We start from the raw sequence: 43,941 nt of genomic DNA, 5'->3' as shown, positions 1-43,941 counted from the left end.
GCGAGTCGCCACCATCTGACCCAGTGGCGATCGCAAGCGCGGCGGAGCCGGGCGCAGCGGGTCGCCACCATCTAGGTAGTGCGTCGCCAATGGCGACTCGCTTTACACGAGCAACCGCGTGGGCATCACCGTCGGCTTGACCCCGTAGCGCGGGCCCATGCCGTAGCCGCCGCGCCCGGCCGAGGCGACCGCCGGCATGCCCGTCGCCCACGTCGTGCGCGGCTCTTCGACCGGCGCGGTCCACCCCGAACTCACGGGCGTCGCGGCAGCAGGCGCGGGCGTGGCCGCGGACCACGCGGCGGGCGTCGACAGCCCGCCGACCGGTGAGGCCGAAGCCATGCTCGCCAGCACCGGCGCGGCGCCGACGCCCGCGGTGCTCGCCGGTGCCGCCGCGCCCACCAACATGCCGCCGCCGACCGCGCCCGCCACATCGCCGGCCGTGCCGGTGGCCGCCGCCACGTCGAGGGTGTGGTTGTAGAGGATGTTGGACACCATGGTGTTGAACACGTTCCAGGAGACCACGTCGAAACCGGCGTTGCCGACGTTGTTCACCACCGGGTTGCCGAGGAAGCTGTCCAGCCCGCTCAGGGCCGACGGAGGGTCGGCCAGCGGGGCGGCGAACGTCCGCACCGCGTTGGGCGCGTTAGCGACGGTCTGCTGGAGGCCGCTCGTCTGCGCGCCCGTGGCCGCCGCCTGGGAGACGGCCGCGGCTTGCGCCCCCAGCCCGCCCGGGTTGTTCGTCGGCGCCGGCGAGGTCAGGGGGCTCAGCTTGGCCGCGGCCGCCGACGCCGCGGCGTAGCCGTACATGGCGGCGGCATCCTGGGACCACATTTCGCCGTACTGCGCCTCGGTGGCCGCGATGGCCGCGGTGTTCTGACCCAAGACGTTCGTCGCGACCAGGGCCGCGAGTTGGGCTCTGTTCGCCGCGATCAGCGGGGGTGGCACCGTCATCGCGAAGGCCGCCTCATAGGCCGCCGCCGACGCCATGGCCTGGGAGGCCGCCTGCTGCAGCTGGGCGGCGGTGGTGTGCATCCACGTGATGTATGGCTCGACCGCGGTGGCCATCGCGGACGAGGAAGGCCCGATCCACTCCTCGCCGGTTAGGTTCGAGATCGCCGACTGGCTGGCCGAGGCCGTCGTACTCAATTCGTCGGCGAGGCTGCTGAAGGCCGCCGCGGCGGCCATCATCGGCGCGGCCCCCGCCCCGGTGTACATGCGGCGGGAGTTGATCTCGGGGGGAAGTGCTCCAAAGTCGAAAGACATTGCGTCGCTCCTATTCTCGGTTGTTGTTCGTGGGGTGCTAGATGGCTGGTTTGGGCATCACGGTCGGCTTGACCCCGTAGCGCGGCGCGCCGAGGCCATAGCCGCCGCGTCCGCTCGTGGCCATCGACGGCAGGCCGCCCGGGACGGTGGTCACCGGCGCGGCCTGCGGGGCGGCGCTGGTGAAGCCCGCGCCGACCAGTTGCGCCGGGGTCGCATTCACCGACGGGACACCACCGGCCGCCCAGCTGGGCGGCACCGACAACGCGCCGATCGCAGGCCCGCGGCCCATGCTCGCCAGCACCGGCGCGGCACCCACTGCGGCGGGGGCCGCAGGCGCGGGCGCTGACGCCGAGGTGAGCCCGGGAGTGAAGTTGGGAATCCCTGCGGCGCCGGTGACGGGGGCGAATTGCCCCTCCCCCAAGGTGATGAAGTCCGACGCGGCTGCACCGACGTTCTGACCCCACCCGATCCCGGTCCCGAGGGTGGTGCTTCCCGCGGGCGGGGGGTCGGCCGCCGCGGCCTGTCCGGCGGCAAACGGCGACAACGACGAGGCGGCGGTCGTCACCCGGTTCGCGGTTTCGGTCTCGCCATAGGAACCGGCGCTGGTATCCAGGTTGTTCACCATCGTCTGGTGGATCGCCTTCGCCTGGGCGCTGACCTGCTGATACCAGGCGCCGTAGGCGGAAAACTGCGCGGCCTGCAGCGCGGACACTTCGTCGGCCGCCGCCGGAGCGATGCTCGTGGTGGGCGCCGCGGCGGCGGCGTTTTGGGCGTCCATTGAGGAGCCGAGCGCTTCGAGCATGCTCGCCGCGGCCATCAGCGCCTCGGGCCGTGTGGTGACAAAGGACATGGTGTTCTCCTTCTCTAAACGAGCCGGTCCCTTGCGGACCCGCGCCGGTGGCTCTCCACCAGGCCCAGGACGTGACCAGCCGATGCCCGGGAGCGAGGTACCCCGAAACGGCCCAGTTCACTCGGTTGACCTGGCAAGACGGCGGCCTCGAAACGCACACTGCAGCGACCGCGCAGCGAGGACCTCCGAATCACGTTGCGCGGGCCAGCTTTTCACAGGCGGCGGCGCACTCGGCCCATTTCACGACCCCCGGGGCGTCGTCGCCCGCAGGGCGGGCGGGCCGGTGAAGCGGGCCGGCAAGTAACCTGACCGCCGTGACTGGAGCTGCAGGTATCGGGCTGGCAACGCTGGCCGCCGACGGATCGATCCTCGACACGTGGTTTCCCGCACCGGAACTGACCGAATCGGGCACCGGGGCGACGTCGCGGCTGGCGCTGTCCGACGTTCCCCCCGAACTGACGGCGCTGATCGGCCGGGACGACGACCGCGGCACCGAGACCGTCGCCGTGCGCACGGTCATCGGCTCACTGGACGACGTGGCCGCCGACGCCTACGACGCCTACCTGCGGCTGCATCTGCTTTCGCACCGGTTGGTGGCGCCGCATGGGCTGAACGCCGGCGGCTTGTTCGGGGTATTAACCAATGTCGTCTGGACTAACCGCGGGCCCTGCGCCGTCGAGGGGTTCGAGGCCGTGCGGGCCCGGCTGCGCCGCCACGGACCGGTGATGGTCTACGGCGTCGACAAGTTCCCGCGGATGGTCGACTACGTGTTGCCGACCGGGGTGCGCATCGCCGACGCCGACCGGGTGCGGCTCGGCGCCCACCTGGCCCCGGGAACCACGGTGATGCACGAAGGCTTCGTCAACTACAACGCCGGCACGCTGGGAGCGTCGATGGTGGAGGGCCGCATCTCGGCCGGCGTCGTGGTGGGCGACGGCTCCGATGTGGGCGGCGGAGCCTCGATCATGGGCACGCTGTCCGGCGGTGGCACCGAGGTCATTTCGATCGGCAAGCGTTGCCTGCTCGGCGCCAATGCCGGCCTGGGCATTTCACTGGGCGACGACTGCGTCGTGGAAGCCGGTCTCTATGTCACCGCGGGCACCAAGGTCATCACGCCCGAGGGCAAAGAGATGAAGGCGCGCGAGTTCTCCGGCGGCAACAACCTGTTGTTCCGGCGCAATTCGCTGAGCGGGGCCGTGGAGGTGGTGGCCCGCGGCGGCCAGGGCATCGCCCTCAACGAGGACCTGCACGCCAACTAACCGACTCCGAGCGCCGTGCCGTTGGTTTCGGGCAGCAGGTAGGTGCACACCAGGCTGACCGCTGTGAGGGCGGCCAACATGAATCCGATCGCCCAGCTGCCGTATGTCGCCTGCAGGGTCCCGGCGATCAGCGGCGGCGCCGCGCTACCGACGATGCCGGCGAGGTTTTGCGCCAGCGCCGTTCCGCTGTAGCGGTAGCGGGTGGCGAACAGTTCGGGGATGAATGCCGCCGTCGGGCCGGAGCCGATCGCCGCGGCCGTGCACATGCCGACGATCGCCACCGCGTACCCCACGGGCTTGCCGGTGTTCAGCAACGGCATCACCAGAAACGACCACAGCAGACAACAGCTCCACCCCACCAGCATGATGCGGCGACGCCCGAGCCGGTCGCACAGAGTGGCCGATACCGCCATGAACGCCATGCTCGCGACCCCGCACAGCGCGCCGACGAACCAGATGAAGTTGCGCGAATACCCCAGGTGCGAGTGCGCGTACATCGCCAGATAGGTGTGGGCCATGTAGATGAACCCCAACGCGCCGAGGATGCTGCCCGCGGCCAGCGCGATCTCACGGCGTTGCAGCCGCAGCAGCTCCGCGAGCGGGGTTTTGGGTATCAGCTCACGCGCCTTCTCCTCCGCGAACACCGGGGTCTCCTCGATGTTCAGGCGCACGTACAGCGCGAGCCCGACCAACACCGCGCTGAGCAGGAACGGCACCCGCCATCCCCACTGCAGAAACGCCGGACTGCCTTCGCCGATGGTGAGGTTCACCCCCAGAAAGGTTGCACTGCTCAGCACGGCGGCGATGCCACCGCCCATCAAGGTGAACACGCCGTACCGGCCGCGCCGGTCGTCGGGCGCGTATTCGGCGCTCAGCAACGCCGAACCCGCCCATTCGCCGCCGACGGCGAACCCCTGCAGCAGCCGAAGCGCGACCAAGATCAGCGGCGCCGCGGCACCGATCACCCCCGAGCTGGGGACCAGGCCGACGCACACCGTTGACACGCCCATGATCAGCAGCGTGGCGACCAGGGTCTTCTTGCGGCCCAGCCGATCCCCGAAGTATCCGAACACGGCCGCGCCGAGGGGCCGGGACAAAAAAGCCGTCGCGAACGTCCCCATCGAGGCGATCGTGGCGCCGGAGGGGCTCAGGTGCGGGAAGAACACCATCGGGAACACCAGTGCCGCCGCGGTCCCGTAGATCATGAAGTCGTAGAACTCGATCGCCGAGCCCACCAGGCAGGCGACCGCGATCCGCCTCATCGGCGTGGGCCCGGTTACGACGGTCGCGGCGGCGCCGGCCGGGGGTAGGTTCCGTCCTTGCACTTTTACGACGGTACCTGCCGCCGGTTGGACTGCGGGCGTAACGGGACTGCGAAGAATCGAGCTGAAATTCGCGGTGTGGTGACGGGCCCACGCACCGCGCTCAGCCGTCGGACAGCAGCTGCTTTTTGAGGACCTTGCCCATGGCGTTGCGGGGTAGCGCGTCGACGACGCGGACCTCGCGCGGGCGCTTGTGCACCGAAAGTTGTTGCGCGACATAGTCGATCAGTTCGTCGCCGTTGGCGGATCCGACGACGTACGCGACGATGCGCTGCCCCAGGTCCGCATCGGGCATCCCGACCACCGCGGCCTCCTGCACGCCCGGATGTCCGAGCAGCACGGTCTCGATCTCGCCCGCACCGATGCGGTAGCCGCCGGACTTGATCAGGTCGACCGACTCGCGACCCACGATGCGGTGCATCCCCCCGCCGTCGATGACCGCGACGTCACCGGTGCGGTACCAGCCGTCGGCGTCGAACGCCTCGGCGGTGGCGTCCGGCCGGTTCAGGTAGCCGTCGAACATCATCGGACCGCGAACGTGGAGCTTCCCGACGGTTTCGCCGTCGTGCGGCACCGTACCGCCGTCGTCGTCGAGCACCCGCGTCTGCACGCCGGTGAGCGGCAGGCCCACCCACCCCGGGCGCCGCTCGCCGTCGGCCCGCGTCGAAATGGTGATCAGCGATTCCGAGGCGCCGTAGCGTTCGACGGGCTGATGTCCGGTGAGTGCGGCCAACCGGTCGAACACCGGCACCGGCAGCGGTGCGCTTCCGGAGACCAGCAGCCGCGCCGGGCCCAGCGCCCGGGCGGCCGCCTCGTCCGCCCCCACCCGCGACCACACGGTGGGCACGCCGAAAAACAGCGTGCCGCCGAAGTCGGTGCGGGCCGCGGCGTAGCCCGCCGGCGTCGGTTTCCCGGTGTGGATGAAGCGATTCCCGACCCGCAGTGAGCCGAGCAGGCCCAGCACCAGGCCGTGCACGTGGAAGAGCGGCAGGCCGTGCACCAACACGTCGTCGGCCGTCCATTGCCAGGCTTGCGCCAGCGCGTCCAGGTCGGCGGCGATCGCGCGCCGGCTCAGCACCACCCCCTTGGGCAGCCCGGTGGTGCCCGAGGTGTAGATGATCATCGCGGTGGCGTCGGGCGAGGGCTCGGGGTAGCGGTGCCAGGAGCGGGCGTGCAGGCGCACCGGGATGTGCGGGAGCCCTTCGGGCTCGTCGGGGACCGGCCCGAGCCACGCTTGCGCCGCGGAGTCGGTGAGCATATGCCGGCGCTCGGCGGTGCCCACGTCGGCGGGCACCGGGACGAAAGGCACCCCGGCGATCAGGCACCCGGTGACCGACAGCACCGTCTCGGCGGTTGGGGCGGCCAGGATGGCGACCCGGCCCGCGCCGCCCACCCGCTCGGCCACCGAGGTGGCGGCACCGACCAGGTCGCTGCGGCTGAGCACCGAGCCGTCGATGCGGACCGCGTCGGCAATATCGGTGGCGGTAACGGCCGAGGGATTCAACGACGCCAGCAGCACGTCAGCAGGCTACCCGGCGTAGAGGTATCAGCTTTTCTCGTCCCAGATCTTCATCAGGGTGGACAAGATCTCCTCGCCGCGGCCCAGCCCGCCGAGGTGGCTTTCGCCCGGGAGCACGATCAGCTCGCAGTCGGGCAGCCTGGACACGACGTGCTCGCCGTGGGCGAAGGGGACGATGTGGTCGCTGTCGCCGTGCCACCAGCGCACCGGGACCTTGACCTCGTCGAGCCGGAATCCCCAGTCCCGCGTGAACAGGATGATGTCGTTGAACGGGGCCGCCAGCTGCTTGCGGCTGCCGTTGAGCAGGTCGTCGAGGAACATGGCCCCGAACTCGGGGCGGGTCAGCAGGCGCCGGTCGCCCTCGGGCGATATCGCGGCATACAGATACAGGGCGGGATTGGCGACCGGGCGGATCGCCCGGACCACCAGGCTCGCACCGATCCGCAGCGGGTCACCGCCCAGCCGCAGCAGGGGCGCCAACCGCTTGCCCAGGTTCATCAGGCCGCTGGTGATCCCCTCGTCGCCGACGAAGGGCGCGACGCCGCCGAGGATTCCGGCCGCGACGACCCGGTCGGACAGCACCGCGGCCGACGCGAGCGCATACGGACCGCCGCCGGACAGGCCGATGACGGCCATATTGTCGATGCCGAGCGTGTCCGCGATGGTCCGCAGGTCGTCGGCGAACGCCCGGATGTTCTCGTAGCGATGGGGTGTCGACGAGCCGATCCCGGGCCGGTCCAGCCCGATCAGCCGGATCTTGTGGTTTTCGGCGTAGAGGCGGGCTTCGGTGGGAATCTGGCGACGCGCGCCGGGGGTGCCGTGCAGCCAGAAGACCGCGCGGCCCTGGGGATCACCGAATTCGGCGAAGCCGATCTGGCGGTCTTCGCCGACGGCGACGTTTCCTTCGAGCTTGGGGCGGGCGATCTCGATGGCCATGTCAGCAGCTTGGCACGGGACGCGCGCTTTACCAAAGGCGCTTCGGGCCGGTGCCGAACGGGCTCCGGGGTGGGGCGCTGCCGGACTTCTGCCACGTCGTCACGCGGGAACCCCGATGGCCATCGGCTCCATGTACTGGTGTAGCCCGCCGATTCCGCCGCCCTCGCGGCCCAGGCCGCTGAGTTTGAAGCCGCCGAACGGCGCGCCGCCCGGACCGCAGCCGTTGACCGCGATCTGTCCGGTACGGATGCGGCGTGCGACGCCGACGGCGCGGTCGACGTCGCCGCCCCACACCGCCCCGGAGAGCCCGTATTGCGAATTGTTCGCGATGGCTACCGCGTCGTCGTCGTCGCGGTAGCGCAGCACCGTCAGCACCGGACCGAACACTTCCTCTTGCGCGATAGTCGAATTCGGCTCCACGTCGGACAGAATCGTCGGCTCGAAGTAGAACCCCACGTCCAGGCCGGCCGGACGGCCACCGCCGGTCACCAGCTTCGCCCCGTCGTCGAGCGCACCGGCGACGTGCGCCTCGACCCGGTCCCGCTGCGCCGCGCTGATCAGTGGGCCCATCTGCACGTCGGGATCGGCGGGATCGCCCACCTTGACCTCACGCGCCAACGCGGCGAGCCGATCGACGACATCGTCGTGCAGCGAATCGGGCAGCAGCAGCCGGCTGTGCAGGATGCAGGCCTGTCCGGCGTGCAGCGAACAGCAGTCGAACAGCATCTGCTGCAGCATCTCGTCGGTGACTTGCGCGTCGTCCAGGACGATGCTGGCGGACTTGCCGCCGAGCTCGAGCAGGATCCGCTTCATCGTGTCGCCGGCGGCGGACATGACCTGTCGGCCGATCACCGAGCTGCCGGTGAAGCTCACCATGTCGATCCGCGGATCGGTGGTCAGCAGCTTGGCCGCGTCAACCCCGGAAGGCGTGACGACGTTGACCACCCCCGGCGGGATGTCGGTGTGTTCGTCGATGATCCGCGCGAGCGCCAGCCCGGCCAGCGGTGTCAGCGGCGAGGGCTTGAGCACGACGGTATTGCCCGCTGCCAGAGCATGATTGAGCTTCATCACGTTGAGACAGTGCGGGAAGTTCCACGGCGTCAGCACCGATACAACACCCAGTGGCGCATGACGCAACAAGGTGGTTCCGGCGCCCATCCCGGTGACCTCTTGGTCGGTCAACTGGGTGGCCAGCTGAGCGGCGTGCATCGACATGAACCCGGCGCCGTCGATCTGCATGATGCGCTCATCAGCAACGCAGCCCCATTCCACCTGGGACAGCGCGAAGAAGTCGTCGGCGTGTTTGCTCAGCGCCTCACCCAGCTGGTTGAGACACCCGGCGCGCTGCTCGGCGCTCATGGTGCGCCAGGGTCCGCTGTCGAAGGCGCGGCGCGCGGCGGCGATCGCCTCACCTACCTGGGCGACGCTGGCGTCGGGCGCGGTGGCGATCACGGCCTCGGTGGACGGAGAAATGTCCTCATACCGGCCGTCTTGCGGCTCGACCCAGTTGCCGTCGATGTAGAGCCGATAGGACTGAACGAGAGCGGGCAAATCGGCCATGTGTTTCCTCCGGTCATCTGATCACTTGGTGTACCCGCACCAGCGGCCGCCGTCAATCGTCATTTGCGCGAATTCCGGAGCTCCTCGCGCACTTTGCTGTTGTATTGACAGCATGCGACGCCGCAGAGTACACACATCTCGCGAGACAGATCGCGCCAATCTGTCGGATCAAGGTGTCCTGCGAGAGGGGCTTGCTACGTGACCGACTCAGAATCCGTCAGCGCCAAGGTGCGGGCCCTCGTCGGGCAGCCGACCGGCGGCACCGGAAAGCCGTCGCTGGCACCGGACCCGGTGAACCAGCCGATGATCCGGCACTGGGCGTACGCGATGGCCGACATGAACCCGGTATATCTCGACCCCGAGTTCGCGGCCTCGTCCCGGTTCGGCGGCATCGTGTCGCCACCGGTGATGCTGCAGACGTGGACAATGCCGTCGCCGATACTGGAGGGAATCGGTGAGCGGGGCGGGGCGCCGATCGAGATCAAAAGCAACCCAACCGAATTCCTCGACGAGGCCGGCTACACCAGCACGGTGGCGACCAATTCGGAGTTCGAGATCGAACGTTACCCGCGACTGGGCGACGAGATCAGCGCGACGACGGTCTACGAATCGGTCTCGGACGAGAAGAAGACGGCGCTGGGCACCGGCTTCTTTCTGACCTGGCTGACCACCTACACCGACCAGAACGGCGAAGTGCTGGGCCGGCAGCGATTCCGGGTGCTGCGATTCAGGCCGGCGAATTGATGGCGGCCCGTCTGGCGCCGGCGATCACCCCGGACACCGAATTCTTCTGGAATGGCTTGCGGGAGAACAAGCTCCTGATCCAGCGTTGCGGTGGCTGCGGGCAGCTCCGCCATCCGCCCCGGCCGATGTGCCCGCACTGCCGTTCGCTCGAGTGGGACACGATCGAGGCCTCCGGCCTCGGCACGGTGTACAGCTACGTGATGCCACACGAACCCAAGTTTCCGTTCTTCGACTATCCCTACGTCGTCGCGCTGGTGGAACTCGAGGAAGGGGTCCGGCTGGTGTCCAACCTGACCGGCGTGGATCCCTCCGGCATCACACCCGGATTGGCCGTGGAGGTCTATTACCAGGTCTTCGATGACGGCCTCGTGCTACACCAGTTTCGGCCCCGCGGTCAGTCAGTTCGCCGTGACGCGACGTATTCGGAGGGACACGCATGACGACCACCGCGAACCGCACTTTGCAATGGCGAGACATTTCGGTCGGTGACGAGGTCACGCCCCTCGAAATCCCCATCACCACAACGATGATCGTTGCCGGCGCGATCGCCACCCGTGACTTCATGCCGGTGCATCACGACCGCGACTACGCCAAGCAGCAGGGTTCGCCCAACCTGTTCATGAACATCCTGACCACCAACGGCTATTGCGTGCGCTTCCTCACCGACTGGGCGGGGCCCGAGGCGATGGTGAAGAAATTGTCGATCCGCCTGGGCGTGCCCTGTTTTCCCGACGACCCGTTGCGGTTCACCGGCAGCGTCACCGGCAAGAGTGAAGGCTCGGGCGGCGAGAATTTCGTCGAGGTGACCTTCGCGGGCGCCAACAGCCTGGGCGACCACGTCTCCGGCACGGCGGTGCTCAGCCTGCTCGACGGTCCGGACGCATGAGCCGGACGTTGCCGGGCGCCGCGGCCATCGTCGGGATCGGTCAGACCGAGTTCTCCAAGGAATCCGGGCGCAGCGAACTGCAATTGGCGTGCGAGGCGGTCAGCGCGGCGCTGGACGACGCCGGCCTGACGCCCGCCGACGTCGACGGCATGGTCACGTTCACCATGGATTCCAGCGACGAGATCGACATCGCGCGCAACGTGGGCATCGGCGATCTGAGTTTCTTTTCGCGCGTGCACCATGGCGGGGGCGCCGCCGCCGGGACCGTGGTGCACGCGGCGATGGCGGTCGCCACGGGTGTGGCCGACGTGGTGGTGTGCTGGCGTGCCTTCAACGAACGTTCCGGGTTCCGGTTCGGCGGCAGCGGGCGCAGCATGGCCGAAACCCCGTTGTTCATGGCGCATTACGCGCCGTTCGGATTGCTCACTCCCGCCGCCTGGGTTGCGATGCACGCCCAGCGCTACATGTCGACGTACGGGGTCACCAACGAGGACTTCGGCAGGATCGCGGTCGTCGATCGTGCGCACGCGGCGAAGAATCCCGACGCCTGGTTCTACGAGCGTCCGATCACGTTGGAAGATCACCAGAATTCGCGCTGGATCGTGGAACCGGTGCTGCGACTGCTGGATTGCTGCCAGGAAAGCGACGGCGGTGTCGCGCTCGTCATCACCAGCGCCGAACGCGCCCGCGATCTGCCGCAGCCCCCGGCCGTCATCACCGCGGCCGCGCAGGGCGCGGCCTACAACGGCGAGATGATGACGAGCTACTACCGCGACGACATCACCGGGCTTCCGGAGATGGGGGTGGTGGCCCGGCAGCTGTGGCGCGATTCCGGACTCAAGCCGCAGGACATCCAAACCGCCTTCATCTACGATCACTTCACGCCGTTCGTGTTCACCCAGCTCGAGGAGCTCGGCTTCTGCGGGCGCGGCGAGGCCAAGGACTTCGCGACCGTCGAACGGCTTTCGCTGGGTGGAGATTTCCCGATCAACACCAACGGAGGCCTGTTGGGCGAGGCATACATCCACGGCATGAACGGCATCACCGAAGGGGTGCGCCAGGTGCGGGGCACCTCGCACAATCAGGTCGATAACGTCGAGCACGTGTTGGTCACCTCCGGAACCGGTGTGCCCACCAGTGGGCTGATCCTCGCCCCGGCGGGATGAGGGGCGTTGGTCCCGTGACGACTCAACCGGCCCAGGCCGCCGATACCCGCGAGCTCATCGTCGTCTCGGCGTTCACGTGCTTCGGCAAGCAGGGATTGGACAAGGCGACGATCGTCGACATCGCCAAGCAGGCAGGGGTATCCCGCAGCACCATCTACGAATACTTCAGCGACAAGGCCGCGATCGTCGAGGCATGCGCCGAGCACGCGTCCGAGCGTTTCTACCGCGAGATGTCCAAGGCGATGGACCGCGGCAGCAGCCTCGAGGAAAAGCTTTCTTCCGCGGCGGTTTTCGTCACCCAGGCGCGACGAGTCATCGCTTCCGAGAAGTACTTTGACGAAGATGCGATCAGCCTGCTGCTGACCAAGGACGCCGCCGTGCTGCTGCGCGAATGCGTCGAGTTCTTCGCCCCCTACCTGTCGGCCGCCAGGCTCACGGGTGAGGTGCGCAAGGATCTCGACGTCGAGGCCGCCGGTGAGTGGTTCGCGCGCATCCTGTTCTCGCTCTTCAGCACGCCGTCCTCGACCCTGGATATGGACGATCCCGAGGTGGCGGCGGAGTTCGTCCGCGCGCATGTGGTGCGCGGCTTCGCCAGCGATCGCCCGCGGCCCCGCCGCGCTCAGTGACGGCGTTGCGTGTGAATCCTGGGCTTTGCGTGTGAATCGTCGGCGTTGCGTGTGAATCCTGGGCGGGGATCGTCGGCGTGTCGCCGCCGTACGCGCACAACGAAAGCCCACGATTCACACTGAAAGCCGTGATCGCACACTCGACGCGACGCGTGCTCAACGCCCGACCAAAGCCCGCAAGAAGAACGTCAGGTTGGCGGGACGCTCGGCCAGTCGGCGCATGAAGTACCCATACCACTGCGTGCCGAACGGCAGATACACGCGCACGTGGTTCCCGGCCGCGGTGAGGCGTCGCTGCTCGTCGTCGCGGATGCCGTAGAGCATCTGGTATTCGAATTCCCCGGCGCCACAGCCCGATTCGCGGGCAAGGGTGCCGGCCGCGTTGATCACAGCCGGGTCGTGGGAGGCCACCATCGGATAACCCGAGCCGGCCATCAGCACCCGCAGGCAACGCAGGTACGCCTCCGTCACCTCGGCGGGCTCGCGATATGCCACCGACGTGGGCTCGTCGTAGGCACCCTTGCACAGCCGGACCCGGGCGCCAGAGGCGGCGAACGCTTCGCAATCACCCGGCGTGCGCCGCAGGTACGCCTGCAAAGCCACGCCCAGCCAAGGAAAGTCGGCCCGCAGATCGCGCACGATGGACAGCGTCGACTCGGTGGTGGTGTGGTTCTCGGCGTCCACCGTCACCCACACGCCCGCGCGCCGGGCGGCGTCGCAGATCGACCACCCGTTCTCCCGCGCGATCTTGGGCCCGTCGCGCTCCACCGCCTGCCCCAGCGCCGACAACTTGACCGAGACTTCCAGCGGCCGCGTGACATCTCCCCCGGCGTCGAGTCGGCCCAACTGCTCGATCAGGTCCAGGTAGGTCCGCACCGCCGCGTCGGCGTCGTCGGCGCTCAGAACGTCCTCGCCCAGATAGTCGACGCTGACGAACAGCGCCGACGAGCGAAGCGTCGCAACGCGATCCAGCGCGGATTCGATCGTCTCCCCGGGGACGAAGCGGCGCACCACGCGACGGGTGACCGGCAACCGCTCGGCGGCGCGGCGCGCTACCTCGCTTTGTCCGGCCGCCAGGAGCACCGGGCGCAGGGTGCTCGCGAACAGTCCGGCCATCAGTCGGCGCCCATGTGCGGATAGGTGTGCTCGGTCGCCGGGACGAACGTCTCCTTGATGGTGCGCGCCGACGTCCAGCGCAACAGGTTCAGCATCGATCCGGCCTTGTCGTTGGTGCCCGAGCCACGCGAGCCCCCGAACGGCTGGCGCCCGACGACCGCGCCGGTCGGCTTGTCGTTGATATAGAAGTTCCCGGCGGCAAACCGCAGCCGGTGCTGGGCCGTCAGCACCGCGTCCCGGTCGTCGGCGATGACCGCGCCGGTCAGCGCGTACCGGGAACCGCGGTCGACGACGTCGAGGATCCTTTCGTAATCGGCGTCGGGGTACACGTGCACCGACAGCAGCGGGCCGAAGTATTCGGTCGAAAACGACTCATCGGTCGGATCATCGGACAGCAATACGGTGGGGCGCACGAAATACCCTTCGTGGTCGTCGTATTCGCCGCCGACGGCGATGGTGACGTGGGGCGCGCCCTTCGCCCGCTCGATGGCGGCGACGTTCTTGGTGAAGGCGCGCCGGTCGATCAGCGCGCCGCCGAAGTTGGTGAGGTCGGTGACGTCGCCGTAACGCAGCGCGGCCGTCTCCCCCAGCAAGTCGTCACCCATCCGCCGCCACACCGACTGCGGGATGAAGGCCCGCGACGCCGCCGAGCATTTCTGCCCCTGGTAGTCGAAGGCCCCGCGAATCAAGGCCGTGCACAACACATCCGGTCGCGCGGACGCGTGCGCGACCACGAAGTCCTTGCCGCCGGTCTCGCCGACCAGGCGCGGATAGCTGTGGTAGTGACCGATATTCGTGCCGACCTGATACCACAGCCGCTGGAAGGTGGCCGTCGACCCGGTGAAGTGGATGCCGGCCAGCCGCCGGTCGGCCAGCGCCACATCGGAAACCGCGAAGCCGTCGCCGGCCACCAGGTTGATCACCCCGGGCGGCAGGCCGGCGGCCTCGAGCAGCTGCATGGTCAGATAGGCCGACAACGTCTGGGTGATCGAGGGCTTCCAGACCACCGTGTTGCCCATCAGCGCCGGCGCGGTCGGCAGGTTGCCGGCGATGGAGGTGAAGTTGAACGGCGTGATCGCGTACACGAAGCCGTCGAGCGGGCGGTACTCGCTGCGGTTCCATTCCCCCGGCCCGCTGATGGGTTGCTGCGCCAGGATCTGTTGCGCGAAGACAACATTGAATCGCCAGAAGTCGATCTGCTCGCACGGCGAGTCGATCTCGGCTTGATAGGCGGACTTGGATTGGCCGAGCATCGTCGCGGCGGCGATTTTCTCCCGCCACGGCCCGGCCAGCAGGTCGGCGGCGCGCAGGAACACCGCCGCCCGCTCATCGAACGGCATGGCCGCCCAGTCGCTTTTCGCGGCCATCGCGGCGTCGATCGCCGCCGTCGCGTCGGCGTGCACGGCGTTGGTCAGGGTGCCCAGCTTGGCGGCGTGCCGGTGCGGCTGGACGACATCGATGCGCTCACCGTCGCCCATCCGGTGGTCGCCGCCGATGACGTGCGGCAGGTCGATTGGGTGATCGGCCTGCGCGGCCAGTTCGGCGCGCAGCCGGGCGCGTTCCGGGGAGTGCGGCGCGTAGTCGTGGACCGGCTCGTTTGCTGGTGTCGGCACCTCAGAAAATCCAGTGATGGCGTCCATAACGCCAGGGTCCTCGCGGCGACCACGCATGGAGTTAGCCAATCGGACAAGACAGAACTGGTTCCATAGTAAAATCGCACAACATGGCCGGTGTGGGGCTGGGTCGGCTGTTGCTTGCGCTGGACGCGACCCTCGTCAGCCTCGCCGACGCCCCCCGGGGGCTGGACCTCCCGGTGGGTTCGGCCGCGCTGATCGACTCCGACGACGTGCGCCTGGGTCTCGCGGCCGCGGCGGGTGCCGCGGACGTCTTCTTCCTGTTGGGGGTCGCCGACGACGAGGCGATGCGATGGATGGGCAGGCAGGCGCGCGAGCGCGTGCCGGTGGCCATCTTCGTCAAACAGCCCTCGCCCGCGCTGGTGAACACGGCCGTCGCGGCGGGCTCGGCGGTGGTGGCCGTCGATCCGCGCGCCCGGTGGGAACGCCTCTACCAATTGGTCAACCACGTCCTCGAGCACCACGGCGACCGCGCCGACGCGCTGGACGACTCGGGCACCGACTTGTTCGGGCTGGCGCAGTCGCTCGCCGAGCGCATCCACGGCATGGTCAGCATCGAGGACGCGCAATCCCATGTCTTGGCCTACTCGGCCTCCAACGACGAAGCTGACGAGTTGCGCCGCCTTTCCATCCTGGGCAGGGCCGGCCCGCCCGAGCATCTGGAGTGGCTCGGCAAATGGGGCATCTTCGATGCGCTGCGATCGGGCACCGAGGTGGTGCGCGTCGACGAGCGGCCCGAGCTAGGCCTGCGCCCGCGGCTGGCCATCGGGATCCACCAGCCCGCGACCGACGCCCGGCGACCGCCGGTGTTCGCCGGAACCATCTGGGTGCAGCAGGGCTCGCAGCCGCTGGCCGACGACGCCGAGGAGATGTTGCGGGGCGCCGCCGTGCTGGCCGCCCGCATCATGTGGCGGCTGGCGGCCCGCCCGTCCACCCATGCCCGGCGGGTCCAGCAATTGCTGGGCCTGGCGGACGAATCCGCCGACGCGACGGCCATCGCCCGCGAACTCGGCCTGGCCACCGACACCACCGCGGCCCTGATCGGATGGGACGCCGCCGACAGTTCGGCCGGTCATGCTCGGCTGGCCGACATCATCGCGTTGAGCGCCAGCGCTTTCCGGCGTGACGCCCAGGTGGCCTCGAACGGTTCGCGAACGTACGTGCTGCTTCCCCAGACCCAGACCCAGACCCAGAACCGGTCGGTCACCTCCTGGGTGCGCGGCACCATCGGCGCAATGCGCGCCGAGCTCGGGGTGCAGCTGCGGGCGGCCATCGCGGCGCCGGTCGCCGGCCTGGCCGAGGCCACCGCCGCGCGCATCGAGGTGGATCGGGTGCTGGACAGCGCTGGGCGCCACCCCATTTCGTTCGGACAGGTGACGTCGCTGGCCGAAGCGCGCACCGCCGTCCTGGTCGACGAAATCGTGACCCTGGTCGGCAGCGACGAGCGCCTGATCGATCCGCGGATCGTGCAGCTGGGCGAAGACGATCCGGTGCTGGCGGAAACGCTGCGGACCTACCTGGACTCCTTCGGCGACATCGCCGCGGCCGCGCACGCGTTGCAGGTCCATCCGAATACCGTTCGCTACCGCGTGCGGCGGATCGAGAAGCTGCTGTCGACCTCGCTGGCCGATCCCGAGGTCCGGCTGCTGTTCTCGCTGGGGCTACGGATCCTGGAACGCCGCTAGCGCGGGTATCCGCAAGTCCTCGCCGACCGTCTCCGGACGATTTGGCGACATTTGCTCCCAGCGGATGCAACAATGTCACCCCGTAAGGTGATGACGACGCAGGAAGCCGGTGCGAATCCGGCGCGGTCCCGCCACTGTCATCGGGGAGCGAACCTCAACGGCCACGGCTGAAAAGCTGGAAGGCGAGGCGAGCGGCGATCCGAGAGCCAGGACACTCACGTCATCGCGTACTGCGACCCGGGGCGGGTGTACCCCGAGAGAGCTGTCAGCGTCCATGTTTCCTCCGGCATGGGTGGCCGTCGACGCCGCCACTGCGGCGCCGTGCTGCCGCGCCCACACGACCACCGGCGGCCAGCGATGACCGCCCCGATCTGGATGGCCTCCCCGCCAGAGGTGCATTCAACGCTGCTCAGCAGCGGTCCGGGTCCGGGCCCGCTGCTGGCCGCCGCGGCGACCTGGAGCTCGTTGAGCGTGGAATACGCGGAGTCGGCCGACGAGCTGGCCGCGCTGCTGGGCGCCGCGCAGGCCGGCAGCTGGGACGGCCCGACGGCCGCGGCGTACGTGGCCGCGCACGCGCCCTACCTGGCGTGGCTGGCGCAGGCCAGCGCGCATAGCGCGACCATGGCCGCCCAGCAGGACATGGCCGCCACCGCCTACACCGTGGCGCTGGCGGCCATGCCGACGATGCCGGAGCTGGCCGCCAATCACGCCACCCACGCCGTATTGACGGCGACGAATTTCTTTGGCATCAACACCATTCCGATCGCGGTGAACGAAGCCGACTACGCGCGGATGTGGGTTCAGGCGGCCACCGTGATGAGCACCTACGAGGGCGTGGCGACCGCCGCGGTGGCCACCGCGCCGCCGGCCGAGCCGGCTCCCGAGGTCATGAAGGCCACTGCGCTGGCCGCCACGGCCGAGCAGTCGTCGTCGTATCCCCCCGACACGCAGAACCAGTGGATGGACTGGCTGGAGAAGACCGGGTTCGTCGACTTCTACAACCGGTACATCCAGCCGTTGATCGACCAGCTGATGAACAACCCGTTCTTCCAGTCCATGTTCTCCGGTTTCGACCCCTGGCTGCCGTCACTCGGCAACCCGTTGAGCTTCCTGAACCCGTTCAACATCGCGTTCGCCCTGGGCTATCCGATGGACTTCGGTTCGTACTTCGCCTATCTCGGGCAAATGTTCAGCTTCGTCGCGGCGGATCTCGCGGCGGCGTTCGCCTCGGGAAACCCCGCGACGATCGCGTGGACCATCCTGTTCACCACCATCGAAGTGATCGGCACGGTCATCACCGACACCATCGCGCTGATCAAGACGTTGCTCGAGCAGATGATCGTGCTGATCCCGCTCATCGTGCCGCTGCTGACCGTCGCCGTGGTTCCGCTGGTCGTCCCCACGCTGGTCGGGGGCTTGGCGGGCCTGACGGGCCTGGCCGGACTGCACGCCATCCCGATCGTGCCGCTCATCCCGGCCCCGGCCCTCGTCCCCGTCGCACTGGCGCCCACCCTGCCTCCCACACCGGCCCCGGCGCCGGCTCCCGCGCCGACGCCCGCCTCCGCACCCGCCACGGCACCCGCGCCGCCCGCGCCCGGGGCCCCACCACCGACGCCGGCGGGACCGCCGGCGGCCGCGATGCAAAGTCTGGGCTACATGGTCGGTGGCCTGGCCGCGGATGCGCGCAGGGCCGCGAGCACCAGCGCCCGCGCGCGGAGGGCGGCAGCGGCGCGCGCCGCCGAGGCCGAGGCGGTGGCACTGCCGGAAGAAGAGGAGACGAAGAAGCGCCGGCAGCGGGTCAGGGCCACCCAACTCGGCCGCGGGTACGAATACATGGACCTCGAGCCCGCGACGACGGCCTCGGACCGGCCCGCCCCCGCGATGGGGTTCGCCGGAACCATCCCCACGAAGGCCGCCACCGCACCGGCGGGATTGAGCGCGCTCGTCGTCGACGAGTTCGACGACGGCCCCCGCACGCCGATGGTGCCGGGAACCTGGGATGCCGACCCGACGGGATCGAAACCCTAAGCGGCATAGGTCATTTGGCCCGAGACGGTTTCTCGGGCCCCGGGCCTCGCACGACCGTCGTGCGCGAAAAAGCCGAAGCGGTAACCTAGCCCGCATGCAACATTCGTCGGTCGTCTCCCTGCTGCGGGAACGCGCCGGCCTGCAGCCCGACGATGTGGCCTTTCGCTATACCGACTACGAGCAGGATTGGGCGGGCGTCACCGAATCGCTGACGTGGGCACAGCTGTATCGGCGGACCCTGAACCTCGCGCACGAGGTCAAGCGGCACGGCAGCAGCGGGGACCGGGCCGTGATCCTTGCCCCCCAAGGCCTCTCCTACATCGTGGCGTTCCTCGGCGCGATGCAGGCCGGGCTGATCGCGGTTCCGCTGTTGGTTCCGCAGCCCGGTACGCGCGATGAGCGGGTCAGTGCCGTGCTGGCCGACACCGGCCCGACCGTCGTTCTCACCACCTCCGCGGCGGCCGCGGCCATTGGCGATTACGCGCACCAACCGGACGGAGCAACCCCGGCCATCATCGAGGTCGATTCCCCGGGCCTCGACGATCCGAATCCGCCGAGCATCCCAATCGGGGGCGCCCCGAGCGTCGCGTACCTGCAGTACACGTCGGGCTCGACTCGCCTTCCGGCCGGAGTCATGGTCTCGCACCGGAACCTCCACGTGAATTTCCAGCAGCTGATGGCTGCCTACTTCCCGGACTTCGCTGGCGTGGCCCCGCGCGACAGCGTGTGCGTGTCGTGGCTGCCCTTCTACCACGACATGGGCCTGATGCAAGGCGTCATCGCCCCCATCCTGGGCGGCTACCCCGGTGATCTGACGAGCCCGGTTGCCTTCCTGCAGCGGCCCGCGCGGTGGATCCAAGCGATGGCCCAAGCCGATCCGGTGTTTTCGGCCGCGCCGAACTTCGCCTTCGAGCTGGCCGCGCGCAAGACGACGGATGCGGACATGACCGGACTCGACCTCGGCAACATCATCAGCATCGTGAGCGGCGCCGAACGAATCCATCCCGCCACGCTCGACCGGTTCTGTAAGCAGTTCGCCCCGTATAACTTTCGCGAAGACATGATGCAACCCTCCTACGGCCTGGCGGAGGCGACCGTCTACGTGGCCAGCCGCGCGCAGACCGGCGCCCCGAAAGTCGTTCACTTCGAGCCGGAGCGGCTGTCGGAGGGCAACGCCCAGCCGTGCTCACCGGGGACCGGCTCGCCGTTGCTGAGCTACGGGACGCCGCAATCGCCGACGGTACGAATCGTCGACCCCGACACCAGCACACAGTGCCCGGACGGGACCGTCGGTGAAATCTGGGTCAACGGCGACAACGTGGCCGACGGCTACTGGCAAAAGCCGGAGGAAACGCGGCGCACCTTCTGCGCGGTCCTGGCCGATCCGGCGCCGGGTACCCCCGAGGGGCCGTGGCTGCGCACCGGTGACCTCGGCTTCGTCTGTGACGGCGAGATGTTCATCGTGGGCAGGATGAAGGATTTGCTGATTGTCTACGGGCGCAACCACTATCCCGAGGACATCGAGTCGACGGTGCAGGCGATCACCGGGGGCCGCGTCGCGGCGATCTCGGTTCCGGTGGACGAGACCGAGAAATTGGTGACCATCATCGAACTGAAACACCGCGGTGGCTCCGGCCAGGACGCGCTACACACCCTCGACGCCGTCAAGAACGATGTCACCGCCGCGATTTCGAACTCGCACGGGCTCAACGTCGCCGACCTGGTACTGGTGCCACCGGGATCGATTCCCACCACGACGAGCGGCAAGATCCGGCGGGCCGCCTGCGTCGAGCAGTACCGACGGCAACAGTTCGCCCGGTTAGACGCCTGAACGGTCCCATATCTGCGATGTTGTTCACCATCGGTGTGATGGCCATTGCCGTGAGCCTGGAACCGTTCCGGATCGGCATGACGGTGCTGATGCTGAATCGCCCCAGGCCGCTGATGCAACTGCTCGCGTTTTTAACCGGCGGATTCGCGATGGGGTTGACGGTGGGTGCGACCGCCTTGTTCCTCTTCCGGCGCGTTCTGCTGCGCTCGACGTACTTCACCTTGCCCCGGGTGCAAATCCTCATCGGCGCACTCGCGCTGGTGGCCGCCGCGGGCCTGGCGGCCAAGATCGTGGCGGACCGGCGGCGCGGAACGCGCCACGTTCCTCCCGACGGCGACGGCGCCGGCCCCGCCTGGCTGAGGACTCGGGCCCGACGACTGCTGGACGGACGTTCCCTGTGGGTCGCCGCCGCCGCGGGCCTCGGGATTGCGCTGCCGTCGGTGGATTATCTGGCCGCCCTGGCGGTCATCCTGGCGTCCGGCGCGCCGGTCATGACGCAATTGGGAGCGCTGCTGATGTTCAACGTCATCGCGTTCTCACTTGTCGAGATCCCAGTCGTCGCTTACCTGTTGGCGCCAACGGCAACGCGCGCGGCGATGACCGCGCTCCAGGATTGGATACGGTCGCGGCGTCGCATCGAGGTTGCCGCACTGCTTGCCGCGGTCGGGCTTGTCCTGCTGGTGGTGGGCTTAGCCGAACTGTGAGAACGGCCGGAGGCAACTCAGGGCTTCGTCTCCTCGAGAAAACGGCCCATCACGTCGGGCCCGGTGGAATGCATGGCGATAGACAGCTCTAACAGCCTGTCCTTGGCATGCTTGGGCAGCAACTCGATGGACCGGGTGGTGGCGGAATCATACTTGGACCCCGGATAGCGTTGCAGGACAATATTTTTCTGCTCTTCGGTGGTGTAGATCTCCAGCAGCTTCATTCCTGCGAAAGCCTCATTTGCCAGGTCGGCCATCCCGGCGTTCGCCAACGCTTCCAGCCGCTCCTCGTTGATCCAGACGTTGACCTTGATCTTTGTCTCGTCGCTGCTCACGAACCCTCCAATTGGTTGAGCGTGAAGACGGGCCGTCGGTCCCGCAAATACTCCTCGGTGACGAACGGCGAACCCTGACCATGCTCGGCGGCGCACTCCATCACGACCTCGAACACCTCATGCCGCATCACCTTCTGCGTCGGCTTGACTTCGTCGGTGAGGATGCTTCGTATCAGGCTGCCGCTGAAACTCTGCGCTTGTGCATCATGGCCGCACAGAGCAGAGTTGGTGACCTCCAAACACACCGGGCAATACCAGTTTTCCCGCAGGAACACCGGCTTGATGCCCAGCTGGCTCCGGTATTGCTTGAGGATGTTCTGGGAGTCGTACGGGTGGTAGAAGTCGCCCACGCCCGCGTGGTCGCGCCCGAACATGTGATGCGTGCAGCCCAGGTTCGTCCGCAGGATCGCGTGGAAGATCGCCTCGCGCGGCCCCGCATACCGCATGTCCCAGAGGGTGAAGGACACCATGTGCACGTTCTCACGGAAATACCCGCTGGTGCGTAGCACGTTCTGCGCCAACAGTATTGCCTCGTCGATGTAATCGCCCACGCGCTTCTGGCCGATGATGGCATTCACCAACACGCCGGTGTTCAGGTTGTCGACGGGCTGGTCCTCGTTCGCGGCCAGCCACGCTTGTTTCATCAACGCCTCGTGGCCGGTGTGCGGCACGTTCCTGGTCTGGTGGGCGACGACGCGCTGCCAGTGCCGCTCGGCCAGCGCGTCCTTGTGCTGCTTCGGGGTGAGCCAGAAACTTTTGAAGGGCTCGTTGAATACGGGTTCGTTGATCAGCGTGACATCCCCGCCGATGAACCGGTTCGCGTAACCCATTGTCTTCTTGACGCCAGGGTGTCGGGGATCGGTTGTGCCGTAGGTCTTTTCGGCCATGCGCTCGAGGTCGTATTCGTAGATCTCGGCGACGTCGAAGATGGCCATGGGGGCGCCGAGATAGTCGAGAACGACGCTGGCGCCTTCCTTGATGTCGAGCTTCGCAATGTCCTCGGCGGACATGTCGAAGACGATCGGGATGCTCCACAGCGTCCCGTCCGGCAGCGCGAAGTTGTCCAGGGTCCCGTCGACCTCGTGGCGGCCCATGAATCCGGTCAGCGGGGTGAAGAAACCGTAGGAAAGGCTGATCACCTCGTGCGCGGTGGCCTTCGAGATCGGCACATGCGGCAGCCCCTCGATCCGGCCCGCCGCATCGTCCGTGGACACCCGCTCCACGATCGGCTTCCCGTTGTGACCCGTGTAGCTCATGCCGTGACCTCGCTCCTGCCCCCGCCCTCGTGATCTCGATCCGGGGCCCGGATGACGCCGGTCCTCTCCAGGTGGGCGATCACCTCGTCGGCCAGCGTGTCCGCGTCCTTCGTTCCGCCCTCGAGGCGCAACTCCGGCCGCACCGGCGCCTCGTAGGGGTCGTCGATCCCGGTGAATCCCTTGATTTCCCCCGCCCGGGCTTTCTTGTAGAGGCCTTTGGGATCGCGCTGTTCGCAGATCTCGATCGGGGTGTCGATGAAGATCTCCTGAAAGTCGCCGTCGCCCAGCGTGGCCCGGATCGCGTCGCGATCACGCACGTAAGGGCTGATGAAGGCCGTCAAAGCGATGACGCCGGCCTCGCAGAACAGCTTCGCGACCGCGCCGATGCGGCGAATGTTCTCCTCCCGGTCCTGGGCCGAAAATCCCAGCCCGAACCGTTGGGCGAACTCGGGCCCGTGGCGCTCCTCGAGCAGCTCCGGCCCGGCGTTGAGCCCGTAGCGGACGTTGTCGCCGTCCAGGAGGTAGCTCCGGATGCCCCGCTCGTAGAGCTTTTGCTCGACGATGTTGGCGACCGTGCTCTTGCCGCTGCCGCTCAGGCCGGTGAACCAGATGACGCAGCCCTGGTGGCCATTGAGTTCCTCGCGCTCGCCGCGGCTGATCTTGTGTTCGTGCCAGGTGATGTTGTTCGACATGTCCAGGTCCTGTTCCAACGAAGTCGGTAGCGGCCGGCCATCGCGCCGGCTCGGCGGCGACCCTTGCGATACGCAGCTACGGCGCCGACGGCCGCGCACCTTCACCATCTTGCTTATCAAGCAAACCGGATTAGAACCAGCCTACAAGTAAAGATGGTCAACTTACGGGAGTTTTCCGGTCGCGGGGTTGACCAGCCATGGTCCCCGCAGCGGCCTCGTCAGCAAACGAGCGCGAGGGGCTCAGCGAAGTAGGCCATCCCGGTCTTTGCCGGGGCGCGACGGATGGCTTGTGTTTGCCATCCCGGCGGCCGGGGGACGCCGGCGTTGGTGTGCACGCATCGATACCACGCTCCGCTGGTGACGTCGGACTGTCGATCGTTTGTGCGCCAACCGATCATGGCCGCCGACGCCGGGCCGTCGGGTTTAACTCAAGCAGAGAAAAATTTGCCTCGCGCCGCCGCGGGCGCCCGTGCGGCAAGACGCGATGACGACCGGGCTCACCATAACCGCGCGTGAGGATCGATCCTCGGCGATCCCGGCGAACATGCCATAACTTCGCGGGCAAATTTGCAGCAGGCGAGGCGGCGCGGGGGCGGCCGTAAACACCAAGTTAATTTCATTTAACATTCCGATGATTAAGTCCCTTGACTCGCTCGCCATTGCCTGCTCGTCGACGCGCCCGGGCCGCAACGCACGAGGCCGTCGTCGCCCGCGACAGCGAGCGCGTACCGATCCAACGGTCCCGGGGTCACCGCCAGCCGGCCCTGCCGCCTCGTGGCGGTGCGCTCCCGGAGCCGACTGACGAAGAGGAAGTACGGATGCTCGATTTCGGGGCCCTGCCGCCAGAAATCAACTCGACCAGAATGTATGCCGGCCCCGGCTCGGCGCCGATGGTTGCCGCGGCGGCCGCCTGGGACGTACTGGCCAACGGGCTCGAGACCGCGTCGCGCGGGTACTCCGCGGTGATCGCCCAGCTGGAAGGCGAAAGCTGGACCGGCAGCGCCTCGGCCGCGATGGCCACCGCGGCCGCGCCGTACGTGGCATGGCTGGCGACGGCGGGGGCACAAGCGGAGGAGGCCGCAAGCCAGGCTCGGGCCGCGGCGGCCGCCTACGAGACCGCCTTCGGAGCGACGGTGCCGCCCGCGTTGGTCACGGCCAACCGCACCCTCCTGGCGCAACTGGTCGCGAGCAACATTCTGGGACAGAACACGGCGATGATCGGGGTGACCGAAGGCGCCTACGAACAGATGTGGGCCCAGGATGCCGCCGCCATGTACGGCTACGCCGCGTCGTCGTCGGGCGCGACATCGCTGACGCAGTTCCACGAGCCTCCGCGGACCACCGACGCCGACGGGCAGCCCGCGCAAGCCTCCGCGGTCGCCCAAGCCACGAATAACTCGGCCGCGTCGCAGTCCCACGCCGCACTGTCCCGGACGATGTCGAGCGTGCCCCAGAAGTTGCACAACCTCTCCGAAACACCACCGCCTGGCTCTACTGGTGGCAGCCCTTCGACAGGCTCCGCGCTCGACGCCGTCGATGATTTCAACACGCTGACGGCGCCGGTGAACCTCGGCGACGCCATGAGCCGCACCGTCACGTCGGCGGGCACCTTCGGCACCGGGGCCTTCCGCGCCAACCTGCAGGCGGCGGGCGAAGCCGCCAAGGCGGCCGTCGCCCCCGCCGCGACGGCGAGTCTCTCGACCGGCACCGTGGGTGTCGCCGGCCCGACCCTGGCGAGCACGGGCAGCGCGAGCGCGGTAGGCCGATTGTCGGTCCCGCAAAGCTGGGCGGCGACGAACCCGACGATCGCCACCGTCGCCGAGTCGCACTGGCTGTCGGACGCCGAGCTCGACGGTGGGCCGTCATGGCATGAAGGCCCGGCGACCAACATGTGGGGCGGCGCGCCGGCGGCGGGCGCGGGCGCCTCGTCGGCGCTCCTGTCGCGGCCCTCGGTCAACAACGTCTTGCGCGTGGCGCCACGCCAATTCAAGATGCCGCGTCCTTCCGCGGGCGGATAGCCACCAGTTCCACCCTTCAGTGCAGGCATGGACCTGCAGCGGCCGCGTGTGCGCTTGTTCAGAAAGGATCGCCGATGCTTGGTTTCGGGGCGCTGCCGCCCGAGATCAATTCGGCCAGAATGTATGCCGGGCCGGGTTCGGCCCCGCTGTCGGCTGCCGCCTCGGCGTGGGACGCGTTGGCGGCGCAACTGGAGTCCCACGCCGCGGGTTACTCCGCCACGCTTTCGGAGCTGCGCGGGCGCGCGTGGTCGGGCGAAGCGTCAGCGGCCATGGCGGCCGCGGTCGAACCGTATGTGGCGTGGGCGTTCACCACGGCGGCTGCGGCCGGGCAGGCCGCCGCGCAGGCTCGCGCCGCGGCGGCGGCCTACGAGGCGGCGTTCGCCGCGACGGTGCCGCCACACGTGGTCGGCGCCAACCGAGTTGCGCTCCTCACCCTGATCGCGACCAACTTCTTCGGACAGAACGCGCCGGCGATCGCGGCCACCGAGACCGCGTACGCCGAGATGTGGGCGCAGGATGCCACCGCCATGTACGGCTACGCCGCGTCGTCGTCGGCCGCCACCGCTTTGACGCCGTTCACCGAGCCGCCCCGCACCACCAATGCGCACGGCCAATCGGCCCAGGCCGCCGCGGTCAACGAAGCCGCGAGTGCCGCCGCGGGTCAGGCCCGGGGGGCGCTGGCCGCGGGTGTGTTCACGAACGCTGCCCCGGCCGCCCTTGGCGAGGCGCCGGCGTCCGGATCCGGTCTGTCCCTTATCGGTTCGGTCGGCGACTTCAACACGCTCATCACCACACCGGGACAGACGTTTCTGGCGGGCGCCCGCACATTGCTGGGGTGGGGGCAATTGGGGTACGGGCTCGACCTGTCCGATATCCAGGCCGCGAAGGCCGCGGAGGGCGGCGTGCCCATCGTGCCGGACATCCCGGCACCTGCGGCGCCGGCGGTCGCGGCCGTTCGCGGTCCCGTGTTGGGCGGTCTGGGCCGGGCGGCACTGGTGGGCGAGCTGTCCGTCCCGCAGGCCTGGACGGCCGCGAATCCCGCGTCCGCTGCCGCTGCGGTGTCGAATCCGCTGCTGCACAACGCATTCCGGGCAGCTCCGGCGTCCGCGGCGGACCCTTCCAGCGTCCCGGGGCCCATGCCCGCGGCGCGCACCGCGGGCCACGCCGCCGGTGTCCCGGTGTTGCGCAACGGACGTCGCATCTTCAAGATGCCGCGCCCGGCATACGGCGGGTAGCGACGCCGGTGGGTCAGGGTGCTGACGGCGCCGCTTCCACACCCGTCAGCTCGTCGCATAAGTGGTCCGCCAAGTCGCGGACGGTGGTGATCTTGGTGGGGCTGATGCGCACGCCCGTTTCGGTTTCGATGCGGGTCCGCAGTTCCAGGTTCCCCAGCGAGTCCAGGCCGTAGTCGGATAGCGGGCGATCCGGATCGATTGTGCGCCGCAGCAATAGGCTGATTTGACCGGATACCAGCCGCCGGATCGCCGACGGCCATTCCTCGCGCGGCAGGGCCTGCAGCTCGGCGAGGAACCTGCCCGTCTCCGGTTTGCCCTGCCCCATCGATCCGAACGCTTCGGCGAAGCGGCTGCGTTGCGCGAAGGACGTCAACCACGGCGTGCCCACGATCGGGGCGTAGCCGGAGTAGGGGCGGTCGTAGCGCAGCAGCGTCTCGAATGCGCGGAAACCCTCGGCCGGTGTGATCGCCATGCCGGCGCCTTCGGCCAGGGCCGTGGCGCGGCCGACCTCTGACCATGGCCCCCACGCGATCGCGGTGCTCGGCAGGCCCTGTGCGCGACGCCAATAAGCGAACGCGTCCAGCCAGCTGTTGGCCGCGGCGTAGGCGCCCTGCCCCGGCGAACCCACCAGCGCGGCGGCCGACGAAAAGGAGCAGAACCAATCCAGTGGCTCACCCATGGTGGCGTGGTGAAGGTTCCACGCGCCGTGCACCTTTGGGGCCCAGCACCGGTCGATGAGCTCATCGGTGACGTTCGCCAGCGTGGCGTCCTCGACGACGGCCGCTGCGTGCAGCACGCCGCGCACCGGTAGCCCGGTGGCCGTCGCGCACGCGACCAGCCGCTCGGCCGTCCGCGGTTCGGCGATGTCACCGCACTCCACGGCGATGTCGGCCCCCGCGGCGCGAAGGCGTTCGATCACTTGGCGCGCTTGCTCGTTGGGTTGCGAGCGGGAGTTGAGCACGATGCGCCCACAACCCGCTCCGCCACCACGCGAAGCCATCTCGCCGGCCAGGAACAGGCCCAGGCCGCCGATCCCGCCGGTGATGATGTAGGCGCCGTCGGCGCGGAACGGCCGGATCTTTTCCGGGGGCACCGCCGCCACGCTGCTGCCCGCGCGCGGCACGTCGAGCACCACCTTGCCGGTGTGCCCGGCGGCGGCGACCAGGCGCACCGCGGCGGCCGCGTCGTGGATCGGATAGTGCGTGCAGCGCGGCAACGGCAATTCGCCCGCCGCGGTGCGCTCGTACACGGTGGTGAGCAAGCGCCGGACGGTGTGCGGGTGGCTGAAGGTCAGCAGCGCCAGGTCGACGGCGAACAGGGAGAGGTTGCGGCGGAACGGGAAGAGCCCGAGACGGCTGTCGCCGTAGATGTCGCGCTTGCCCAGCTCGATGAAGCGCCCGCCCACGGCCAGCAGTTCGATGCCCGCGCGCTGCGCGGCGCCGGGCAGCGAGTTGAGCACCACGTCGACACCGTAGCCGTCGGTGTCACGCCGAATCTGGTCGGCGAATTCCGTGCTGCGCGAATCGTAGACGTGTTCGATGCCCATGTCGCGCAACAGTTCCCGGCGTTGCGGGCTGCCGGCGGTCGCGAAGATCTCACAACCCACGGCCCGGGCGATCGCGATGGCCGCCTGCCCGACGCCGCCGGTGCCCGAGTGAATCAGCACCTTGTCCGTCGGGGCGATGCGGGCCAAGTCGTGCAGGCCGTACCACGCGGTCGCCGACGCGGTCGGCACGGCGGCGGCGTCGTGCAACGGCACTTCGGGAGGCAGGGTGACCGCGTGCCGCGCATCGGCGATGACGAACGTGCCCCAGCATCCGTTCCGCGACACCCCGCCGACGTGGTCGCCGACCTTGCGCTCGGTGACACCCGGCCCGACGGCGGTCACCACGCCGGCGAAGTCGCCGCCCAACTGCTGTTGATAACCCTCGAACGTCGGATAACGCCCGAACGCGACGAGCACGTCGGCGAAGTTGATGGTGGACGAGGTGACCGCCACCTCGATCTCGCCGGGCCCCGGCGGAACCCGGTCGAACGCAATGAACTCCAGCGATTCCAGGTCACCGGGGGTCCGGATCTGCAGTCGCATGCCGTCACGCCCGTGATCGACGACGGTGGTCCGCCGCTCGGCCGGACGCAGCGGACCGGGCCGCAGCCGCGCGGTGTACCAGTGGCCGTCGCGCCAGGCGGTCTCGTCTTCTTCCGAGCCGCTCTTCAGTTGCAGCGCAACATTTTCCGGGTCGGTAGCGTCATCGACGTCGATCTGGGTGGCGCTCAGATGCGGATGCTCCGCGTCGATCACCCGCATCAACCCGCGCAGGCCGCCCTGCGCCAGGTTCGGCAAATCGCCGGCGGTCACGCTCGCGGCGTCACGGGTCACCACGAACAACCGAGGCGATTCCCCGGGAAGCTCCGAGAGCTCACGGGCGATGGTCGCAAGGTGCGACACGCAGTCCCGCCCGCGCCGGCCCTGCGGGTCGTCCGGGCGGTCATCGGCGGCCGCGGTCACCACGACGACACCGGCCAGCCCGTTGAGGGACCCGTGGCCGTTGGCGTCGGCCTGGCCACCACCGGACAGCAGCGAACGCAACCGCGCGGTGTCCACCGATCCGACGGGCAGGGCAACCGTCGTGCATTGCGCCCCATCGGAATTCAGGGCATCGTCGAGGTGCGCAACCAACCGGTCGTGACCGTCGGAGGCGCTGAGCACAAGCCAGGATCCCTGCCCGCTCTGCGCCGGCTCGGGAAGTTCGCGGGCCTCCCATTCGATGGTCAACAACCGCTCGTTGAGCAGCCGGTGGGCGTGTTCGCGTTCGGACGTACCACCGGCCAGCCGTAGCCCCTCGACGGTCAGCAACACCGTTCCGGATTGGTCCAGCACTTCGACGTCGGCCTCGCACTCGCCGGGGCCCGAGGACGTGACCCGGGTGAGGCAGTATTGCGCGTTGCGCGTCGGGTGGTAGTTGCGCAGCCTGCGCACCCCCACCGGCAACAGCAGTCCTCCGTCGCCGGCCTTCTGGACCTCGGGCGCGACGATCACCGACTGGAAGCAGGCGTCGAGCAGAGCCGGGTGCGTGGAGTAGGCCGACTGCTGCGATCGGATCGCGCCCGGCAGCGCCACTTCCGCGAGCGCCGTCGCGGTGTCCGCGTCGCCGACCCGCACCGCGGACAGACCCGAAAACGCCGGGCCGTATTGAATACCCACGGCGTCGAAGGCCTTTCGCAGCTCGGCGCCCTCCATGCGCGACGGGTGGTCGGCGATCAGGGTTTCCAGGTCGTACGGGGGCGGTTGGTGCGGCTCGGGTTCCGCGTCGTCGCCGGGAACGTGCAGGATCGCGCCCGCCCGGCGGAGGCGTTCGCCTTCCTCGTGCGTGTCCACCGTGAAGTCGAGCACCCCGGGCGCGATGACCGTGGCCGTCGACGAAACCTGCGTGTGCCCACCCAGTAACAGCGTCTGCTCGAACGTGACGTCGCGAACCTCGGCGCGTTCACCGAGGGCGGCGGCGGCCGCCAGCGCCATTTCGCAGTAGGCGGCGCCGGGAAAGGCTGCGACTCCGTGGATTTGGTGGTCGGCGAGCCACGGGTGGGCGTCGGTGCCGACCTCCCCTTGCCAGACGTGGCGCTCGGGCTCCTCGCGCAGATGCACGTGCGCCCCGAGCAGCGGGTGCACGGCCTGAAGCGAGGCTCCGTGTGGCCGCTCCACCGTCTCGCGACTGAGCATCAACCGGCGATGGGTCCACGTCGGCAGCGGCGCGTCCACCAAACGCCCACTGGGGTATTGGACGGCGAAGTCCACCAGCGCGCCGGCGCTGTGCACGTCGGCGACGAAGCCGCGCAAGCCGATTGGCAGCTCTTCCCCGCGAGCGGGTGGTACCCCGGGCTCGCGTCGGCGCATGGCCGCGAGTGCGGCGATGGGCATGTCCAGGCTGGCGGCGTTCTGCTCGACGGCGTGGGTGAGCAGCGGATGCGGCGACAGCTCACCGAAGACGCGGAACCCGTCTTTAAGGGCGGCCTGCACGGCCGCCGCGAATCGCACGGTGTACCGCAGGTTTTCGGCCCAGTAGTCGGCGCCGAAAGACGGCCGTTCGCGGGGGTCCCACAAGGTGGCGGAGTAGTACGGAACCTCGGGCGCCGTCGGTTGCAGGTCAGCGAGGACCCCGGCCAACGCGTCGAGGATCGGCTCCACCTGCGGCGAATGTGAGGCGACGTCCACCGCCACCTCGCGTGCCATCACATCCTGTTCCTGCCAGGCCGCGACGAGGTCGCGGATTGCCTGGGCATCACCGCCGACGACCGTCGAGGTGGGCGAAGCGACCACGGAGAGCACGACGTCGGAGATTCCGCGGATGGACAGTTCCGAAAGCACCTGTTGGCCCGGCAGTTCCACCGATGCCATGGCGCCGCTCCCAGCGACCCGCGCCATCATCCGCGAGCGGCGGCAGATGACCTTGACGCCGTCGTCGAGCGACAACCCGCCGGCGACCACGGCCGCCGCGGATTCGCCGAGCGAATGGCCGATGACGGCGCCGGGGCGCACCCCGTAGGACCTCATCGCCTCGGCGAGCGCGACCTGCATCGCGAAGATCGTCGGCTGGATCTTGTCGATGCCGGTCACCGGCTCCGGTGCCGTCATGGCCTCGATGACCGAAAACCCCGATTCGCGGGCGATCAACGGCTCGATCTCGGCGATCGTCGCGGCGAACACCGGTTCGGTGGCCAACAGTTCGACGCCCATCTGCGGCCATTGCGAACCCTGCCCGGAGAACACCCACACCGGCCCGCGGTCGTCTTGTCCCACGGCCGGCTCATACGGAATGTCGCTCTCGGCGACCGCGCGCAGTCGCGCGCTCAACTCGTCAAAACTGTTCGCGGAGACCACCGTCCGCACCGGCCGATGCGCGCGGCGGCGCGACAGCGTGTAGCCCAGGTCCCACAGGGGGGCGCCGCTGTCGCCGTCGGGGACAGCACCGCGGCGCCCGTCGACCCAAGTCGCGAGCCGGGCGGCCGTGGCGCGCAGCTGCTCAGCCGACGTGGACGACAGGGGAAACAGCGCTGGCCCGGCGATCCCGGGTGCAGCAGGCCCGTCGGGTGCCCGCGCCGGGGCTTCTGCCGGTGCCTGCTCCACGATGGCGTGCACGTTGGTGCCGGACATCCCATACGACGACACCGCGGCGCGGCGCGGGTGATGGGCGTTGGCGGGCCACGGTGTATTGGATTGCGGCACAAAGAGTTCCGTCTTTATCCCGGCCATCTCATCGGGCAGGCGGGTGAAGTGCAGATTCTGCGGCACCACGCCGTGCTGCAGCGCGAGAATCGCCTTCATCAATCCCAGCGGCCCGGACGTCGACTGCAGGTGGCCGAAGTTGGTCTTCACCGACCCCAGCACACAGGGCCCCTCGGTCCCGTACACGGTCGCGAGGCTGGAGAATTCGATCGGATCGCCGACCGGGGTGCCGGTGCCGTGCGCCTCGACGTAGCCGATCGTGGTCGCCTCGACGCCCGCCACACCCAACGCCGTTCGGTAGACGGCGATCTGAGCCGTTTCGGAGGGCGCCGCGATGTTCACGGTGCGGCCGTCTTGGTTGGCAGCCGTGCCGCGCAGCACCGCCAGGATACGGTCGCCGTCGCGCTGCGCGGCGTCGAGCGGCTTGAGCAGCAGCATGACACAGCCCTCGCCGGACACGAAGCCGTCGGCCCGCACGTCGAAGGCGTGGCAGCGCCCCGTCGGGGACAACATGCCTTGCAGCGAACCGGAAACGGATTTGCGCGGTTCCAGGGTCACCACCACGCCACCGGCCAGGGCGAGGTCGCTCTCGCCGCTGCCGACACTGCCGCACGCTTGGTGGACGGCCATCAGGCCGGACGAGCACGCCGTGTCCACCGTGACCGCCGGGCCGTGCAACCCCAGCGTGTAGGCGATCCGTCCGGACGCGAAGCTGTTGCTGGTGCCGGTGAATCCGTACGGCCCTTCGGCGGCGCCGCAGTCGGCGGACAGGAGTTCGTAGTCGCCGTGCGTCAGGCCGACGAACACGCCGGTCTGCGTTTGGGCCAGGGACGCGGGGGCGAGGCCGGCGTGCTCGACGGCATCCCACGACGTTTCCAGCAGTAGGCGGTGTTGCGGGTCGACCGCGGTGGCCTCACGCTCGGTCATCCCGAAGAAATCGCAGTCGAAGCCCCCGACGTCGTCGAGGAACGCCCCCCACCGGGTCACCGATCGGCCGGGCACGCCCGGCTCGGGGTCGTAGTACAGGTCCGCGTCCCACCGGTCGGCGGGAATCTCGCCCACGAAATCGTCACCGCGCAGCAACGCCTCCCAGAGGCGCTGCGGGGAATCGATCCCGCCGGGAAGTCGGCAGGCCATTCCGATGACGGCCACGGGTGTGGCGTTCGCGGCGCGCAATGTGCAGTCCCCTGTTCTCGCCGACCGCCCGTGAGCGGCGGCGCGCACCGTCTCTTCGCACGTGGTCGGGCGTAATTGTGCAGGCGTCAGTTTACCTACCGGACCCACGTCAGTTAGCGGGATTAAACAATTTCGTCCGCGCACCACAGACGCACCACGTCTGGCGGGTGCGCCGGGGCCGGGATGTCGAAATGCCCTGCCTTTCACGGTGTTTCACACCGCGCGCGCGTCACATGAGTCGGCGGGAGGCCCTAAGACTGGTCGGCTTGTTCCGTCGCCCCGGACTCGGCGTCCTTCGCCGGATCCTCGATGACCTGATATGCCGGATCGACCATCGACAGGGAACGATGGCCGACCTGGCGGGCTTTGCCGCTGATTCGCAAGAGCTGACCGGGCTGGATGTCCGCACCCCCGCGGCCGGGACGGAACGTCACGGTGAGCTCGCCGCTGCTGTCCCCCACGACGATCTGTCGTCGGGTTCGTCCGCGTTCGGCGACGTCTTCGACCTCGCTGACGCGTCCTTCGACGGTCGCGCGTTGCCCGGAGATCAGGCCGGCCACCATGATCACCGACGACGGCCGTTCGGGGTGTTCGTAGGCCTCCACCGACTGGTCCTCGTCCTGGGAGACCCAGGCCTGGATCTTGTCGATCTCCTGCCCGATGCGCTGTTCGAATGAGTCCGGGTAGGCCTCCCTGATCCGCGATTCCACGTCATAGGGAACGATCGTCGCCGCGGCGTCCGGGATGAGGCTGACGGCCCGGGCGACCTTGTCCGCGGTCCGGTCGTGCAACAGCCGCCCCAACAGCCGCGCGAACGTCCGGCGCGGCAGGAGGACCGTCACGTTGGTGTTCGGATGCTCGTCGCGCGCCTTGGCGACCAGCAGCTGCGCAGACCTGCTGATCCGCCGGTCGGGACAGTCCACGATCCGCAGCGGGGTGTCGAGACCGAAGTGGTCCCAACGATTTCGCAGTTGCGCGGCGTGGGCCGGGTCGACCATGAAGTGCACGGCGACCAGCTCGTCGGCCCGCAGGCCGCGGCCGTAACGCAAGGCTTCGATCACCGCCAGGTCGACCGAGTCGACGAACACCAGCACCTTGTGCCGCGCGTACTTCACCAATTCGGGGCGATCGGTGCGGAACATCTCGAGAATGGCTGCCTCGGCGCGGTATTCGCGGTTCAGCCGCGTCAGCACGAACACCAACAGCGGGAACACGACCACCACCAACCAGGCGCCCTCGGTGAACTTCGCCACCGCGAAGATGCCCACCACGATCGTCGAGAGGATCGCCGCGGACAGGTTGATCGCCAGCCGGCGCCGCCAGCCCGGTTCACGATGCGTCAGGTGGTGTTTGGTCATGCCGTAGCCGGCCATCGAGAATCCGGTGAACACGCCGATCGCGTAGAAGGGAACCAGCGCGTTGACCGAGCCGCCGGTCACCACCAGCAGGGCCACCGACAGCGCCGTCAGCGTGATGATCCCGTTCGAGAACACCAGGCGGTGACCGCGTTTCGTCAGCTGCCGCGGCAGGAAGCGGTCCTCGGCGACGAAGCTGGCCAAGGCCGGGAAGCCGTTGAAGCTGGTGTTCGCGCCGGTGAACAGGATGGCCGCCGTCGAGGCCTGGACCAGGACGTAGAACACGTCACCGAGCGTGCCGTTGCCGTAGACGGCGCGACCGATCTGCGACAACACCGACGGATATTCGGTCAGATACGGCGTGGCATGGGTGGCGTGGGCCAGGTAGGCGACACCGGCGAGCAGGAAGCCCAGAATGCAGGCCATCGCGGTGAGCACCCGGCGGGCGTTGCGGCCCTGGGGCTTTCGGAAGTAGTCGACCGTGTTGGAGATGGCCTCGACACCGGTCAGCGACGAGCCTCCGTTGGCGAAAGCGCGCAACAACACCAGAATCGTTGCGCCCAGCACCAATCCGTTGCCCTGATGAACCGGCACGGTGCCGGCCGTGTGCGCCGGGTCGTAGACCGGCAAACCCCCGCCGATTGCGCGGACGACGCCGACCAGGATGGTCAGGCCGACCATGGCGATGAAGGAGTAGGTCGCCACCGCGAACGGCATTCCCGCTTCCCGCAATCCCCGCAGGTTCGCGTAGCAGATGATGAGCACCACGCCGACCGTGATCGCCAAGCTGTAGGGACCCAATGCGGGGATCGCCGACACCACCGCGACCGTCCCCGCCGCCGATTGCACCGCGACGGTCACCACGTAGTCGATCAGCAGCGCCGCGGCGGCGATCTGCGCGACGCGGGGGCCGAAGTTGTCGCGCGCGACGATGTAGGAGCCGCCGGCCCGGGTGTAGGCCATCACCACCTGCCGGTACGACGCGGCCACCAACACCAGGATGAACAGGATGACGCCGGTGATGGGAAGCAACAGCAGGAACGCCGCCAACCCGGCGTGCGGCAACAGTTCGATCAGGATCTGCTCGGGACCGTAGGCGACCGATGACACCGCATCAGGTGAAAGCGCCCCGAGCGCAACGCCATTGGACAACTTCTCGGCCGCGATGTCCTCGGTGATCAGCGGCTTACCGAGGAACACGCGCCTGGCGACGTCCCCGACCGAGAGCGGGATGCGCAGCTTGCCGGTCGAACTGGTCACAAGCACCGTCCTTACCCGAGGTTCAAGAACGTGAAACGCCTCCGAAGCATTGTGCACGTTCGGACCGCGTCGGGGGCGGCGCACAGCGTCACCGGGCGCAGTTAGGCGAGCCGGCGTACCGCCGCGTCGATCCGCTCATCGGTGGCCGTCAGCGCAACGCGCACGTGCTGTGCGCCGCGCGGGCCGTAGAAATCGCCGGGGGCCACCAGGACGCCGCGCTGCGCCAGCCAGGCGACGCTGTCGTGGCAGGGCTCGCCGCGGGTGACCCAGAGGTAAAGGCCGGCTTCGGAATAGTCGACGGTGAAGCCGGCCGCACGCAGGGCCGGCAACAGGGCGGCCCGGCGCCGCTCGTAGCGCTGCCGCTGTTGCAGCTCGTGGGCGTCGTCATCCAGGGCGGCCACCATGGCCGCCTGCACCGGCGTCGGCACCATCATCCCGGCGTGCTTGCGCACGGCGAGCAGCTCGGCGATGAGATCGGAATCGCCGGCGACGAAGCCGGCCCGATACCCGGCCAGCGACGAGCTCTTCGACAGGGAATGGATCGCGAGCAGCCCGGTGTGGTCGCCGTCGCAGACCGAGGGATGCAGGATCGACAGCGGCTGAGCGTCCCAGCCCAGTCCGAGGTAGCACTCGTCGGAGGCCACCAGACAGCCCCGGTCGCGGGCCCAACCGACCACTTTGCGCAGGTGGTCGACGCCCAGCACCCGCCCGGTCGGATTGCTCGGGGAGTTCAGGTAGTACAGCGTCGGCGATTGCGGGCCCAGCTGGGTCAGCGAATCCGCCCGCAGGACCCGCGCCCCGGCCAGCCGCGCCCCGACGTCATAGGTCGGGTAGGCCAGCTCGGGCACCACGATCGTGTCCGCGGAGCCCAGACCCAACAATGTCGGCAGCCACGCGATGAGCTCCTTGCTGCCGATCACCGGGAGCACGTCCGCCTCGGCCAGCCCGGTGACGCCGAAGCGGCGGGCCAGGGCGGCGACCGCCGCCTCGCGCAGCCGGGCGGTGCCCGCGGTCGCCGGATAGCCAGACGCCGAACCGGCCGCGGCCAGCGCGTCGGAGATTACCGGGGCCACCGGGTCGACCGGCGTGCCGACGGAGAGGTCGACGATCCCGTCGGGGTGGGCGCCGGCCCGCGCTTTCGCGTCGGCCAGCGTGTCCCAGGGGAATTCCGGCAGGGACGCCGACACGGCCGGCCGGCGCTTCTTGAGCTGGTGTGGCACCGGGCCGCTCAGTCGCCTTCGCCCTGCGGCGGCAGATCCTTGACCACCTGCGGGTCGTTCTCGGTCATGCCGACCTTGGCCGCGCCGCCGGGCGATCCCAGCTCGGCGAAGAAGTCGGCGTTGATCTGCGTGTACTGGCTCCACTGGTCCGGCACGTCGTCTTCGTAGTAGATCGCTTCGACGGGGCAGACCGGCTCGCATGCGCCGCAGTCCACACACTCGTCGGGGTGGATGTAGAGCATCCGGGCGCCTTCGTAAATGCAGTCGACCGGGCACTCCTCGATACAGGCCTTGTCCTTGATGTCGACACAGGGTTCGGCGATCGTGTACGTCACAGACGTCTCCTCCATGTACTACTCAACGTGGGCTGCGGTTCAGCTCGCACCGGCGCGTCCGTCCTCTTCCGGTGAAGCTTTCGGTTACTGATACTAGACGTTGCAGATACAGGTCAACCATTTGGCGCGCCTGTCGAAATACCGATTTAAGACTGACAGTCTCGGACCCCGCGCGCGGCCCCCCTTTCGCCGAGGGCGAACATGGCGCACAACGCGCTGACCTGCACAGAGTTACGGCCGGGCGGTAGGCTTCGATATCTGTTGCGTTGCCGGCACGCTCGCGGGGCCTGGTAATCTCAACCGAAGGACGGCAACCGCTGGGCAGATTTTTTCGCCGTAAGAGCGGTGCATTAACTGGGGAAGGTGTCCACACATGAGGGTGTCGTTGAGCAAATTGGGCGTTGCGGTTGGCAGCGCGGCAGTGGCGTTGACCGCCGCGGCCGGGATCGCATCCGCCGACCCCACGGACGCGATCATCAACACCACCTGCAACTACGGACAGGTGATTGCGGCGCTCAACGCGACCGACCCGGCAGCTGCCCAGCAGTTGAACTCGTCGCCGGTGGCGCAGTCCTACATCCGCAACTTCCTGGCCGCGCCGCCGCCCAAGCGCGAGCAGATGGCCCAGCAGATCCAGGCCATGCCGGCGGCGCAGAAGTACTACAACACCATCAACCAGGTCGCGGTCACCTGTAACAACTACTGAGCCGATCGCTTCGTACGAAGCGGTTCAGTAGCCGCCGAGCAGGCGGCGCACCCGTCCCAGGGTCTCCGGCCCGACGCGGCTGCGAATGCGTGACGGGTCGGCGGGCCTGCGCCCCCACAGGAGCAGCACGCGCGCGGCCGCGTCGGTGTCCAGGGTGGCCGGGCCGTCCGGCTCGGCGAATCCGATGGTGACCTGATCCGGATCGGCGGTCAGGACGACGTCGTCGGTGCCCTCGGCCCGCAGGCGAGCCTCGATGCGCTCACCTGGGTTCAGCAGCCTGGCCCCCTTCGCCAACAGCGGCTTGCCGACCGCGACGACGCTGTGCGTGGTCATCCATGGCTCGGCCAGCCGGGCCTGGGCGGCCGGTTCGTCGCCGGTGATGTCCCAGCTGTGCAGGACGAGCTCTTCGCGCATGTGCTCGGCGAACCACGGCACCTTCATGGTGCGGCCGGTCCAGGCGACGTCGGTGTCGGCGGGCGCTCCTTCGGCCGCCGCCGCGACGTCACCGAGGGTGGCCATCCGGTCTAGCAGCGCGTCCCACAGGTCCGCGTCGTTCAAGGCGCGCAGCGGACCCTCGCGCTCCTCGAACCCGCGGGTGGCCACCGGCTGACCGGCCAGGTGGCCGCCGAGCACTCGCGCGAGTTCTTCGGCGTTTCCAGGCCGAGGACGACCTACGAAAGCGAGTCGCGCACCGTCCAGGCCTCACACCAGGTGCCGGCGTCCGGGCCGTGCCGTTGCACGGCATCCACGAACGGCCGCCACTCCGGGAATCGGTCTTCGTCAACTCGTCGCGTCACGGCGTCGGGTATACCCGCCGCGCCTGACCGGCAAGCGGCTACGCGGCCAACGGCGTGTAGTCGGTGGTGCGCTGGCGCGCCGGTCGCCCGATGCCTTCGGCGATCGCGGTCAGTTCGGCCACCGTCTTGGCCGACCCGTATTCCGAGCCGGCCATCCGCGAGATGGTCTCCTCCATCAGCGTGCCGCCCAGGTCGTTGGCGCCGCCGTTGAGCATCACCTGCGTGCGCTCGACACCGAGCTTGACCCAGCTGGTCTGGATCTGGGAGATGCGGCCGTGCAACATGATTCGCGCCAGCGCGTGTACGGCCCGGTTGTCGCGGTGGGTGGGCCCGGGCCGGGCCGCGCCGGCCAGGTACAGCGGCGAGCTCTGGTGCACGAACGGCAACGGCACGAACTCGGTGAAACCGCCGGTGCGGTCCTGGATGTCGCGCAGCACGTTGAGGTGGCCGACCCAGTGCCGCGGGCTGTCCACGTGGCCGTACATCATGGTCGACGACGACCGCAGCCCCACCTCGTGCGCGGCGGTGACGATCTCGATCCACATCGAGGTCGGCAGCTTGCCCTTGGTCAGCACCCAGCGCACTTCGTCGTCGAGGATCTCGGCGGCGGTGCCGGGGATGGTGTCCAGGCCCGCTTCGCGCAAACTGGTGAGCCACTCGCGCACGCTCAACCCGCTCTTGGTCACCCCGTTGGCGATCTCCATCGGAGAGAACGCGTGCACGTGCATCGACGGCACCCGCGCCTTGACGGCGCGGACCAGGTCGGCGTAACCGGTGACGGGCAGCTCGGGGTCGATGCCGCCCTGCATGCACACCTCGGTGGCGCCTTCGACGTGCGCCTCCCAGGCGCGGTCGGCGACCTCGTCGGTGGACAGCGAATACGCGTCGGCGTCGCCCTTGCGCTGCGCGAACGCACAGAACCGGCACCCGGTGTAGCAGATGTTGGTGAAGTTGATGTTGCGGTTGACGACGAACGTCACGTCGTCACCGACCGTGTCACGGCGTAACGAATCCGCCAGTGCGGCAACGGCTTCCAGCGCGGGACCGTCGGCGGTGGCCAGTGACAGGTATTCGTTGTCGCTGCAGCCGGCGGGATCGCGTTCGGCGGAGCGCAGCGCGGCAAGCACGTCGGTGTCCAGGCGTTCTGGCGCGCTGGCGCCCTGCGCGGCGAGTTCGTGGACGTGCGCGCGGATCGATTCCCAGTCGCCGAAGGCGCTCTCGATGTCGCTGCGGGTTTCGGTGTTACGGCCCTCGCTGTCGATCGCGGCGTTGAGGTCGACCCGGCCCACCGAACCGACGTCGTCGGGCTCCTGCCACGGCAGCCCCACCGGGTTGACGTCGCGGGCCAGACCGGTGGCCGGATCGGCCAGCGCCTGCACATGTCCGGACACCCGCGGGTCGATCCAGGCCGCGCCCCCTTGCACGTATTTGGGCTGCGCGGTCAACCGCTGGACCAGCTCGTAACCGGCTTCGGCGGTGACGGCGGCCAATTCGTCCAGGGCCGGCCACGGCCGCTCCGGGTTGACGTGGTCGGGCGTCAGCGGCGAGACACCGCCCCAGTCGTCGACTCCGGCGCCGACCAGCGCCAGGCACTCCTCGCGCGAGACCAGGTTCGGCGGCGCCTGGATACGCATGCCGGGGCCGAGCACCAGCCGCGCCACCGCCACCGTCGCCAGGTAATCCTCGATGCCGGCGTCGGGAACCGCGGCCATGGCGGTGTGTTCCTTGGCCCGGAAATTCTGCACGATCACTTCTTGCACATGACCGAACTCCTTGTGCGACTTGCGAATCGCGTGCAAGGTGTCGGCGCGTTCTTCCAGTGTCTCGCCGATGCCGACCAGCAGCCCGGTGGTGAACGGAATCGACAGCCGTCCCGCGTCGGTCAACGCGCGCAACCGGACCGCCGGGTCTTTGTCCGGGCTGCCGTAGTGCGCAAGCCCTTTCGTTTCGAACAGCCGCCGCGAGGTCGTCTCGAGCATCATGCCCATCGACGGCGCCACCGGCTTGAGCCGCGCCATTTCCGACCAGCTCATCACACCGGGGTTCAAGTGCGGCAGCAACCCGGTTTCCTCGAGCACCCGGATCGCCATCGCCCGCACGTAGGACAGCGTCGAATCGTAGCCTCGTTGACCGAGCCACTCGCGCGCCTCCGGCCAGCGATCCTCGGGACGGTCCCCGAGCGTGAATAGTGCTTCCTTGCAACCAAGTTCGCCGCCACGGCGGGCGATGTCGAGTATCTCGTCGGGCTCGAGGTACATGCCGGCGCCCTCGGCGCGCAGCTTGCCCGGCACGGTGACGAACGTGCAGTAATGGCAGTTGTCGCGGCACAGGTGGGTGACCGGGATAAAGACCTTGCGGGAGTAGGTGATCGGCAGCCGGCCGCCGGGGCCGCGCCGTCCGGCCGACTCCAGGCCCGCGTCGCGCACCCGGGCCGCGCTGGCGCACAGGTCGGCCAGATCCGCGCCGCGCGCGGTCATCGCCACCGCGGCCTCGTCGATGTTCAGCGCAACGCCATCCCGCGCCCGCCGCAATACCCGTCGCAGCGCCGACGCGTCGGCCTTCGACGCACTGGCCTTCGCCGGAATCTGTGGATCAGGCAAAGCGGTAGGCTCCTCGCCCGGAGTCAACAGCACCTTGGTGTAACTTCCCCACGATCGAATTTCATCCGTGCGTCCCAACATGTGAAATCGTGGCACCCGCGGCGGGTCCCGTATGGGCAACAGTCAACAGTAGCGCCATGCCCGTGGGCACAAGCGGGCGACATCCCGGCCGAAACGATCGCTCGGCGCAGGCCAAGATCAGCCGCTGTGGCCGCGCCGCCACAGCACCCAGACCGGCGGCACCACCCCGAGCACCAGCAGCAGCAGGGCCGCGTAGGCCATCAGGCCGCGACCGCCCAGGATGACGTCGTCGGCCGGTCCGCCCAGGCTGATCACCGCCACCGTCAGCAGCCACGTCCACAGCGGCAGTGCCGCCACCCGGGGGGACCGGGCCCATCGCCCCGCGGCCCACACCAGGGCCGCGTTGACCAGCCCGGAAATCAATCCGCTGAGGGGAAACGGAACCGTCCCGATATAGAAAGGCAGCAGCAGGGCCCCGGCTAGTGCGGAAAGAACCCCATCGACCGCCAAGAGGGACAGGACAACGAAACGAATCGCGGGGTCTGTTGCGCCGCTGTCTTCAACGGAGGCGACGCGTGGCTGGATGTCGGTCAGGTCGGAACGCTGTCGATGTTGGAGAGTATCGAGCCGATAACCCACTGCAGGCTGTCGAGCCGGTCCTGCCAGTGCTGCTGATTAGGGTCCAGGTCGGGGTCCATGCGAATTCCTTCCGTGGCTGCCTGTTTGGAGCCTACCGCGTGCTGGCCGCGCTGAGATCGAGCCCTGCGAGCAGATCGGTCTCCCAGCCACGCCCGTCGCGCTCCCCCGCATCGCCGGCGGCCAGGACGTAATGCTCATGCCCCACGATCGGCAGCGCCACGTTGTTGGACAGGGCGCACGCGCGGCCGGTGGGCCCGACGACCACCTGGGTGGCGTGCGCCGCGAGCGCCGCCCGTTTGGCGTCCAGGGCATCCGCGCCGGTCTCGACGACGGCGTCGATGTCGCCGTCGTCGTATCCGAACGTGAACCCCTCCTCCGACGGGAGCGACCATTCCGGCAGCAGGTCCTCGGGCGTCAGCGCGGCCAGGCCCGCCTCGAATGCCCGGGTGGAAAAGACCGACCAGTAGAACTTCGGCACGGCCCACGGCTCGCCGGGAAACTCGGAAGCGCCGGCCGCCGCGGCGACGGCGGCCGTGGTCACCGTGTGCGCATGCACGTGATCGGGATGCCCATAGCCGCCGGCGGGATCGTAGGTGACGACGACGTGGGGGCGCTGCTCGCGAATGAGGGCCACCAGCGCGCCGACGCTCTCGCGCTCGTCGGCGTCGATGAAGCGTTGCCGGTGCCGCGTGGGGGTGCCGCGCATGCCCGAATCGCGCCACCGGCCGGCGCCGCCGAGATAGCTGGGGCCGTCGACCCCCAGCGCACGCAACGCGGCGGTCAATTCGCCGATGCGGTAGCCGCCGAGTTGGTCGGCGCGATCGACGGCGAGCTCGGCCCACCGATCGCCGATCACCTCGCCCTCCTCGCCCAGCGTGCAGGTGACGACGCGGACGTCCGCGCCGCGGGCGGAGTAGTGGGCGATGGTGGCGCCGGTGCCGAGGCTTTCGTCGTCGGGATGTGCGTGGACGAACAACAGCCGCGGCGTCTCAGGCATGGACGGCACCCTACCGACACGCAGCAGATAGGAACGCGCACGGCTACTATCGAAAAATGCCTCAGCTCACGGACGCAGACCAGACCGGCAGCCGAAGCCGCCGGCGAGGCGAGGTCCTCGAACGCGCCCTCTACGAGGCCACCCTGGCCGAACTGACCGAAGTCGGGTACGGGGGCCTGACCATGGAGGGGATCGCGGCGCGCGCCCACACCGGCAAGGCCGCGCTTTACCGCCGCTGGGACACCAAGTGCGAGCTGGTGCACGCCGCTTTGGTTTTCGCGCTGCCGCCGCTGCCCGAGCTGCGTTCGGGTCGTTCGGCCCGGGAGAACTTGCTGGCGATGTTCACCGCCCAGCGCGACCTGCTGGCCGGAAAGACCGCCTTTCCCGGCTTGGACGTCATCCATCAGCTCTTGCACGAACCGGAAATGCGGACCATTTTCGCCGACGCCGTGGTGCGGCCGCGCCTGCGGATCGTGGAATCGATCCTGCAGGCCGCCGTGGCAGACGGTGACCTCGATCCGACGACGATCACACCGCTGACCGCGCGCATCGGGCCGGCGTTGATCAACCAGCACTTCCTGCTGAACGGGTCGGCGCCGAACCGGCGGGAGCTGGCGCTCATCGTCGACACCGTGATCCCGCCGCGGGCCTCGCGGCCGACCGCTTAGGGCCCGGTTTTGATCCACTGGCCGGCGTCGCCCACGATGCCGACCGGAACGGCGCCGGACAGGCTGACGTTCTGCACGCTCGGTGCGGCCGCGACGATCGTGGTGTCCTGCAGGATCGGCAACACCGTGGACATGTTCCACAGCCGCGGTTCGACCGCGGTGATGACGTCGTTGATGCTCTTGGTGCCGTTGAGGGCGGCATCGATGTTCGACTGGATGCTGCGATCGCAGATCCCGGTGAAGTTCGACGGCGCCTGCACCAAAGCGTTGGGATCCGC

General features: G+C 68.8%; 33 protein-coding genes, 1 pseudogene and 1 riboswitch (1 of these 35 running past the window's edge). Of the genes and pseudogenes, 14 read left to right on the top strand and 20 right to left on the bottom strand.

Going from position 1 to position 43,941, the window contains the following annotated elements:
• Positions 1 to 102: 102 nt before the first annotated feature.
• Positions 103 to 1,263 (bottom strand): PPE family protein, encoded by a 1,161-nt coding sequence (locus JF781_RS09805; RefSeq protein WP_225330212.1) that lies wholly within the window; start codon positions 1,261 to 1,263, stop codon positions 103 to 105.
• A gap of 37 nt (positions 1,264 to 1,300) precedes the next feature.
• Positions 1,301 to 2,113 (bottom strand): PE domain-containing protein, encoded by an 813-nt coding sequence (locus JF781_RS09800; RefSeq protein WP_225330211.1) that lies wholly within the window; start codon positions 2,111 to 2,113, stop codon positions 1,301 to 1,303.
• A gap of 305 nt (positions 2,114 to 2,418) precedes the next feature.
• On the opposite strand from JF781_RS09800, the gene dapD reads away from it, so the two are divergent.
• Positions 2,419 to 3,372 carry a 2,3,4,5-tetrahydropyridine-2,6-dicarboxylate N-succinyltransferase gene (gene dapD, locus JF781_RS09795; RefSeq protein ID WP_225330216.1) on the top strand — a complete coding sequence of 318 codons (954 nt, stop codon included), beginning with the start codon at positions 2,419 to 2,421 and terminating at the stop codon, positions 3,370 to 3,372.
• Here dapD and JF781_RS09790 read toward each other — a convergent pair.
• The 4 genes from JF781_RS09790 to JF781_RS09775 form a co-directional block, all read right to left on the bottom strand.
• Positions 3,369 to 4,634 (bottom strand): MFS transporter, encoded by a 1,266-nt coding sequence (locus JF781_RS09790; protein WP_225330215.1) that lies wholly within the window; start codon positions 4,632 to 4,634, stop codon positions 3,369 to 3,371. The genes dapD and JF781_RS09790 overlap by 4 nt on opposite strands.
• 163 nt (positions 4,635 to 4,797) lie before the next feature.
• Positions 4,798 to 6,213, bottom strand: coding sequence for an acyl-CoA synthetase (locus tag JF781_RS09785; protein ID WP_225330210.1), 1,416 nt, complete (start codon positions 6,211 to 6,213; stop codon positions 4,798 to 4,800).
• Between the two features lie 27 nt (positions 6,214 to 6,240).
• Positions 6,241 to 7,149: an alpha/beta fold hydrolase gene (locus JF781_RS09780; protein ID WP_225330209.1), complete on the bottom strand. Its 909-nt coding sequence runs from the start codon at positions 7,147 to 7,149 to the stop codon at positions 6,241 to 6,243.
• A gap of 99 nt (positions 7,150 to 7,248) precedes the next feature.
• Positions 7,249 to 8,709: an aldehyde dehydrogenase family protein gene (locus JF781_RS09775; protein WP_225330208.1), complete on the bottom strand. Its 1,461-nt coding sequence runs from the start codon at positions 8,707 to 8,709 to the stop codon at positions 7,249 to 7,251.
• A 198-nt stretch (positions 8,710 to 8,907) separates the two neighbouring features.
• Between JF781_RS09775 and JF781_RS09770 the strand changes: the two genes are divergently transcribed.
• Genes JF781_RS09770 through JF781_RS09750 form a run of 5 tightly spaced genes read left to right on the top strand, consistent with a single transcriptional unit; the run spans position 8,908 to position 12,131 of the window.
• The gene (locus JF781_RS09770) at positions 8,908 to 9,453 is read left to right on the top strand and encodes a MaoC family dehydratase N-terminal domain-containing protein (protein ID WP_225330207.1); all 546 of its coding nucleotides are present in this window, start codon (positions 8,908 to 8,910) and stop codon (positions 9,451 to 9,453) included.
• On the top strand, positions 9,453 to 9,893 hold the full coding sequence (locus tag JF781_RS09765) for a Zn-ribbon domain-containing OB-fold protein (protein ID WP_225330206.1): 441 nt from the start codon (positions 9,453 to 9,455) through the stop codon (positions 9,891 to 9,893). Before JF781_RS09770 ends, JF781_RS09765 begins: the two co-directional genes overlap by 1 nt.
• Positions 9,890 to 10,339, top strand: a complete 450-nt coding sequence (locus JF781_RS09760; RefSeq protein ID WP_225330205.1) for a MaoC family dehydratase — start codon at positions 9,890 to 9,892, stop codon at positions 10,337 to 10,339. Before JF781_RS09765 ends, JF781_RS09760 begins: the two co-directional genes overlap by 4 nt.
• Entirely contained in the window at positions 10,336 to 11,505 is a 1,170-nt protein-coding gene (locus tag JF781_RS09755) for a lipid-transfer protein (RefSeq protein ID WP_225330204.1), read from the top strand. The genes JF781_RS09760 and JF781_RS09755 overlap by 4 nt, the downstream gene beginning before the upstream one ends.
• A 14-nt stretch (positions 11,506 to 11,519) precedes the next feature.
• Positions 11,520 to 12,131 carry a TetR/AcrR family transcriptional regulator gene (locus JF781_RS09750; RefSeq protein WP_225330203.1) on the top strand — a complete coding sequence of 204 codons (612 nt, stop codon included), beginning with the start codon at positions 11,520 to 11,522 and terminating at the stop codon, positions 12,129 to 12,131.
• A 156-nt stretch (positions 12,132 to 12,287) separates the two neighbouring features.
• Here the strand turns inward: JF781_RS09750 and JF781_RS09745 are convergent, their stop codons facing one another.
• Positions 12,288 to 13,247, bottom strand: a complete 960-nt coding sequence (locus JF781_RS09745) for a proline dehydrogenase family protein (RefSeq protein ID WP_225330202.1) — start codon at positions 13,245 to 13,247, stop codon at positions 12,288 to 12,290.
• Positions 13,247 to 14,887: an L-glutamate gamma-semialdehyde dehydrogenase gene (gene pruA / locus JF781_RS09740; protein ID WP_225330201.1), complete on the bottom strand. Its 1,641-nt coding sequence runs from the start codon at positions 14,885 to 14,887 to the stop codon at positions 13,247 to 13,249. The genes JF781_RS09745 and pruA overlap by 1 nt, the downstream gene beginning before the upstream one ends.
• An 83-nt stretch (positions 14,888 to 14,970) precedes the next feature.
• On the opposite strand from pruA, the gene JF781_RS09735 reads away from it, so the two are divergent.
• The 4 genes from JF781_RS09735 to JF781_RS09720 all read left to right on the top strand — a co-directional run bounded on the left by JF781_RS09735 (position 14,971) and on the right by JF781_RS09720 (position 21,129).
• Entirely contained in the window at positions 14,971 to 16,566 is a 1,596-nt protein-coding gene (locus JF781_RS09735) for a CdaR family transcriptional regulator (RefSeq protein ID WP_225330200.1), read from the top strand.
• Positions 16,567 to 16,621: 55 nt separating this feature from the next.
• A riboswitch (cobalamin riboswitch) is annotated at positions 16,622 to 16,804 on the top strand.
• A 119-nt stretch (positions 16,805 to 16,923) separates the two neighbouring features.
• A complete protein-coding gene (locus tag JF781_RS09730) occupies positions 16,924 to 18,594 on the top strand; it encodes a PPE family protein (protein WP_225341159.1) in 1,671 nt (556 codons plus the stop codon).
• 94 nt (positions 18,595 to 18,688) lie between these two features.
• Positions 18,689 to 20,425: a fatty-acid--AMP ligase FAAL21/FadD21 gene (gene fadD21 / locus JF781_RS09725; protein WP_225329948.1), complete on the top strand. Its 1,737-nt coding sequence runs from the start codon at positions 18,689 to 18,691 to the stop codon at positions 20,423 to 20,425.
• A gap of 17 nt (positions 20,426 to 20,442) precedes the next feature.
• Complete coding sequence (locus JF781_RS09720; protein WP_225329949.1) at positions 20,443 to 21,129, top strand: GAP family protein; 687 nt, start codon at positions 20,443 to 20,445, stop codon at positions 21,127 to 21,129.
• 17 nt (positions 21,130 to 21,146) lie between these two features.
• Here JF781_RS09720 and JF781_RS09715 read toward each other — a convergent pair whose 3' ends face one another.
• Genes JF781_RS09715 through cysC form a run of 3 tightly spaced genes read right to left on the bottom strand, consistent with a single transcriptional unit; the run spans position 21,147 to position 23,412 of the window.
• Positions 21,147 to 21,464 (bottom strand): hypothetical protein, encoded by a 318-nt coding sequence (locus JF781_RS09715; RefSeq protein ID WP_225329950.1) that lies wholly within the window; start codon positions 21,462 to 21,464, stop codon positions 21,147 to 21,149.
• The gene (sat, locus tag JF781_RS09710; RefSeq protein ID WP_225329951.1) at positions 21,461 to 22,720 is read right to left on the bottom strand and encodes a sulfate adenylyltransferase; all 1,260 of its coding nucleotides are present in this window, start codon (positions 22,718 to 22,720) and stop codon (positions 21,461 to 21,463) included. Before sat ends, JF781_RS09715 begins: the two co-directional genes overlap by 4 nt.
• Positions 22,717 to 23,412 (bottom strand): adenylyl-sulfate kinase, encoded by a 696-nt coding sequence (cysC, locus tag JF781_RS09705; RefSeq protein WP_225329952.1) that lies wholly within the window; start codon positions 23,410 to 23,412, stop codon positions 22,717 to 22,719. Before cysC ends, sat begins: the two co-directional genes overlap by 4 nt.
• A gap of 818 nt (positions 23,413 to 24,230) precedes the next feature.
• Between cysC and JF781_RS09700 the strand changes: the two genes are divergently transcribed.
• Both JF781_RS09700 and JF781_RS09695 read left to right on the top strand, forming a co-directional pair.
• Positions 24,231 to 25,430, top strand: a complete 1,200-nt coding sequence (locus JF781_RS09700; RefSeq protein WP_225329953.1) for a PPE family protein — start codon at positions 24,231 to 24,233, stop codon at positions 25,428 to 25,430.
• Positions 25,431 to 25,504: 74 nt separating this feature from the next.
• Positions 25,505 to 26,665: a PPE family protein gene (locus tag JF781_RS09695; RefSeq protein WP_225329954.1), complete on the top strand. Its 1,161-nt coding sequence runs from the start codon at positions 25,505 to 25,507 to the stop codon at positions 26,663 to 26,665.
• A 13-nt stretch (positions 26,666 to 26,678) separates the two neighbouring features.
• Here the strand turns inward: JF781_RS09695 and pks2 are convergent, their stop codons facing one another.
• The 4 genes from pks2 to fdxA form a co-directional block, all read right to left on the bottom strand.
• Positions 26,679 to 33,065, bottom strand: a complete 6,387-nt coding sequence (pks2, locus tag JF781_RS09690; protein WP_225329955.1) for a type I polyketide synthase — start codon at positions 33,063 to 33,065, stop codon at positions 26,679 to 26,681.
• A 251-nt stretch (positions 33,066 to 33,316) separates the two neighbouring features.
• Positions 33,317 to 35,680, bottom strand: a complete 2,364-nt coding sequence (locus tag JF781_RS09685; protein ID WP_225329956.1) for an APC family permease — start codon at positions 35,678 to 35,680, stop codon at positions 33,317 to 33,319.
• A gap of 101 nt (positions 35,681 to 35,781) precedes the next feature.
• Positions 35,782 to 36,867, bottom strand: a complete 1,086-nt coding sequence (dapC, locus tag JF781_RS09680) for a succinyldiaminopimelate transaminase (RefSeq protein WP_225329961.1) — start codon at positions 36,865 to 36,867, stop codon at positions 35,782 to 35,784.
• Positions 36,868 to 36,908: 41 nt separating this feature from the next.
• Complete coding sequence (gene fdxA / locus JF781_RS09675; protein WP_007773662.1) at positions 36,909 to 37,235, bottom strand: ferredoxin; 327 nt, start codon at positions 37,233 to 37,235, stop codon at positions 36,909 to 36,911.
• Positions 37,236 to 37,608: 373 nt separating this feature from the next.
• Between fdxA and JF781_RS09670 the strand changes: the two genes are divergently transcribed.
• Complete coding sequence (locus JF781_RS09670; RefSeq protein WP_008254522.1) at positions 37,609 to 37,941, top strand: hemophore-related protein; 333 nt, start codon at positions 37,609 to 37,611, stop codon at positions 37,939 to 37,941.
• 24 nt (positions 37,942 to 37,965) lie between these two features.
• Here JF781_RS09670 and JF781_RS09665 read toward each other — a convergent pair.
• From JF781_RS09665 to mshB, 4 genes and pseudogenes are all read right to left on the bottom strand, one after another.
• Positions 37,966 to 38,738, bottom strand: a pseudogene (locus JF781_RS09665) (hypothetical protein).
• A 38-nt stretch (positions 38,739 to 38,776) separates the two neighbouring features.
• Entirely contained in the window at positions 38,777 to 41,419 is a 2,643-nt protein-coding gene (locus JF781_RS09660; RefSeq protein WP_374109684.1) for a bifunctional FO biosynthesis protein CofGH, read from the bottom strand.
• Between the two features lie 117 nt (positions 41,420 to 41,536).
• Positions 41,537 to 41,998 carry a hypothetical protein gene (locus JF781_RS09655; protein WP_225329958.1) on the bottom strand — a complete coding sequence of 154 codons (462 nt, stop codon included), beginning with the start codon at positions 41,996 to 41,998 and terminating at the stop codon, positions 41,537 to 41,539.
• 91 nt (positions 41,999 to 42,089) lie between these two features.
• Positions 42,090 to 42,995: an N-acetyl-1-D-myo-inositol-2-amino-2-deoxy-alpha-D-glucopyranoside deacetylase gene (gene mshB / locus JF781_RS09650; protein ID WP_225329959.1), complete on the bottom strand. Its 906-nt coding sequence runs from the start codon at positions 42,993 to 42,995 to the stop codon at positions 42,090 to 42,092.
• A gap of 56 nt (positions 42,996 to 43,051) precedes the next feature.
• On the opposite strand from mshB, the gene JF781_RS09645 reads away from it, so the two are divergent.
• On the top strand, positions 43,052 to 43,663 hold the full coding sequence (locus JF781_RS09645) for a TetR/AcrR family transcriptional regulator (protein WP_225329960.1): 612 nt from the start codon (positions 43,052 to 43,054) through the stop codon (positions 43,661 to 43,663).
• On the opposite strand, the gene JF781_RS09640 is transcribed toward JF781_RS09645, so the two are convergent.
• Positions 43,660 to 43,941: the 3' end of an ABC transporter family substrate-binding protein gene (locus tag JF781_RS09640; RefSeq protein ID WP_225329963.1), read on the bottom strand. Its footprint extends 1,626 nt past the window's final position; 282 of the gene's 1,908 nt are visible here — the last part of the coding sequence; its start codon lies beyond the right edge, outside the window — the gene reads right to left on this strand; its stop codon occupies positions 43,660 to 43,662. The genes JF781_RS09645 and JF781_RS09640 overlap by 4 nt on opposite strands.

It is taken from the genome of Mycobacterium sp. WUMAC-067 (assembly GCF_020217485.1).
GTDB lineage: Bacteria > Actinomycetota > Actinomycetes > Mycobacteriales > Mycobacteriaceae > Mycobacterium.
The sequence above is the reverse complement of the archived record's forward strand: the minus strand, read 5'-3'. Positions and strand labels throughout refer to the sequence as shown.

Excerpts from the sequence above, each read along its gene's own strand:
- JF781_RS09805 (WP_225330212.1), bottom strand. The coding sequence starts at position 1,263 with ATGTCTTTCGACTTTGGAGCACTTCCCCCCGAGATCAACTCCCGCCGC.
- JF781_RS09800 (WP_225330211.1), bottom strand. The coding sequence starts at position 2,113 with ATGTCCTTTGTCACCACACGGCCCGAGGCGCTGATGGCCGCGGCGAGC.
- JF781_RS09790 (WP_225330215.1), bottom strand. The coding sequence starts at position 4,634 with ATGAGGCGGATCGCGGTCGCCTGCCTGGTGGGCTCGGCGATCGAGTTC.
- JF781_RS09780 (WP_225330209.1), bottom strand. The coding sequence starts at position 7,149 with ATGGCCATCGAGATCGCCCGCCCCAAGCTCGAAGGAAACGTCGCCGTC.
- JF781_RS09775 (WP_225330208.1), bottom strand. The coding sequence starts at position 8,709 with ATGGCCGATTTGCCCGCTCTCGTTCAGTCCTATCGGCTCTACATCGAC.
- JF781_RS09765 (WP_225330206.1), top strand. The coding sequence starts at position 9,453 with ATGGCGGCCCGTCTGGCGCCGGCGATCACCCCGGACACCGAATTCTTC.
- JF781_RS09760 (WP_225330205.1), top strand. The coding sequence starts at position 9,890 with ATGACGACCACCGCGAACCGCACTTTGCAATGGCGAGACATTTCGGTC.
- JF781_RS09755 (WP_225330204.1), top strand. The coding sequence starts at position 10,336 with ATGAGCCGGACGTTGCCGGGCGCCGCGGCCATCGTCGGGATCGGTCAG.
- JF781_RS09745 (WP_225330202.1), bottom strand. The coding sequence starts at position 13,247 with ATGGCCGGACTGTTCGCGAGCACCCTGCGCCCGGTGCTCCTGGCGGCC.
- pruA (WP_225330201.1), bottom strand. The coding sequence starts at position 14,887 with ATGGACGCCATCACTGGATTTTCTGAGGTGCCGACACCAGCAAACGAG.
- JF781_RS09735 (WP_225330200.1), top strand. The coding sequence starts at position 14,971 with ATGGCCGGTGTGGGGCTGGGTCGGCTGTTGCTTGCGCTGGACGCGACC.
- JF781_RS09730 (WP_225341159.1), top strand. The coding sequence starts at position 16,924 with ATGACCGCCCCGATCTGGATGGCCTCCCCGCCAGAGGTGCATTCAACG.
- fadD21 (WP_225329948.1), top strand. The coding sequence starts at position 18,689 with ATGCAACATTCGTCGGTCGTCTCCCTGCTGCGGGAACGCGCCGGCCTG.
- JF781_RS09720 (WP_225329949.1), top strand. The coding sequence starts at position 20,443 with ATGTTGTTCACCATCGGTGTGATGGCCATTGCCGTGAGCCTGGAACCG.
- sat (WP_225329951.1), bottom strand. The coding sequence starts at position 22,720 with ATGAGCTACACGGGTCACAACGGGAAGCCGATCGTGGAGCGGGTGTCC.
- cysC (WP_225329952.1), bottom strand. The coding sequence starts at position 23,412 with ATGTCGAACAACATCACCTGGCACGAACACAAGATCAGCCGCGGCGAG.
- JF781_RS09700 (WP_225329953.1), top strand. The coding sequence starts at position 24,231 with ATGCTCGATTTCGGGGCCCTGCCGCCAGAAATCAACTCGACCAGAATG.
- JF781_RS09695 (WP_225329954.1), top strand. The coding sequence starts at position 25,505 with ATGCTTGGTTTCGGGGCGCTGCCGCCCGAGATCAATTCGGCCAGAATG.
- JF781_RS09670 (WP_008254522.1), top strand. The coding sequence starts at position 37,609 with ATGAGGGTGTCGTTGAGCAAATTGGGCGTTGCGGTTGGCAGCGCGGCA.
- JF781_RS09660 (WP_374109684.1), bottom strand. The coding sequence starts at position 41,419 with ATGTTGGGACGCACGGATGAAATTCGATCGTGGGGAAGTTACACCAAG.
- mshB (WP_225329959.1), bottom strand. The coding sequence starts at position 42,995 with ATGCCTGAGACGCCGCGGCTGTTGTTCGTCCACGCACATCCCGACGAC.
- JF781_RS09645 (WP_225329960.1), top strand. The coding sequence starts at position 43,052 with ATGCCTCAGCTCACGGACGCAGACCAGACCGGCAGCCGAAGCCGCCGG.